The 42,040-nt window shown below is 66.1% G+C and carries 40 protein-coding genes; 21 read left to right on the top strand and 19 right to left on the bottom strand.

What is annotated here, in order from left to right:
- On the bottom strand, positions 1-140 hold a 140-nt coding region (locus D779_RS22350; protein ID WP_157726428.1), incomplete at its 3' end, for an FAD-dependent oxidoreductase.
- A gap of 451 nt (positions 141-591) precedes the next feature.
- Between D779_RS22350 and D779_RS15790 the strand changes: the two genes are divergently transcribed.
- Together D779_RS15790 and D779_RS15785 are read left to right on the top strand one after the other, a co-directional pair.
- On the top strand, positions 592-1,479 hold the full coding sequence (locus D779_RS15790) for an alpha/beta hydrolase (RefSeq protein WP_043755916.1): 888 nt from the start codon (positions 592-594) through the stop codon (positions 1,477-1,479).
- Between the two features lie 301 nt (positions 1,480-1,780).
- Positions 1,781-4,219 carry a response regulator gene (locus tag D779_RS15785; protein WP_043755914.1) on the top strand — a complete coding sequence of 813 codons (2,439 nt, stop codon included), beginning with the start codon at positions 1,781-1,783 and terminating at the stop codon, positions 4,217-4,219.
- Between the two features lie 30 nt (positions 4,220-4,249).
- Here D779_RS15785 and D779_RS15780 read toward each other — a convergent pair whose 3' ends face one another.
- The 4 genes from D779_RS15780 to D779_RS15765 all read right to left on the bottom strand — a co-directional run bounded on the left by D779_RS15780 (position 4,250) and on the right by D779_RS15765 (position 8,935).
- Positions 4,250-4,882 (bottom strand): Uma2 family endonuclease, encoded by a 633-nt coding sequence (locus D779_RS15780; RefSeq protein ID WP_052348188.1) that lies wholly within the window; start codon positions 4,880-4,882, stop codon positions 4,250-4,252.
- A 136-nt stretch (positions 4,883-5,018) separates the two neighbouring features.
- Positions 5,019-7,016, bottom strand: a complete 1,998-nt coding sequence (locus tag D779_RS15775) for a transglutaminase TgpA family protein (RefSeq protein ID WP_043755912.1) — start codon at positions 7,014-7,016, stop codon at positions 5,019-5,021.
- A gap of 9 nt (positions 7,017-7,025) precedes the next feature.
- Positions 7,026-7,994, bottom strand: coding sequence for a DUF58 domain-containing protein (locus D779_RS15770; RefSeq protein WP_052348187.1), 969 nt, complete (start codon positions 7,992-7,994; stop codon positions 7,026-7,028).
- Complete coding sequence (locus D779_RS15765) at positions 7,991-8,935, bottom strand: AAA family ATPase (protein ID WP_043755911.1); 945 nt, start codon at positions 8,933-8,935, stop codon at positions 7,991-7,993. The genes D779_RS15770 and D779_RS15765 overlap by 4 nt, the downstream gene beginning before the upstream one ends.
- A 134-nt stretch (positions 8,936-9,069) precedes the next feature.
- Between D779_RS15765 and mnmG the strand changes: the two genes are divergently transcribed.
- The 3 genes from mnmG to D779_RS15750 all read left to right on the top strand — a co-directional run bounded on the left by mnmG (position 9,070) and on the right by D779_RS15750 (position 12,024).
- Entirely contained in the window at positions 9,070-10,944 is a 1,875-nt protein-coding gene (gene mnmG / locus D779_RS15760) for a tRNA uridine-5-carboxymethylaminomethyl(34) synthesis enzyme MnmG (RefSeq protein WP_043755909.1), read from the top strand.
- 304 nt (positions 10,945-11,248) lie between these two features.
- A complete protein-coding gene (locus tag D779_RS15755; protein WP_043755906.1) occupies positions 11,249-11,524 on the top strand; it encodes a type II toxin-antitoxin system TacA family antitoxin in 276 nt (91 codons plus the stop codon).
- Positions 11,521-12,024 carry a GNAT family N-acetyltransferase gene (locus tag D779_RS15750; protein ID WP_043755904.1) on the top strand — a complete coding sequence of 168 codons (504 nt, stop codon included), beginning with the start codon at positions 11,521-11,523 and terminating at the stop codon, positions 12,022-12,024. The genes D779_RS15755 and D779_RS15750 overlap by 4 nt, the downstream gene beginning before the upstream one ends.
- Positions 12,025-12,162: 138 nt before the next feature.
- Here D779_RS15750 and D779_RS22345 read toward each other — a convergent pair whose 3' ends face one another.
- The 4 genes from D779_RS22345 to D779_RS15735 form a co-directional block, all read right to left on the bottom strand.
- Complete coding sequence (locus D779_RS22345) at positions 12,163-12,579, bottom strand: hypothetical protein (protein WP_157726427.1); 417 nt, start codon at positions 12,577-12,579, stop codon at positions 12,163-12,165.
- Between the two features lie 111 nt (positions 12,580-12,690).
- Complete coding sequence (gene prfH / locus D779_RS15745) at positions 12,691-13,326, bottom strand: peptide chain release factor H (RefSeq protein WP_043755902.1); 636 nt, start codon at positions 13,324-13,326, stop codon at positions 12,691-12,693.
- Complete coding sequence (locus D779_RS15740) at positions 13,323-14,507, bottom strand: RNA ligase RtcB family protein (RefSeq protein ID WP_043755900.1); 1,185 nt, start codon at positions 14,505-14,507, stop codon at positions 13,323-13,325. The genes prfH and D779_RS15740 overlap by 4 nt, the downstream gene beginning before the upstream one ends.
- Positions 14,508-14,562: 55 nt before the next feature.
- The gene (locus tag D779_RS15735; RefSeq protein ID WP_052348186.1) at positions 14,563-15,702 is read right to left on the bottom strand and encodes a hypothetical protein; all 1,140 of its coding nucleotides are present in this window, start codon (positions 15,700-15,702) and stop codon (positions 14,563-14,565) included.
- A 138-nt stretch (positions 15,703-15,840) separates the two neighbouring features.
- Here D779_RS15735 and rsmG point away from each other — a divergent pair, with 138 nt between their 5' ends.
- The 16 genes from rsmG (at position 15,841) to D779_RS15655 (ending at position 32,251) form a co-directional block, all read left to right on the top strand.
- Entirely contained in the window at positions 15,841-16,446 is a 606-nt protein-coding gene (gene rsmG, locus D779_RS15730; RefSeq protein WP_232424213.1) for a 16S rRNA (guanine(527)-N(7))-methyltransferase RsmG, read from the top strand.
- 7 nt (positions 16,447-16,453) lie between these two features.
- A complete protein-coding gene (locus D779_RS15725) occupies positions 16,454-17,242 on the top strand; it encodes a ParA family protein (protein WP_043755895.1) in 789 nt (262 codons plus the stop codon).
- Positions 17,243-17,253: 11 nt separating this feature from the next.
- Positions 17,254-18,198: a ParB/RepB/Spo0J family partition protein gene (locus D779_RS15720; RefSeq protein WP_043755893.1), complete on the top strand. Its 945-nt coding sequence runs from the start codon at positions 17,254-17,256 to the stop codon at positions 18,196-18,198.
- 212 nt (positions 18,199-18,410) lie between these two features.
- Positions 18,411-18,791: an ATP synthase subunit I gene (locus tag D779_RS15715; protein WP_043755891.1), complete on the top strand. Its 381-nt coding sequence runs from the start codon at positions 18,411-18,413 to the stop codon at positions 18,789-18,791.
- A gap of 10 nt (positions 18,792-18,801) precedes the next feature.
- Positions 18,802-19,668 carry a F0F1 ATP synthase subunit A gene (atpB, locus tag D779_RS15710; protein ID WP_043755889.1) on the top strand — a complete coding sequence of 289 codons (867 nt, stop codon included), beginning with the start codon at positions 18,802-18,804 and terminating at the stop codon, positions 19,666-19,668.
- Between the two features lie 86 nt (positions 19,669-19,754).
- Positions 19,755-20,006, top strand: a complete 252-nt coding sequence (gene atpE, locus D779_RS15705; RefSeq protein WP_007042874.1) for a F0F1 ATP synthase subunit C — start codon at positions 19,755-19,757, stop codon at positions 20,004-20,006.
- Between the two features lie 85 nt (positions 20,007-20,091).
- Positions 20,092-20,562 carry a F0F1 ATP synthase subunit B gene (locus D779_RS15700; RefSeq protein WP_043755887.1) on the top strand — a complete coding sequence of 157 codons (471 nt, stop codon included), beginning with the start codon at positions 20,092-20,094 and terminating at the stop codon, positions 20,560-20,562.
- Positions 20,563-20,570: 8 nt separating this feature from the next.
- A complete protein-coding gene (locus D779_RS15695; RefSeq protein ID WP_043755884.1) occupies positions 20,571-21,110 on the top strand; it encodes a F0F1 ATP synthase subunit delta in 540 nt (179 codons plus the stop codon).
- A 13-nt stretch (positions 21,111-21,123) separates the two neighbouring features.
- Positions 21,124-22,665, top strand: a complete 1,542-nt coding sequence (gene atpA / locus D779_RS15690; RefSeq protein ID WP_043755882.1) for a F0F1 ATP synthase subunit alpha — start codon at positions 21,124-21,126, stop codon at positions 22,663-22,665.
- A 152-nt stretch (positions 22,666-22,817) separates the two neighbouring features.
- Positions 22,818-23,684 (top strand): F0F1 ATP synthase subunit gamma, encoded by an 867-nt coding sequence (gene atpG / locus D779_RS15685; protein WP_043755880.1) that lies wholly within the window; start codon positions 22,818-22,820, stop codon positions 23,682-23,684.
- An 89-nt stretch (positions 23,685-23,773) separates the two neighbouring features.
- Positions 23,774-25,156 (top strand): F0F1 ATP synthase subunit beta, encoded by a 1,383-nt coding sequence (atpD, locus tag D779_RS15680; RefSeq protein ID WP_043755877.1) that lies wholly within the window; start codon positions 23,774-23,776, stop codon positions 25,154-25,156.
- A gap of 12 nt (positions 25,157-25,168) precedes the next feature.
- Positions 25,169-25,594 (top strand): F0F1 ATP synthase subunit epsilon, encoded by a 426-nt coding sequence (locus D779_RS15675; protein ID WP_043755875.1) that lies wholly within the window; start codon positions 25,169-25,171, stop codon positions 25,592-25,594.
- Positions 25,595-25,806: 212 nt separating this feature from the next.
- Entirely contained in the window at positions 25,807-26,307 is a 501-nt protein-coding gene (locus D779_RS15670; RefSeq protein WP_198295735.1) for an FKBP-type peptidyl-prolyl cis-trans isomerase, read from the top strand.
- 71 nt (positions 26,308-26,378) lie between these two features.
- Positions 26,379-27,743 (top strand): bifunctional UDP-N-acetylglucosamine diphosphorylase/glucosamine-1-phosphate N-acetyltransferase GlmU, encoded by a 1,365-nt coding sequence (gene glmU / locus D779_RS15665; protein ID WP_043755872.1) that lies wholly within the window; start codon positions 26,379-26,381, stop codon positions 27,741-27,743.
- A gap of 63 nt (positions 27,744-27,806) precedes the next feature.
- Entirely contained in the window at positions 27,807-29,639 is a 1,833-nt protein-coding gene (gene glmS, locus D779_RS15660; RefSeq protein ID WP_043755871.1) for a glutamine--fructose-6-phosphate transaminase (isomerizing), read from the top strand.
- 278 nt (positions 29,640-29,917) lie between these two features.
- Positions 29,918-32,251, top strand: a complete 2,334-nt coding sequence (locus tag D779_RS15655; RefSeq protein ID WP_043755868.1) for a DUF1631 domain-containing protein — start codon at positions 29,918-29,920, stop codon at positions 32,249-32,251.
- Here the strand turns inward: D779_RS15655 and D779_RS15650 are convergent.
- The 10 genes from D779_RS15650 to D779_RS15605 all read right to left on the bottom strand — a co-directional run bounded on the left by D779_RS15650 (position 32,139) and on the right by D779_RS15605 (position 41,887).
- The gene (locus D779_RS15650) at positions 32,139-33,212 is read right to left on the bottom strand and encodes an NAD-dependent epimerase/dehydratase family protein (RefSeq protein WP_043755867.1); all 1,074 of its coding nucleotides are present in this window, start codon (positions 33,210-33,212) and stop codon (positions 32,139-32,141) included. The two genes, D779_RS15655 and D779_RS15650, sit on opposite strands and share 113 nt — an antisense overlap.
- Positions 33,209-34,123: a glycosyltransferase family 2 protein gene (locus D779_RS15645; RefSeq protein WP_043755864.1), complete on the bottom strand. Its 915-nt coding sequence runs from the start codon at positions 34,121-34,123 to the stop codon at positions 33,209-33,211. Before D779_RS15645 ends, D779_RS15650 begins: the two co-directional genes overlap by 4 nt.
- The gene (locus tag D779_RS15640) at positions 34,120-36,228 is read right to left on the bottom strand and encodes a glycosyltransferase (protein ID WP_232424212.1); all 2,109 of its coding nucleotides are present in this window, start codon (positions 36,226-36,228) and stop codon (positions 34,120-34,122) included. The genes D779_RS15645 and D779_RS15640 overlap by 4 nt, the downstream gene beginning before the upstream one ends.
- A gap of 69 nt (positions 36,229-36,297) precedes the next feature.
- Entirely contained in the window at positions 36,298-36,774 is a 477-nt protein-coding gene (locus D779_RS15635; protein ID WP_043755861.1) for a DUF302 domain-containing protein, read from the bottom strand.
- Positions 36,775-36,952: 178 nt separating this feature from the next.
- Positions 36,953-37,447 carry a hypothetical protein gene (locus D779_RS15630; RefSeq protein WP_043755858.1) on the bottom strand — a complete coding sequence of 165 codons (495 nt, stop codon included), beginning with the start codon at positions 37,445-37,447 and terminating at the stop codon, positions 36,953-36,955.
- Positions 37,448-37,578: 131 nt separating this feature from the next.
- Entirely contained in the window at positions 37,579-38,451 is an 873-nt protein-coding gene (gene hypB, locus D779_RS15625) for a hydrogenase nickel incorporation protein HypB (protein WP_043755856.1), read from the bottom strand.
- Between the two features lie 70 nt (positions 38,452-38,521).
- A complete protein-coding gene (gene hypA / locus D779_RS15620; RefSeq protein WP_043755853.1) occupies positions 38,522-38,890 on the bottom strand; it encodes a hydrogenase maturation nickel metallochaperone HypA in 369 nt (122 codons plus the stop codon).
- A 12-nt stretch (positions 38,891-38,902) separates the two neighbouring features.
- Entirely contained in the window at positions 38,903-39,340 is a 438-nt protein-coding gene (gene dtd / locus D779_RS15615) for a D-aminoacyl-tRNA deacylase (protein ID WP_043755851.1), read from the bottom strand.
- Positions 39,337-40,299, bottom strand: a complete 963-nt coding sequence (gene pip / locus D779_RS15610; protein WP_043755850.1) for a prolyl aminopeptidase — start codon at positions 40,297-40,299, stop codon at positions 39,337-39,339. The genes dtd and pip overlap by 4 nt, the downstream gene beginning before the upstream one ends.
- Before the next feature lie 154 nt (positions 40,300-40,453).
- Positions 40,454-41,887: a B12-binding domain-containing radical SAM protein gene (locus D779_RS15605; protein WP_043755848.1), complete on the bottom strand. Its 1,434-nt coding sequence runs from the start codon at positions 41,885-41,887 to the stop codon at positions 40,454-40,456.
- Positions 41,888-42,040 lie beyond the last annotated feature (153 nt).

Below are 42,040 nucleotides of genomic sequence, written 5' to 3'. Positions count from 1 at the left end.
GCCCCGCCGGCGCCGCCGTACCTGGACTTGCGGTCGAGCACCAGCACGCTCATGCGGTCCGCCAGCTGCAGCGCCGCGAAGAGCCCCGCCGGTCCCGCCCCGATGATGCACACCTCCACCCGGGTCGATGTCTGCGCCATGCGTTTGGTCTCCAAATCTGTTGTCAGCGGCCAGATGGAGGTCGTCCCCCTCCTCAGCCTGTCCCGCACGACGATGTCGGCGGTCCCCTCTGTACCGCTGCCGCGGCACACGAGCGTCTCGAGCCGACACCGGCCGGCCCTGCGCCGAGCCGAGAGCCATCCTCCAGTGCCGATACTGGACGAGATCGTCACGCTCGGACAGGACTTTTTGCCGCGGCCCGGCTGGAGACCTGGGCCATGGAAACCCAGAACATGGGGCCAATGTCCGCGAACGATCCGGTCGCCTCGATCGAAGAGGCGATTCGCTTCTATGCGGACGCGCAACCGTCTCAGCTCTATCGCGGAGGCGCCTGATTCGTGGCCATCCGACCTGTCCGCCGAGGATTGATTGGCCTCCTGCGTGCGGGAGGCGTAGTCTGCGCGATCGTCGGCATGAACGGATGAATCGCCTTTGAACGCACTGCTCCTGACTTCCGCCATCCTCGTCGCGATGGTGCCTCTGACCCGGTGGGCGGTGCACCGTGCCTATCGCGCGCCCCGAATCATCGAGCGCGGAACGCCGGCGGATGTCGGTCTTCCCTACCGCCCGGAGCGTATCCCCACGGTCAACGGCAGGCATTTGTTCGCCTGGCTGGTACCTGCTGCGGCCGCCGCTCGGCCGGCGCCGGCGGTGATCGTGCTGCACGGCTGGGGCGGGAACGCGGAGGACATGCTGGTCTTCGCCTCGGTCCTCCATCGCGCCGACTTCGCGGTGTTGCTGCTGGATGCGCGCAATCACGGCCGCAGCGACGGCGACGAGTTCTCCTCCCTGCCGCGTTTCGCCGAAGACCTGGAGCATGGCCTCGACTGGCTGAGGCGCGAACCCGGTGTCGACCCCGAGCGCATCGCGCTGCTCGGGCACTCGGTGGGCGCGGCGGCCGCACTCCTGGTGGCCGCCCGCCGCCGCGAGCCGGCCGCGGTCGTGAGCGTCGCGGCATTCGCGCATCCCGCCGATCTGATGGGCCGTCAGATGCGTGCCCATCGCATCCCCGAGTGGCCGCTCGGCAGGCTGTTGCTGCGCTACATCGAGCACAGGATCGGTGCCGAATTCGATACCATCGCCCCCTGCAACAGCATCCGCGCGCTGGCCTGTCCCGCCCTGCTGATTCATGGCGAGGCCGACGATCGCGTTCCCTGCTCGGATGCCAGACGCATCCATGCCGCCCGGCGCGACGATCGGACCGAGCTGCTGATCATTCCCGGCGTCGGGCACGACTCCAGAGATGCCGTGCCTCGGCATGCCGAGGCGCTGGTTGCATTCCTGCGCCGAGCGATGGGCGAGTGGCCGCGCCGTCGATGATGGGCGGCCCGTTCGCCGCGAGGATCGCGAGCCTCGGGATCAGCCTCGCCAAGCAGTCGGCTTGCGCGGGCGTGGCCTGACCGGGCGGCATCGGCGGATAGCCGGCCCAGCGGTCGGCGGCCCCGTGCGCGATGGATCTCATGGCGGTCGCGGCGATCACAGGTCAGGCAGGTGAAGGGGCCGGTCCGCATCTGGGCAAGGCCCGCGGGCATCGCTATGATGGAGGCCCGTTCGACGCAGGGACCCTGGATCCATCGGATTCGGCCCGCATCCGTTGTTTCCATCCTCAGCCCCTTCTTCCATGCAAACCCGTACCAAACTGGCCGCCGGGCTCATCATCATTCTCGTCGTCAATCTCGCCGTCAGCCTCTTCGGCTTCTATCGCCTCAAGGCGACCGCCGACAGCGAGGCGGCCGTGCGCGAGCGCAGCACCCAGATCGTCACCCGGGCATTGACCGCCCAGGTGCATTTCAAGAAGCAGGTGCAGGAATGGAAGAACGTCCTGCTGCGCGGCCAGGACAAGGCGCTCTACCAGCAGTATCTGCGGAATTTCGAGCAGGAGGAGGCCCTGACCGAGGAGAGCGTTCGCCGGCTGCTCGCCAACCTCACCGAGGAGGCCGAGGCGAGCGCGATCGCGCTCCGTTTCCTCCAGGCCCATCAGCGGCTGGGGCGCGAGTACCGCAAGGCGCTCGACTTCTACCGCGCCGAGGATCCGAGCCCGCAGCTGGAGGTGGATCTCAGGGTGCGCGGGATCGATCGCGAGCCGACCGATCTCATCGACGAGGTGGTGAAGTCGGCACTCGTCCACAAGGACCGGGTCCTGGCCCGGATCGACGCCTCGGCCAGGGGGGTCGAGAGCTGGATCCTCGTCCTCATGATCGGGGTCATGAGCAGCACCGTCTTCCTGCTCATCTGGCTGGTGGACCGCACCATCGGCCAGCCGATCGCCACCGCGACCGCCGTCGCCCGGCGGGTCAGCGCGGGCGACTTCTCGACTCCGATCGACGTCGAGGGTTTCGACGAGCAGGCCGAGATGCTCTCGGCGCTCAAGACCATGCAGGAGAACCTGGCCAGCTCGCAGGCGAGCCTGCGCGAGAGCGAGGCCCGCTCGCGCATGCTGCTGGAGTCGACCGGCGAGGGCATCTATGGCGTCGATACCGACGGCATCTGCATCTTCTGCAATCCGGCGGGGGCGCGCATGCTCGGTCACCGCTCGCCGGCCGCGCTCACCGGCTGCGATATGCATCAGCGGGTGCATCACTCGCATCCGGACGGCACGCCCTATTCGCCGGAGCAGTGCAAGGCCCACGCGACCTATCGGCACGGTGTTCCGGTCTGGGTCGACGACGAGGTCTTCTGGCGTCCCGACGGCAGCTGCTTTCCGGTCGAGTACCACTCCAATCCCATCCACCGCGACGGTACCCTGGTCGGGGCCGTGGTGACCTTCTCGGACATCTCGGCGCGCAAGGAGGCCGAATCGGCGCTGCGCGAGGCCCACGCCGCGCTTGCCGAGGAGCGCTCCCAGCTCGCCGAACGGGTGAAACGCCGCACCCAGGAGCTGGATCGGGCCAATGCCGAGCTGGCCCGTTCAGCCCAGGCCAAGGACGAGTTCCTCGCCGCCATGAGTCACGAGCTGCGCACGCCCCTGACCTCCATCCTGGGGCTGTCGGAGACCATGGGCGACCGTCTGCTCGGACCCCTGAACGCCCAGCAGGACAAGGCCGTGCGCATGGTCCACGAGAACGGTGCCCATCTGCTCGAGCTCATCAACGACATCCTCGACATGTCCCGGGTGGCCTCGGGCCAGATGAACCTGCGCATGGACCAGGTGCCGGTGGACCAGCTGTGCGATGCCAGTCTGAGACTCATCGGTCTCTCGGCCAAGCGCAAGGAGCTCGAGGTCGCCATGAGCATCGATCCCTCGGTGAGACTGGTCCAGGGCGACAGCCGGAGGCTCAAGCAGATGCTGGTCAACCTGCTCGGCAACGCGGTCAAGTTCACCCCGCAAGGGGGATCGATCGGTCTCGACGTGGTGGCGGACGCCGGTCGAAGAGAGGTGCGGTTCGCCATCTGGGACACGGGCGTCGGGATTCCGGCCGAGCAGTACGAGCGTCTCTTCCAGCCCTTCGTCCAGCTCGACAGCCGGCCCGCGCGCCAGTACGACGGCACCGGACTGGGACTGGCCCTGGCCGCCGGGATGGCCGAGCTGCACCAGGGACGCATCGAGATGCAGAGTCAGGTCGGCAAGGGCAGCCGGTTCGAGATCGTCCTGCCCTGGGACCCGGACGCCCAGAGCGCCGATCGGCTCGATCGGGAGCGGTCCTCGGCGGGCGACGCCCAGGCCGGATCCGGATTCCCCGAGTCGCCGCAGGTGCTGCTGGTCGACGACAACGAGGGCAACCTGGAGATGATCTCGACCTATCTGCGCATCAGGGGCTGCGAGGTGCGTGCCGCCAGCAGCGGGCTGCAGGCGCTCGCACTGGCCCGGGAGCGGCGTCCCGACGTCATCCTCATGGACGTGCAGATGCCCGAGATGGACGGTTTGGAGACCACCAGACGGCTGCGGGCAGACCCGGGGCTGCGTCAGACCCCGATCATCGCCGTGACCGCGCTGGCCATGCCCGGCGACCGCGAGCAATGTCTCGAGGCCGGGATGGACGACTATCTGAGCAAGCCGCTCGGTCTCAAGGAACTGCACGGCGCGCTCGTCAACTGGGTCAATCGTACCAGGGCGGCGTGAGTGCGCGCGCCTCGGCCCGTCCGAGATGTATCAGCTCTGACTTGGGCGTGCGGGCGGAATACCTCGGCTGGTGCTGGGCGTATCAGGCAGACCCTTGACGACGCGTTCCCAGTCGACCTCCGCGCCGGAACAGACCTGGCAGGTCGAGCGGCCCAGAAGCTCTGAGACCCCCGGGCGCCCGTAGGCACCCGCTTCCAGCCGGTAGATGATCACCACCCGGTCGACCGGATGGACCAGCCAGTATTCCTTGACGCCGTGGCGCTCGTAGAGCGAGAGCTTGCGGACCTGATCGTGGCCGGCGGTCGCCGGGGACAGCACCTCGACGATCCAGTCGGGTGCCCCGCGGCATCCCCTGTCGTCCAGCTTGGCCGGATCGCACACCACGCTGATATCCGGTTGGACCAGGGTGTCGATGTCCCCGTCCGCTTCGTCCCCCTCCGGGAGACGGACATCGAAGGGTGCGATATTGACCTCGCAGCCGCTTCCCTCCAAGGCGTCGGCAATGACTCGGAAAAGCTCGCCGACGAGCCGCTGGTGCTGTCTGGTCGGCGTGGGCGCCATGGCGTACGCCACACCCTCGATCAGCTCGAAGCGTTGATCCTCGGGCCATCCGAGATAGTCGGCGTAGGTGTGCCGGTCCGGGTTGCGCAAGGGAAGCGGCATGTCATGAAACTCCCTGGGGTGCTCGACACCAGTATCGGCGAGACGGGACGGGGCAACAAGCCGGTGTCCGGCATGTCGCCGTTTCCCTGTTTGGAAGATGCCCGAAGGCTTGGATGTCGGGGCAGCTGTTTTCCGGTCAGTGGCGGGGTTTGGGTCTGAAGCCGCGCAGTAGGCGACGGAGCCGGTCGGCCGCCGTTTTCTGTTCCGTTCGACCGAACCGGGCCTTGATATAGAGGGCGAGGAATCGGCCCACGCTTGCCGCCAGGTCGGGGCGCTGATGGGCCACCCGCCGGCCGTAGTCGCTGGGACCCTCATGGGGGCTGCGCGGCAGTCCGGCGCGGGAAAGTCGCTGGCAGAAGCGCTGGTACTGGGCGTCGAGCGGATCGAGCCGACGCTCGCCGCGCAGCATGGCGAGCATCACCAGTCCCAGCGACAGCGAGGCCGCCAGGATCATGAGTCCGGCGATGCCGTACTCGCCCAGGTCGGCGAGCCCGAAGCGGTCGAGCAAGGCATATTGGTCTTCGAGCGAGAAGTCCAGCACCCAGTTCTGCCAGGCCGCGTCCAGGCTGTCGGCGAAGAGCCGCAGGCCCTTGACCAGGCGTGCCAGCCGGTCGGCCTCGTGGAGGTCGAAGCGGATCGAGGAGGCCGCTCCGAGCAGACGGGTGGCGCCTCGGTTGTCGACGCGGGACGGATCGATGGCGGAGGTCGGGTCCACCCGGACCCAGCCGCGTCCGTCGATCAGTACCTCGACCCAGGCATGGGCGTCGGACTGCCAGACCGCCCAGTAGTCCCCGAACCGGTTCTGCTCTCCACCGAGATAGCCCAGCACGATTCGCGACGGGATGCCGGCGATGCGCATCAGTAGGGCGAAGGCGCTGGCATAGTGCTCGCAGAATCCACGGCGGGTCTCGAACAGGAACTCGTCCGCCGGATTCGCGCCCAGGGCCGGCGGCTGCAAGGTGTAGTGGAATTCCTCACGGTTCAGATAGTCGAGCCCGTGCCGCACCAGGTCCCAGTCGCCGTTGGACCGAGCGCGCCAGTCGGCGACCAGATCGCGCATGCGCTGGGTGATGTTGGGCGGAAGCTGCAGCCCATAGTCGCGCCGTGCCGCTCCTGGCATCGCGGTGCGATAGTCGAGCGCGGATCGCACCCGGTAGCGTTTGATACCGTTGATGCGCTCGCGCGAGACGAGCTGTAGATCGTCGGCGATGAATGCGTTCTCGGGCGCACTCACCGGCACGTCGAGCGCGAACAGCCATTTCTGGTTGGTTTCCTCGAGCAGCACCTCGTAGTCCAGCGTTTCCCCCGACTCCAGCAGCGGGTCTTGCTTGGTGGTATTCGCCGGCGGGTTGCCGGGCGACCAGCGTCGTCCGTCCATCGCCCACAGCACCGGGCCGCGCCAATAGCGCGCGTCCGAGGCCGGCGGCTGGCCGTCGAAGCGCACCCGGAAGGCGAGTTCGCCGTTGATGACCAGTTCGCTGATGCGGCCCGGCTCCATGGTGTCCGACATCCCCATCCGGCCGCGTTCGCTGTCGTCGAGGCCAAGGTTCCAGAGCGGTGCGGTCAGTCGCGGGAACAGCAGGAAGAGCACCAGTGTCAGCGGAACCGCCTGGAGCGAGAGTCGTGCTCCGACCGCGATCGCCGAGCGTAGCCGGCGGTCTTCGAGCCCCCCATTGAGATCGATCAGCAGCGCGACCAGTCCCAGTGCGACCAGGGCGAGATAGACGGCCAGGCCGAATGCCTGGTCGAAGAGGAACTGGGCGACGATCAGGAAGCCGATCAGGATGAGGGTCAGACGCAGGTCGCGCCGGGTCTTCAGCTCCAACAGCTTGAGCGCCAGCATGGTGGTCAGGAGCGCGGTCCCGCCGTCCTGTCCGACCAGGGTGTGGTTGGCGTGTAGACAGTTGGCGACGCCGGCGACGGTGAGCAGTGCGCGCAGTGCCCCTCCGGGGAGGGCGGCCGGCCAGCGCAGGCTGGCGAGCCGCACCGCGATCACCAGGCCGAGGAAGACGCGGATCTGCCAATCCAGATAGGACGTGAGAGGCAGCCCGGCGGCGATCACCAGCAGGCTGGTCCAGAGCACCTGGCCCTGTTCCGGGCGCTCATGCGGTGGAATGGTCTTCGTCTTGGCCATATCGCGTCTCTACTCGTATCCGTACAGCGCCAGCCGGCTCAGGCAGCGCTGGGTGTGGGCCGCCCCACGATCGAGTCCCTCGACGGCACCGGGCAGGCGCAGACCGAAACGGATCCGGGCGCCGGCGGCGTCCAGTACCTGGCGTGCCAGCAGACTCAGGCGCGTCTCGGTGTCCGTCGCGCCGAGGTGCGACCAGTCGAGCCAGATCTCCTGCCCCTGGTCGCCAGCGTAGAGCTTGACCTGCAAGCCGCGCTCGCGGGCGAATGCCTTCCAGTCGACATGACGCGGCGAGTCTCCCGGCCGGTAGCCGCGCGATCCCTGATAGTCCTCGGCGCCCTCGCCACGATGACGATGCGGGCGTCGCTCGTCTCCGGCGTCCGAGGCGGGCGGCGGGGCCTGAGCGGCGGGTTGAGGATAGACGAGCGTCGTCGCGTCCGTGGCGATGTGGCACCAGGCGCGGAAGAGTCCCATGGGATGGCGGGTCTCGATGGTCAGATCCACGAGCCGCAGCGGTCCCCGGCTGCGGGTCGCGAGCGGGAGATGGACCGAGCGCCGATCCCCTGGCGGGATGTATTGCGGTTCGGGTCCCTGGCGATCCTTGAGGACGCGGATGTCGTAGCGTGGACGTTCCGATCGCAGCGAGACCTCGAACTGGGCCGTCTCTCCGGCGAAGACGGGCGCCCCGCTTCGAATCTGCACGGCGAGTCCGAGCAGGTCGAACCAGGCATGATGCATGGCCACCACGCCGACCGAGGCGAGGAAGAAGGTGAAGAGCAGGCCCAGGTTGTTCTGATAGTTGAGCGACCCCAGCAGCATCAGCATGAGCACGCTGGCGTAGAGCATCCCGGTTCTGGTCGGCAGGATGTAGATCTGTCGTGCCCGTACCCGCGCCACCCCGTCCGGGTCGCACGGCACCCGGCGCAGCAGTCCCTCGAAGCCGCGGCGGATGCGGGCTGCCGCCCGCTCTCGAAGGGTCACACCGGAACCTGTTCGAGGATATGGGTCGCGATCTCGTTCTCGCCGACCCCTTGTCCCGAGGTGCCCGAGGTCAGGCGGTGAACGGCGCAGGATGACAGTACCGCCTGCACGTCCTCCGGGATCACGTAGTCGCGATCGGCCATCATGGCCCAGGCCTTGGCGGCGTGCAGCATGCCGAGACCGGCCCGGGGCGAGAGCCCGAAGGCGAAACGCTCGGAGCCGCGGGTGAACTGGAGGATGGCGTGCACATAGTCGATTACGGGGCGCGCCGCATGGACCTCCGACACCGCGTCCTGGAGCGCGATCAACTGGGCGTTGTCGAGCGCCGGTGCCTGACGGGCGACCATGGCGCGGCGGTCCTCGCCCGCGAGCAATGTCTTCTCCTGCTCGGCGTCCGGGTAGCCGAGATGGATGCGCATCAGGAAGCGGTCGAGCTGGGACTCGGGCAGCGGAAAGGTGCCGACCTGGAACAGGGGGTTCTGGGTGGCGATGACGAAGAAGGGCTCGGGTAGCGGACGGGTCTCGCCCTCGACCGTGACCTGGCGCTCCTCCATCGCCTCCAGGAGCGCGCTCTGGGCCTTTGGCGTCGCCCGGTTGATCTCGTCGGCCAGGACCAGCTGCGAGAAGATCGGCCCTTGGTGGAAGCGGAAGCCCTCGCTCGCGCGGTCGTAGACCGAGACCCCGATGACGTCCGCCGGCAGCAGGTCGCTGGTGAACTGGATGCGCGAATAGTCCAGACCCAGCAGGCGCGCCAGCAGGTGGGCTAGGGTGGTCTTGCCGACGCCGGGCAGATCCTCGATCAGCAGATGGCCGCGCGCCAGCAGACAGGCGAGCGCGAGCCGGAGCTCCCGGTCCTTGCCGAGGATGACGGTGCGCGCTCGGTCGAGGATGGTCTCGGCCAGATTGGCGCGCGGCGTGAATTGGCGTTGGGTGAGGCTCATGGATGCTTGGCTCCGCTCGGCTCGCGCCCGCAGGGGGCGATGGGAAATATCCCGTCGTCGAGTGGTCGGGACACTCCGACGCGGTCATCGATTTGGGTTAGACTGAAAGGCTTCACTGAAGCGGGTTCCCTCTCATGTTTGCGAGCGATCGATACGATGTCCTGGTCGTCGGCGGCGGCCACGCCGGGACCGAGGCGGCACTGGCTGCGGCGCGTTGCGGCGCCCGCACATTGCTGCTCACCCAGAACATCGAGACCATCGGTCAGATGAGCTGCAACCCGGCGATCGGCGGCATCGGCAAGGGGCATCTGGTCAAGGAGATCGACGCGCTCGGCGGGCTCATGGGGCGTGCCGCCGATCGGGGCGGAATCCAGTTCCGCATCCTCAATGCCAGCAAGGGCGCGGCCGTGCGTGCCACTCGCGCCCAGGCGGACCGTCTGCTCTACAAGGCGGCCGTGCGTTCGGCGGTGGAGAATCAGCCTGGGCTCTCGATCTTCCAGCAGGCGGTCGACGACCTCATCGTCGAGCAGGATCGCGTCGTCGGCGTCCAGACCCAGATGGGGCTGCGCTTCATGGCTCCCGCCGTGGTGCTGACGGTCGGGACCTTCCTCGGCGGTCGTATCCATGTGGGTCTCTCCAACTATGAGGGCGGTCGCGCGGGCGATCCACCGTCCAATGCGCTGGCCAAGCGGCTGCGCGAGCTGCCATTTCGTGTCGAACGTCTCAAAACGGGCACCCCGCCGCGCATCGACGCCCGCAGCATCGACTTCGGCCGCATGACCGAACAGCCCGGCGACGATCCGGTCCCGGTCTTCTCCTTCATGGGCCGTGCGGAGGACCATCCGCGTCAGGTCAGCTGCCACATCACCCATACCAGCGAGCGCACGCACGAGATCATCCGCTCCGGGCTGTCGCGCTCGCCGCTCTTCACCGGCGTGATCGAGGGTGTGGGGCCGCGCTACTGTCCCTCGATCGAGGACAAGATCGTCCGTTTCGCCGACAAGAGCTCGCATCAGATCTTCGTCGAACCCGAGGGGCTCACCACCCACGAGGTCTATCCCAACGGCATCTCCACCAGCCTGCCCTACGACATCCAGGAGGCGCTGGTGCGCTCCATCGTCGGCTTCGAGCAGGCCCATCTGACCCGGCCCGGCTACGCGATCGAATACGACTTCTTCGATCCGCGCGATCTCAAGCCTTCCTTGGAGACCCGCTTCGTCCAGGGACTCTTCTTCGCCGGACAGATCAACGGCACCACCGGCTACGAGGAGGCTGCCGCCCAGGGACTGCTCGCCGGTGCCAACGCGGCGCTCCAGGTCCAGGGGCGCGAGCCCTGGTCGCCCTATCGCGATCAGGCCTACATCGGCGTCATGGTCGACGATCTCATCACCCGTGGGACCAACGAACCCTACCGCATGTTCACCAGCCGTGCTGAGTACCGGCTCATGCTTCGCGAAGACAATGCCGATCTGCGCCTGACCGAGGTCGGGCGGGATCTGGGGCTGGTCGGCGAGGAGCAATGGCGGTTCTTCGAGGGCAAGCGCGAGTCGATCGAGCGCGAGCGGCAGCGACTGCGTGACACCTGGGTGCGGCCCGAGACGCTCGATCAGTCCCTCGCCGCCCGGGTGCTCGGCGAGCCGCTGCGCCGCGAGTCGCGGGCGCTGGACCTGCTGGCGCGTCCGAACGTCGATCATGCCGGCATCCGGGCGCTGATCGGCGATCCGCCCGAGCCGCTGGCGCCCGAGGTCGCCGAGCAACTGGAGATCCAGTCGCGCTACGACGGCTACATCGCCCGACAGCGCGCCGAGATCGAGCGTCAGCGCGAGCAGGAGGCCAAGGTGCTGCCCGACGACTTCGATTTCGATCAGGTGCGGGGGCTCTCGGTCGAGGTGCGCGAGAAATTCAATCGGGTTCGACCGACAACCGTGGGTCAGGCGGCGCGCATCCCAGGCGTGACTCCGGCGGCGGTGTCGCTCTTACTCATCCATCTCAAGCGACAGGCCGGCTAGTTGGGGGGCGCCTGAGGCGCATCGGTGGTCTCGGCCCTTGCGAGAGCCTGACCGAGCGAAAGAGGCTGCCAATGGCGGTCTGAATGCGTCGGCCTTGTCCCAGGACCGGTCACTGGCTCATCCGACCTGAGCGTCCGCTGAGCGCGCCTCTTCTGAGATTCAAGATCTCGCAGAAACAGTCGTTTTCGCGAACCGCGATCACAGCACGGGCTTGCGAAACTACAGCGAAGGGATCGTTGAGCACTCTCGCTATGTACGGGGCTTTTACCGTACAATTTCATCATGTTCATAGAGCGAGACGACGATGAAGGCAAAGTCCAAACGTATCGAGGCCCGGGTCAAACCGGATACCCTCGTCCTGGTACAGCGGGCCGCAGAGCTGCAAGGCAGCTCGGTGAGCGAGTTCGTCGTCGCTGCGGCAGAGACGGCGGCACGCAGGACCTTGGAGGAGGCGTCGACGGTACGCTTGTCCGTCGAGGACCAACGCCGTTTCGTGGAGCTGTTGCTGAATCCCCCGCAGCCGACGCCTGCTTTGGCGCGCGCGCGTGCCGCTCATGAGGCACTGATCGGTCAACCATGACGGATCGCCCCTTCGAGATCGGGCTTCTCGGCAAAGAGGATCGCTCGGACTTTTGCTGCGGCAGCGAGCCGTTGGATCGTTACCTCAAGGCCCAGGCCAGCCAGGATGTGCGCCGCCGGGTCAGCGTCTGCTACGTAGCGCTGGATAAGGCCACTGGACGGATCGCGGGCTACTACACGCTGTCGGCAGCCGATGTTCCGGTCTCCGATCTTCCCCCCGAGGTCGCAGGCCGACTGCCCCATTACCCCTCGGTACCGGCGGCCCGCATCGGGCGATTTGCCATCGATCAGCGCTTCCAGGGCTGCGGACTCGGGGGTGCGCTCCTACTCAACGCGGCGATGCGCGCCCTACGCTCGGAAATCGCAGTCTTTGCCCTGGTGGTCGATGCCAAGGACGACGAGGCAGCAACCTTCTATCGCCACCACGGATTCACGGCCTTCGACTCCAATCCGCTCCAGCTCATCGCTCCGATCGCGACTTTCCGTAAACTTCTCAGTTGAGCGAGGCCGCGCACTTGTGAGGCCGCCCGGCGGTCAGGGTCAGTTTGTCTCCTGCGCAGCGCATTCTTCACGGTAACCGTCCGTAGGTTCGCTTTTCCTTGTGTTGCTGACGCTTTTGGTCGGATCGCAACGTGAGGATCAGGGTTCATGGCCGGGCAGATCCGGAGCGTGCCCGCCAGTGTCAGCAAAGCGTCCTTTGCGGTCGTTCGGCCAACGAGCGTTCGGTGACGGCTTCCCGCGTGCAGAAGTCGCTCGCACCAATGAGACGGGCGTCAACTCTTGGGGCGCTTGTGTCACCTTTTGAAACACGCCGAACGGCAGGTATCCACGTGCTGCGGGCGATTCCTCGCGGCGATCGTCGGCATAGGTGACGATACCCGTCCACCCCGCGCTTGCCGACCTCATCCTCGGGCGCAAGAGCACCATGAGTGCGCCCGTGTCCACCAGGCAATCGCGCTGGCGCATGGGGACCTGATCGAGGCTTCCCACGTGACGCTCGGCAAGCGCGACATCGACGAAATTGCGGATTTTGGTCGTGACTCTCGCTTCGCCCATCGTCGTGACCCCAAGGTGGCTGTGTCCATGGTGATCTGTCCAGACCGTCTATAAGGCGAAGGCGTGCCAGGGTCGTTCCAAAGCGTATGCGTTTCGAGGAGCCGCACGCGCTCAGCGCATGCGTTTCCAGTCGATGCCGCGATAGACCCGCACCGCATTGCCGCGTTCGAGTTGGGTGTGCTGTCGCCAGCGCTGGTCCTCGGCGGCCTGGGTTTGGTCCTGGTCGCGCTCGGCGAAGAGGGCCGCGAGCCGGGCGAGTGCCAGTCTGCGATTGAGATGCTGCGAGCGTTCCTCCTGGGCCAAGCTGCTCAGGCCGCTCGGGAGATGGGTGATGCGCACGGCGCTCTCGGTGCGGTTGACATGCTGGCCGCCGGGACCGCTCGCGCGCAGGGTTTCGATGCGCAGATCCTGGGGGTTCCAGGTCTCGGTGCTGGGTTCCGCGAAGGCGGCGACGCTGACGAACCAGTTGCGGCGCTGGTGACGCGGGCGATAGGGGCTGGTCCCGGTCCATTGAATGGTCCCCAGCCAGTCGGCAATGCCGGCGTCGACCTTCGGGCCGCCGATCCGCAGCAGCACGGAGCGGGCATCGCCGCGATGCGCCCCTGGTGTGCGGTCGATCTCCTCGACCGCGAGTCCTCTGGATCGCAACTCTTCGGTCAGACGCGGGGCAAGCCGGCCGACCACCCATTCGCATTCGGCCGGACAACGTCCGGCGGAGATCTGCAGCCAGAGGGTCGGGTCGGTCACGCGCGGCGTCGCTGGGGCTTGCGGTGGCCCGGCTGTTTGTGGGCCGGACGACGCACCTTATAGGTCAGCACTGGGCGCAGGGTGGCAATGATGTGGCAGAGCCCCGCCTCGACCAGGTCGGCGACCACGCGGTCGATGCCCTTGTATGCCTCGGGAGCCTCGTCGTAGAGCAGTTCCTTGTCCTCGCAGACGACCCGTCCGCCGAGCGCGGTGGTGAGCAGATCGTCCGGGCGCTGACGGGCGCTGAGGCGGCCGCGCGCCTCGCCGCGTTTCCATTTGCGCCCGGCACCATGGGCGAGCGAGCGCAGACTGGCGTCGCAATCGGGGCTCGGTTGGACCAGATAGGAGAGGGTTCCGCGCGACCCGGGAATGACCACCGGGCCTTGGTCGGCCGGTGCGGCGCCCTTGCGGTGCAGCCACAGCCGCTCTCCGGACCAGTCGAGCGGGTGAACCAGGTTGTGCCAGACATCCAGGCGCGGTTCGGCCTCCGCGCCCAGTGCGTCGAGGAGACGCGCGGCGATCAGCCGGCGGTTGGCTTTGGCCCAGTCCAAGGCACGATCATGGCGGGCGAGATACGCCTGGGCGGCGTCCGAGGCGGGATCCAGTCCCTGGTGTCCCTGCTGCTCGATCAGGGTACGCAGGATGGACTCGCCCAGTCCGCGCGAGCCGCTGTGGACCAGGAGCAGCAGTTGTTCGGCGTCCAGATTCAGCGCGCTGAAGGCGTCGCGATCCAGGATCTCGGCGACCGTCTGAAGTTCTGCGAAGTGGTTGCCCCCGCCGATGGTGCCGAGCGCGCTGTCGAAATCGGTCGATTCGAGGTCCTGCTCGCCACGCCAGGCATCCAGATCCCCGTCCCAGGGGCCTTCGAGCCCCTGCAGGCGCGCGACGGCGCGCTCGGGTTTGAGCTTGCGGGTGGCCAGGTCCGTCTGCCACAGCGCCATGCCGCAGCCGATGTCGTTGCCGACCAGGGCGGGATAGATGTTCTCGGAGAGGAAGGCGGCGCCGATGGGATAGCCCTTGCCGGGGTGTAGGTCGGGTAATCCGACGGCGGCGCGCATTCCGGGCAATGCGGCAGTCTGCTCCAGTTGGCGCAGGGCCTCGCCCTCGATCCAGGTGTCGGCGGATGCGATCAGGCGCACGCCGGATGGCGACGCGGCTGGGTGTTCGCTGCGGTCGTTCATGCCAGCGAACTCTAACCGTCTGGTGCCCTTTTCGCCAAATCCTCGTGCGCCCTGGTCAAGCAGAGACCAGCGGCGCCCGTGATGTCGGCGCCATGCGGTGTCCCGACCGGCCGCCGAGCCGTCGCCACGGAACCCAGACCCCGATGCCCAGCCCGGCCAGGCCATAGAGCGTCCAGGTTGGAATCCGTGTCAGCCAGCGGGCGATGAGCCGGATCAGATCGCCCTTGTAGCCGATCTTGGCGGCGCGGGCCGAATACTTGACGAAGGTGACCGCGCCGATTCTGTCGAGGGTGCGCAGTCCGCCTAGACCGAAGGTCGCGGCCAGTCTGACGGCGTCGCGGCCGAGAGCGCCGGCGCGTTCGGCGGTCGTGACGATCGTCTCGCCGCCAATGCGGTACAGGATCGCGCTGTGCTGGCCGAATGCCTCGGCGAAACGCGCCATGCGTGTGAGCGAGGCGGCGTCGCGGGTGTGGCTGAGCAGTGTCAGTCCGCCGCGTGTCCTGGCCAGGGTATAGACGTCGCCGAACACATCCTTCACCGAATCCAGCGAGCGGGTCTTCTTGACTATCTTGGCCTCCTCGACGAGCCTCTTGCCCAGCCAGGAGGGCAGTTTGCCGAGCTTGTGCGCGCTCTTGAGAACGGCCGATCCGCCCTTGACGGCGGTCGCGGCGGCCAGGCTCGGAGAGGCGGCGCCCGCCGTGCCGAGGGTCGCTGCCCCGGTGGCTAGCTGTGCCGCGCTGGCCGCCACGCCGATGGTCGCCAGGGCGACGATCACCTCGTCCGTCTCCTCCTCATGCCACCACTTGGTCCCCTGCTCGGCGAGGTCGCGCAGGTCGCCGATGACGAAGAGGTCGGTCGCCACCCCGGCGGCCTGACCGATGGTCTCGTCGCTGGTGCCCGACAGCAGCCCTTCGCCGAGCTTGCCGGCCTTGTAGTCCAGGCTCCCGCGGACCGCTTCGATCTCCCGGTGCAAGGTTTGCGCGGCCGGATCGGACTGGACGTAGGGATAGTCCATGAAGAAGCCGAGATAGTCGGCCGCCTCGGCGTAGCGCTCCTGCTCGACCAGCTGGCGGGTCTCGGGAACCGGGTCGATGCGGGTCAGGGCCAGGGTCGTGAGTTGCGCGCGCTGCCAGAGCACGCCGATGGCGCTCAGGGCGACGAGGAAGAGGATGACTTTGGCGATGAGCTTGATCATGTTCCTTCAACGATGTGCTGCGATTGATGTGTCGGCCGGGCTTTATCGTATAGTTCCGCCTTTGATCATAGGGTGTATCGTTTGAATATTTCTCTGGATCCTCTTGGCGCGTCCGTGCGGAGCGGCATCGAGGAAAGGTTGGGCCAGGGCATCGAGGCATTGGAGCTGGTATGCAGTCCTGAGCAGCAGGAGCGGCTCATGGCCTTCATCGGTCTGCTCGTGCGCTGGAACAAGGCCTACAACCTCACGGCCGTGCGCGATCCGCTGGAGATGGTCTCCAAGCATCTGCTCGACAGTCTGGCGGTGCTGCCCTTCCTGTTCGGCGACTCGGTGCTCGATATCGGGACCGGGGCCGGTCTGCCGGGTCTGCCGCTCGCCATCATGGCGCCGGAGCGGCGTTTCTGGCTGCTCGACAGCAATAACAAGAAGGTGCGTTTCGTGCGCCAGGCGGTGCTGGACCTGGGGCTCGCGAACGTCGAGCCGGTCCAGTCGCGCATCGAGACGTACCGGCCCGGGCAAAAATTCAGTACCATTGTCAGCCGCGCGGTCGCGGCCGAGGAGATTCTGAGCGCCCCGAACGCCGCATTGCTTGCGAATCCCGGCCGGTTGCTGCTCATGAAAGGCCGTCAGCCGGACGAACGGATCGAGACTGCGGGTCTGCCGTCGGCGGTCGTGGAGATCCACCGTCTGGGCGTGCCCTTCCTCGATGTCCCGCGTCATTTGATCGAAATCCGGAGCGATTGAGCCGACCATGGCCAACATCATTGCGATCGCCAATCAGAAAGGCGGGGTCGGCAAGACGACCACGGCGGTCAATCTGGCCGCCTCCCTGGCTGCCATGAAGCGCCGCGTCCTGCTCGTGGACCTGGATCCGCAGGGCAACGCCACCATGGGGTGCGGGATCGACAAGCACACCCTGGACTACACCTCCTGCGACCTGCTCCTGACCGAGATTCCCATCGCGGACTGCATCCAGCGCGTCACCGAGCCCTCGCCCGGCTTCGACCTGCTGCCGTCGAACGCCGACCTCACGGCCGCCGAGATCGGTCTGATCGATTCGCCCGACCGCGAGCGCCGTCTGTCCAAGGTGTTGGCGAGCGCGGCCGAGGCCTACGAGCTGGTCGTCATCGATTGTCCGCCCTCGCTCAACATGCTGACGGTCAATGCGCTGGTCGCCGCGCGCGGGGTGCTGATCCCGCTACAGTGCGAGTACTACGCCCTCGAAGGTCTCTCGTCGCTGCTGGACACCATCGAGCAGATCCGCGAGAGCCGCAATCCCGCGCTCTGCATCGAGGGCATCCTGCGGACCATGCACGACCCGCGCAACAACCTGGCCAATCAGGTCTCGACCCAGCTCATCACCCACTTCAAGGATCAGGTGTACCGCACCATCATTCCGCGCAACGTGCGTCTCGCCGAGGCGCCCAGTCACGGTCAGTCGGCCCTGCTCTACGACCCTCAATCCAAGGGGGCGATCGCCTATCTGGCCCTGGCCGGCGAGGTGCTGCGCCGTCTGGACAAACGACAACAGGCCGCCTGACGCCGCAACGAATGGATATCGAGCAGAAGACATCACCGAAGAAGAAGGGTCTGGGGCGCGGTCTCGACGCGCTGCTGGGCGCCGCCCGCGCTCCGGCGGTGGCCGTGCCCGGCGCGGAGGATGCCTCTGGCGCGGATGCCCCGGCCGAGGCCGGTTCGGATCGCGTGACCCATCTGCCGCTGGAGTTCATTCAGCGCGGCCGCTATCAGCCGCGCCGCGATTTCGACCCGGACGCCTTGCGCGAACTGGCCGATTCCATCGTCGCCCAGGGCGTCATCCAGCCAATCGTGGTCCGTCCCGTTCCCGGCTCGCCGGCCGGTCCGCAGCGCTACGAGATCATCGCCGGCGAGCGCCGCTGGCGTGCCTGTCAGCAGGCCGGGCTGGCCGAGATCCCGGTCGTCATCCGCGAGGTCGACGAGCCGACCGCGCTGGCGATCGGTCTGATCGAGAACATCCAGCGCGCGGACCTGAATCCGCTCGAGGAGTCCGGCGCGCTCGAGCGTCTCATCTCCGAATTCGGGCTCACGCACCAGCAGGTCGCCGAGGCGGTCGGCAAGTCGCGCACCATGGTGACCAACCTGCTGCGGCTCCAAGAGCTGAACCCGGACGTCAAGGACTATGTCGAGCAGTCGCGTCTGGAGATGGGGCACGCGCGGGCGCTCCTGGGCCTCAAGGGGGCGGCCCAGAGTCAGGCCGCGCGCTCCGTGGTGGCGGCGGGGCTCTCGGTGCGCGAGACGGAGAAGCTGGTCCGCCGTCTGCAGCAGGCCGGGGAGGCCGAGGAGACGGCCCGGAGTCAGCCGGAGCTCGATCCGGACATCCGGCGTCTGCAGTCGGACCTCACCGACCGTCTGGGTGCCAGCGTCCAGATCCAGCATGGCAGCCGCGGCTCGGGCAAGCTCGTCATCGCCTATAACAATCTGGACGAGCTGGATGGCATTCTCGCCCATATCAAGTGATCTGCCGATCGGCGTGTACTTACTCGGCCGAACTCGGGTTCCGGCTAGGGATGGATGCGGCCTCGTCATCTGCCCGTAATTCCTCGGAAATCCCCAATAGAAAATCGATCGATGACCGTATCAAATTGTATGAGTTGCGTTGACCCTATATCCGTAAGCCCTTATACTTCGCGCCCGGTGAACAGCTTGCTCGCCCCACCCACGACGATCTGATGCAACAGCCAGACGCGTTCCGGGCCGGAAAGATCCTCCGAGTACAAGCGATCTTCGGCCTGGCTATCGTAGTGTTTGCTTTGCCGTTTGGTGGATCAGTTGCGCTTTCGGCCCTGATTGGAGCCGGAATTTGCCTGTTGGCTAATGCCTTGCTCGCGGCTTGGGTCTTTCGCGGTTATCGCGCCCAGCAGCCCGAGAGGCTGGTTTTGCGTTTTTACAGCGCCGAAACCGTGAAGATCGTATTCGTGCTCGGCGCTTTCGGGGTCGCTTACGCGGTGCTCGACGGGCTGAACGTACCAGCGCTGCTTGGTGCCTATTTCATGGTCCAGGTCATACCAACCCTGATAGCCGCCCAACTCGGCAATCGAACCACGAAGTGAGAGATGATCGATGAGTTCTTCTGAACTGATGACTTCCCAAGAATACATCCAGCACCATCTCACCAATCTGACGTTTGGCTATCATCCGGAGCATGGTTTGGGCTTCGCGCACGACAGTGCCGGCGCCGCCGCTATGGGTTTCTGGGCGATCAACGTCGATACCCTCTTCTTCTCCATCCTGCTAGGCGGTCTCTTCCTCTGGTTCTTCAAGGGCGTCGCCGAAAAGGTCTCGGCCGGCGTGCCGGGTGCCGCGCAGAACTTCGTCGAATGGATCGTCGACTTCGTCGAGGACAACGTTCGCGGCTCCTTCAGCGGCAAGAACGCCATGGTCGCGCCCCTGGCGCTGACCATCTTCGCCTGGGTCTTCCTCATGAATCTGATGGACCTGCTCCCAGTCGACCTCATTCCCTATATGTTCGGCCAGTTCATGGCGACCTTGGGTGCCGATCCGCACCACGTCTATCTCAAGGTGGTGCCGACGACCGATCCCAATGCGACCTTCGGTATGGCGTTGACGGTCTTCTTCCTGGTGCTCTACTACAGCATCAAGATGAAGGGTGTCGGTGGTTTCCTGGGTGAGTTGACGCTGCAGCCATTCGGTAAGTGGGGCATGCCGGCCAACCTCATTCTGGAAGGCATCAGTCTACTGTCCAAGCCGGTCTCGCTGGCCCTGCGACTCTTCGGCAACATGTATGCCGGCGAGATGATCTTCATCCTGATCGCCCTGCTCTACGGCGGTGGGATCGTGCTTGCAGGTACGGCTGGACTGCTGCAATTCGTTTGGGCCGTCTTCCACATCCTGATCATTACGCTCCAGGCGTTCATCTTCATGGTGCTGACCATCGTCTATCTCGACATGGCCCATCAGCATCATTGATCGCCTAGGCCGTCGTACGTCGTTCATTCAACCGTTTTTCTTTCAACCGACCTAATCCGTCGAAAACTTTACCCCTGGGGGAACTCATGGAACTCGAAGTCGCACAAGCATTTGCTATGGCCATCAAATTCATCGGCGCTGGTCTGATGCTGGGTCTCGGTGCCGTCGGTGCCGGCGTTGGTATCGGTATCCTGGGCGGCCGTTTCCTCGAAGGCGCCGCGCGTCAGCCCGAGCTGATCCCGATGCTCCGCACCCAGTTCTTCATCGTCATGGGTCTGGTCGACGCGCTGCCGGTCATCGCGATCGCCATGGGTCTGTATCTGATGTTCGCTGCCTGATAGCGGATCCTCCGGCTCCCACCGGGGTCGGGATCACTCGCCTGTCATCCTGACGAGGTTCGAGGTTAAGGCACGAGGCAACGCTATGAATATCAATCTGACTCTGTTCGCCCAGATGATCACCTTCGCGGTGTTCGTCGGGTTCTGTATGAAGTATGTCTGGCCGCCCATCGTCAAGGCGATGGCAGAGCGCAAGGCCAAGATCGCCGAAGGTCTCGCCGCCGCCGAACGTGGCCATCAGGAGCAGGCTCTCGGTGAGCAGCGCGCGCTCGAGCTCATGAAAGAGGCCAAGGTCCAGGCCGCCGATATCGTCGGCCAGGCCCAGAAGCGGGCGACCGACATCGTCGAAGAGGCCAAGACCGATGCGCGCACCGAGGGTGAGCGTCTGGTCGCCGCGGCCCAGGCCGAGATCGAGCGCGAGACCAACCGTGCACGCGAGGAGCTGCGCGAGCGGGTCGCGGCGCTGGCCATGGCTGCCGCCGAGAAGATCCTCCAAAAAGAGATCGACGTCGATACGCATCGCGCGATCGTCGACGACTTCGCCAAGCAGCTCTAGGGAATACCATGGCCGGAGATATCACCACCATCGCGCGGCCCTATGCCGAGGCGGTCTTCGAGCGCGCTAAGGAAACCGGGCAGATCGATGCCTGGTCCGAGGCGCTGGCGCTGCTGACAGCGGTGACGGCGGATCCGCAGTTGGCCGCTCAAATCAGTAACCCGACCGTGCCGCGGGAGCGTATCCGCGAGCTCATCCTCGATGTCTGTGGTGATGGGCTGCCCGCCGAGGTCGGCAATCTCCTGCGGTTGCTTGCCCAGAACGCGCGTCTGGCGGCCGTTTCCGAGATCGCGCGACTGTTCGAGGAACGCCGCGTCGCCGATCAGGGCGTGCGGCAGGTCTCGATCCGCAGCGCGTTCGAGATCGGGAGCGATCAACAGGAAGCGCTCGCTGCCGCACTGGCGCAGCGCTTCGGCGATCAGGTCGAGCTGACGGTCGAGACGGACAGCGCCCTGCTCGGCGGAATCGAGATTCGCGCCGGGGATCTGGTGATCGACGATTCCGTCCGCGGCAAGATCAAGCAACTCGCCAACGCTTTGCAATTCTGAACTGGACACCGCCATGCAACTGAATCCATCCGAGATCAGCGATCTCATCAAACAGAAGATCGAGACATTCGACCTTCAGACCGAGGCCCGCACCGAGGGTAGCATCGTCAGTCTGACCGACGGCATCGTCCGCATCCACGGGCTGTCCGACGCGCAGTACTACGAGATGCTCGAGTTCCCGGGCAATACCTTCGGCCTGGCGCTGAACCTGGAACGCGACTCGGTCGGTGCGGTCGTCCTGGGCGACTACACCCACCTCACCGAGGGCGATTGGGTTCGTTGCACCGGTCGAGTTCTGGAAGTTCCGGTCGGTGAGGGTCTGCTCGGCCGCGTCGTCGACGCCCTGGGCAACCCCATGGACGGCAAGGGTCCGATCGAGGCCGCCGCGACCTCTCCGATCGAGAAGGTCGCCCCCGGCGTCATCGCCCGTCAGTCGGTCGACCAGCCGGTGCAGACCGGCCTCAAGGCCATCGATGCCATGGTGCCGGTCGGTCGCGGCCAGCGCGAGCTGATCATCGGCGACCGTCAGACCGGTAAGACCGCCGTCGCCATCGACGCCATCATCAACCAGAAGGGCACCGGCGTTAAGTGTATCTACGTCGCCGTCGGCCAGAAGAACTCCTCGGTTGCCTCCATCGTGCGCAAGCTCGAAGAGCACGGCGCCATGGATCACACCATCGTCGTCTCCGCTCCGGCGGCCGAGTCTGCGGCCATGCAGTTCCTGGCCCCCTATGCCGGCTGCGCCATGGGCGAGTACTTCCGCGACAAGGGCGAAGACGCGCTGATCGTCTACGACGACCTCACCAAGCAGGCCTGGGCCTATCGTCAGGTTTCCCTGCTGCTGCGTCGTCCGCCGGGTCGCGAGGCCTATCCGGGTGACGTCTTCTACCTGCACTCGCGTCTGCTCGAGCGCGCCGCGCGCGTCAACGCCGACTACGTCGAGAAGATGACCGACGGCAAGGTCAAGGGCAAGACCGGCTCGCTGACCGCGCTACCCATCATCGAGACCCAGGCCGGCGACGTGTCCGCGTTCGTTCCCACGAACGTCATCTCCATCACCGACGGTCAGATCTTCCTGGAAACCGACCTCTTCAACGCGGGTATCCGTCCGGCCATCAACGCCGGTCTCTCGGTGTCCCGTGTCGGCGGCGCGGCCCAGACCAAGATCATCAAGAAGCTCGGCGGCGGTATCCGTCTGGCCCTGGCCCAGTTCCGCGAGCTGGCGGCCTTCTCGCAGTTCGCCTCCGACCTCGACGAGGCGACCCGCAAGCAGCTGCAGCGCGGCGAGCGCGTGACCGAGCTCATGAAACAGCTGCAGTACTCGCCGATGAGCGTCGGCCAGATGGCCATCTCGCTGTTCGCCGCGAACGAAGGCTATCTGGATGACGTGGACGTCAAGAAGGTCGTGGACTTCGAGCATGCGCTGCAGAGCTACATGAAGTCGGCTCAGGCCGAGCTGCTCGCCAAGATCGACTCCACCGGCGCCTTCGACGACGAGATCGCTCAGGCCATGCATGCGGCGATCAAGGCGTTCAAGTCGAGCAACACCTGGTAAAGCAGCCGCCAGCCGCCAGCCGCCAGCTTCCAGCCTAGCGCTCGGGAGCCTGGTGGCCGGTGAGCGGTGCGTCTTGACAAGTCATGCATTGAACCTCCGCAGCTTCCAGTCACTCCACTGGTGGCTGGCCGCTGGAGGCTGGGAGCTATAAAATGGCAGGCGCCAAAGAAATCCGCACCAAGATCGCGAGCATCAAGAGCACGCAGAAGATCACCAAGGCCATGCAGATGGTTGCGGCCTCCAAGATGCGCAAGGCCCAGGATCGCATGTCCGCTTCTCGCCCCTACGCGGAGAAGATGCTCCAGGTCATCAGTCATCTGGCCCAGGCCACGCCCGAGTATCGGCACTCCTTCATGGCGGAGGAGCGTCCGCGCAAGCGCGTCGGCTACATCGTCGTCTCCTCCGACCGTGGGCTCTGCGGCGGTCTGAACAGCAATCTGTTCCGTCGCCTCATCGCCGAGATCAAGGAGCAGCGCGAGGCGGGCGTCGAGCCCGTATTCTGCACCATCGGTTCCAAGGCGCTCGGCTTCTTCAAGCGCTTCGGCGGCGAGATCAAGGCCCAGGCGACCCATCTCGGCGACAAGCCTCATGTCGAGGATCTGATCGGAACGGTCAAGGTCATGCTCGACGCCTTCGAGGCGGGCGAGGTCGACGCCATCTACGTGGTCAGCAACGAATTCGTCAACACCATGACCCAGCAGCCGACCATCCGGCGGCTGGTCCCGCTCGTCGCCGGCGAGCAGAACGACGGCATGCCCTACCACTGGGACTACATCTACGAGCCCGACGCCAAGTCGGTCCTGGATGCCCTGCTGACGCGCTATATCGAGTCGCTCGTCTATCAGGCGGTGGTCGAGAACGGCGCCTGTGAGCAATCCGCCCGAATGGTCGCCATGAAGGCCGCCTCGGACAATGCCGGCAACCTCATCGGTGAGTTGCAGCTCGTCTACAACAAGGCGCGCCAGGCCGCGATCACCCAGGAGATCTCCGAGATCGTCGGCGGTGCCGCCGCGGTCTGATCGCCGCCGGCCGTTGCGGGTGCTCCCCAGATACTTGACCAGATCCAGACAGAATCGCTAGATGCCGCAAGGCACAAGAGGAAAAGACTATGAGTTCCGGTAACGTGGTGGAAATCATCGGCGCCGTGGTGGACGTTCAGTTCCCCCGCGGCGAGATGCCCAAGGTCTATGACGCCCTGAAGATCGAGTCGACCGGGCTGACGCTCGAGGTGCAGCAGCAGCTCGGCGACGGCGTGGTGCGGTGTATTGCCATGGGCTCGACCGACGGTCTGCAGCGCGGCGTTGATGTCACCGCGACGGGCGCTCCCATCCAGGTCCCGGTGGGTCAGAAGACCCTGGGCCGCATCATGGACGTCCTGGGCAACGCCATCGACGAGATGGGCGAGGTCGACAGCGAAGAGCGCTGGTCCATCCACCGTCCGGCCCCCAAGCTGGAGGATCAGGCTGCATCCACCGAGATCCTCGAGACCGGCATCAAGGTCGTCGACCTCATCATGCCGATCGTCAAGGGCGGCAAGGTCGGTCTGTTCGGCGGCGCCGGCGTCGGCAAGACCGTGACCCTGATGGAGCTCATCCGCAACATCGCCGTCGAGCACTCGGGCTATTCGGTGTTCGCGGGCGTCGGCGAGCGTACCCGTGAGGGTAACGACTTCTATCACGAGATGAAGGAGTCGAACGTTCTCGACAAGGTGGCTCTGGTCTACGGCCAGATGAACGAGCCGCCCGGCAACCGTCTGCGCGTCGCCCTGACCGGTCTGACCATGGCCGAGTATTTCCGCGAGGAAGGTCGTGACGTCCTGATGTTCATCGACAACATCTACCGTTACACCCTGGCTGGAACCGAGGTGTCCGCACTGCTCGGCCGTATGCCGTCCGCGGTGGGCTACCAGCCGACCCTGGCCTCCGAGATGGGCGCCCTGCAGGAGCGCATCACCTCGACCCGCACCGGCTCCATCACCTCCTTCCAGGCGGTGTACGTGCCCGCGGACGACTTGACCGACCCCTCGCCGGCCACCACCTTCGCGCACTTGGACGCGACCCTGGTGCTCTCGCGTCAGATCGCCGAGCTGGGCATCTACCCGGCCGTGGATCCGCTGGACTCCACCAGCCGTATCCTCGATCCCAACGTCGTCGGTTCCGATCACTACGACACCGCGCGCGCCGTGCAGGGTACCCTGCAGCGCTACAAGGAGCTCAAGGACATCATCGCGATCCTGGGCATGGACGAGCTCTCCGAAGAGGACAAGCTCACCGTGTCCCGCGCGCGCAAGATCCAGCGCTTCCTGTCCCAGCCCTTCTTCGTGGCCGAGGTCTTCACCGGCGCGCCCGGCAAGTTCGTGTCCGTCAAGGACACCATCAAGGACTTCAAGGCGATCGTCAACGGCGAGTACGATCACCTGCCCGAGCAGGCGTTCTACATGGTCGGCGGTATCGAAGAAGCGGTGGCCAAAGCAGAAAAGATGGCCAGCTAAGGGGGATTTCCCATGGCAATGACAATCCGCGTCGATATCGTCAGCGCCGAGGGCGCCATCCACTCCGGCTCCGCCACCATGGTCTATGCCACGGCGGAGATGGGCGAGGTGGGTATCGCACCGCGTCACACCGCCTTCATCAGCCGGCTCAAGCCGGGTGATGTGCGGGTCGAGCACGAGAATGGCAACCAGGACCATTTCTATATCTCCGGCGGCATGCTCGAGGTTCAGCCCAATGTCGTGACCGTGCTGGCCGACACCGCGATCCGCGCCCACGATCTGGACGAGGCCGCGGCGCTCGAGGCCAAGCGGCGCGCCGAGGAGGCCCTCGCCGGTCAGACGGCCGAGTTCGAGTACGCCAGGGCCCAGGCCGAGCTGGCCGAGGCGGTGGCTCAGCTGCGTGCCATCGAGAAGCTGCGCAAGCTGAAGCGGAGCTGATCCCGCGCGGGACGCCCGAGCGTCTGCCGGTATCGACGAACGCCCCCGTTGAAGACGACGGGGGCGTTCGTGTTTGTGGCAAACTCTCTTCTTGGGTTGCTCCATACCGAGGGGAAACGCCGATCGAGAGCCTTTCCCGTCCGAGCCTTGGATGACCCGGCATTTTCAAGCATCCAACCAGCGATCGCGCTGCGATCCTCAGGAGGTGCCCGATGTCTATGTGCGATCAGGTCGTTCGCGATGGCAAGATGGTTTCCCTGACCTACAGCATTCTCGATGCAAGTGGCGAGGTCCTGGAGCAGAACGATCTGCCCGTGACCTATCTCCAGGGTGGCCAAGTGGATCTGGTCGGTCGAATGGACAAGGCGATCCATGGTCGCTGCGCCGGGGAGGAGGTCGAGATCCTGTTGGATCCGGAATCCGGATTCGGGGCCTACGATCCGGATCTGGTCTTCACCGACGATCTCGACAATGTGCCCTACGAGCTTCGCCACGTCGGTGCCGAGGTCCAGATGCAGAACGATCGCGGCGAGGTGAGGACCTTCTTCGTCTCGCACATCGCCGACGGCAAGCTCACGGTCGACGGCAATCATCCGCTCGCCGGAAAATCGCTGAAGGTGCTGGTTCGTATCCGCGAGGTTCGGGATCCCACCCCGGCCGAGCGCGATGCCGAGCTGGAGGCGGCCACCTGCCCCACCCCAAGCATCCATTGATCAGCGGCGGTCTCTCGCTCCTTGGCCGACGAGGCCGATAGGGATCGCCGACTCACCCAGGACAGGACGGTATGAAACTCGGTGTCGTGATTCTCGCGGCGGGTCTCGGAAAGCGGATGCGCTCCAGTCTGCCCAAGGTTCTCCATCCATTGGCCGGCCGGCCGCTGCTCGGCCATGTGCTGGACGCGGCGCGCGGCTGCGATGCCGAACGGGTGGTGGTGGTGCATGGTCATGGCGGCGATCGCGTCCAGGCCGCCTTCCGGGACGAGGGCTGTCTCTGGGCCGAGCAGTCCGAGCAGCGCGGCACCGGGCATGCCCTGATCCAGGGGATGCCTATGATGTCCGAGGTGGATCGGGTCATGGTGCTCTACGGCGACGTTCCACTCATCTCCTCCGAGACCCTGATGCGACTGGTCGAGGTGTCCGCCGATACCGAGCTGGGCGTGCTCACCGTCGAGATGTCCGATCCGACCGGCTATGGCCGCATCCTGCGCGACGCCGAGGGGCGCGTCACCCGGATCGTCGAGCAGAAGGATGCGACGCCCGAAGAGCGCCGCGTGCGCGAGATCAACACCGGTTTCCTGATCGCCGATCGCGCGCGGCTTCAGACCTGGCTGGGCCGGCTGGGCAACGACAATGCCCAGGGCGAGTACTATCTGACCGATATCATCGAGATGGCGGCAGGCGAGGGCGTGGCCATCGCCACCGCCCAGCCCGGGACCCTCTCCGAGGTGTCGGGGGTGAACGATCGCGTTCAGCTCGCCGAGCTCGAGCGTATCCATCAGCGGCGCGCGGCCGAGGACCTGATGCGCGCCGGCGTGACCCTGGCCGATCCGGCCCGCTTCGATCTGCGCGGTCGGCTGGAGGCCGAGCCGGACGTCAGCATCGATGTCAACGTGGTGATCGAGGGCGAGGTCCGGCTCGCGTCGGGCGTGCGTATCGGCCCCAACTGTCTGCTCAGGGATTGCGTCGTCGGTCCGGGCACCGAGATCCAGGCCAACTGCGTGATCGAGGAGGCCGAGGTGGGCGCCGATGCCCGTATCGGCCCCTTCGCCAGGCTCCGGCCCGAGGCCAGGCTCGCCGATCGCACCCATGTCGGCAACTTCGTCGAGATCAAGAAGACCCGCGTGGGGCTCGGCAGCAAGGTGAATCACCTGACCTATCTCGGCGATGCCGAGGTGGGCGCCGGGGTGAACGTGGGCGCCGGCACCATCACCTGCAATTACGACGGGGCCAACAAATTCAAGACCCGGATCGGCGACGGTGCCTTCATCGGTTCCAATGCCGCGCTGGTCGCGCCCGTCACCGTCGGCGCCGGTGCCACCATCGGAGCGGGCTCGGTCGTCAACAAGGACGCCCCGCCCGATCAGCTGACGGTCGCACGAGCCCGTCAGGTCACGATCCCGGGTTGGAGGCGCCCCACCAAGACGGGCTGACCAGGGCTGGGGGCCCGGTTATCCGTTTCTGCTTCACTTGCGAATGATCCTGGAGAAGGTCCCATGTGTGGAATCGTCGGTGCCATCGCTCAACGTCCGGTGACGGCTATCCTCCTGGAGGGGTTGAGGCGGCTCGAATATCGCGGCTACGACTCCGCCGGAATCGCGATCCTAGAGGCATCTGGCGGGCTGAGACGCATCCGTACCCTCGGCAAGGTCGCCCGGCTGGCCGAGGAGGTGGCCACCGATCCGCTTTCGGGGACCCTGGGGATCGCCCATACCCGCTGGGCGACCCATGGCGAGCCCGCGACCCGCAATGCCCACCCCCACGTCAGTCACGATCGCTGTGCCATCGTCCACAACGGCATCGTCGAGAACCACGAGGCGCTGCGCCGCGAGCAGATCGCCGCCGGCCACGTCTTCACCTCGGAGACGGATACCGAGGTGGTGGTGCATGCCATCCACGACGAGCTGGCCGGGGGCCAGAGCCTGATCGACGCGGTGCGGCGGACCACCGCCCGGCTACGCGGCGCCTATGCCCTGGGCGTGATGGACGCCCAGGATCCGGGGCATCTGGTCGCCGCACGCCAAGGCAGTCCATTGGTGATCGGCGTCGGATTCGGCGAGCATTTCATCGCCTCGGACGTTTTCGCTCTGCTGCCGGTCACCAACCGCTTCATCTTCCTCGAAGAGGGCGATATCGCCGAGCTGACCCTGGACCGGGTGCGCATCTGGGACCGCGATGGCAACGAGGTGGAGCGTCCGGTCAAGACCTCGAGCCTGGCGGTGGACGCCACCGAGCGCGGCGAGTTCCGGCACTACATGCTCAAGGAGATCTTCGAGCAGCCGCGCGCCATCGCCGATACCCTAGAGGGCCGGCTGTCGGGCAACCGGGTGCTGCCCGAGACCTTCGGCAGCCAGGCCGCCGAGCTGTTCGCGGGGCTCCGGGCGGTCACCATCGTGGCCTGCGGGACCAGCTATCATGCCGCGCTGGTCGCGCGCTACTGGATCGAGTCCATCGCCGGCCTGCCCTGTCAGGTCGAGGTGGCGAGCGAATACCGCTATCGGGGCCACGTGGTGCCGGAGCGGGCGCTGTTCGTGACCATCTCGCAGTCGGGCGAGACCGCGGACACGCTCGCCGCCCTGCGTCTGGCCAAGGCGTCCGGCTATGTCGCGACCCTGGCGATCTGCAACGTCCCCGAGAGCTCGCTGGTGCGCGAGTCCGATCTGGTCTTCCTCACCCACGCGGGTCCCGAGATCGGGGTCGCCTCGACCAAGGCCTTCACCACCCAGCTGGTCGCCCTGCTGCTCCTGACCCTGAATCTGGGCCGGTGCAACGGCCTCGAGGCCGAGCGCGAGCAGAACCTGGTGGCCGTTCTGCGCTCGCTGCCGGGCAAGATCGAGGAGGTGCTGAGGCTCGACGCCCGCATCGCCCGTCTGGCGGAGGCGTTCGTCGACAAGCATCACACGCTCTTCCTGGGACGCGGAGAACAGTATCCGATCGCGATGGAGGGGGCGCTCAAGCTCAAGGAGATCTCCTACATCCATGCCGAGGCCTATCCGGCCGGCGAGCTCAAGCACGGTCCTCTGGCCCTGATCGACGAGCAGATGCCGGTGGTCGCGGTGGCGCCCAACAACGGACTTCTGGAGAAGCTCAAGTCCAATCTGGAGGAGGTGCGCGCGCGCGGCGGACAGCTCTTCGTCTTCGCCGATCATCAGGTGCCGATGGACGAGTCGGACGGGGTGGTCGTGGTGCGTCTGCCCGAGACCCAAGATCTCATCGATCCGCTGGTGTTCACGGTTCCTCTGCAATTATTGGCCTATCATGTGGCCGTACTCAAAGGGACGGACGTCGACCAGCCGCGGAACCTCGCCAAGTCGGTGACTGTCGAGTAATGTGCTCGGACATCCTTAGGCAGTTTCGGCCATGGATTGGAATCGAGTTGGCAGATCTGCGGTCAGCTCTTTTTTATACTGGGGTTCAGGAAAAATCCGCGCTGGAGTCCTGGCGTCCCAGGTCGGACCCGGAGGAGCCGCAGGCCCTCAGCCCGTCGCTGCCAGTCTTCCGGGATGTCGAACCGTAACCGTTCAAATCTCGGTCACCCGATCGCAGGTTAGTCATGGCCGAAAATCAAATCTCCAATGTCGTTCCCATCGGGGGACGAGACAGCTCTATGACGGTGGAGATCTCCGAGGACTGCTCGGTGATGCTCAACAGCTGTCGCGAGCGCTTGGTGGATGGTGTCACGGCCGTGTTCATTCAGCATGCGGGTCGTGCCAACCAAGAGTTCATGGCGTTGGCGGACCGGGCCGTCAATTCCGAGCAGCAGCAGATCTATTTCGGCGCCATGCATCTGCTGGCGAATCGCCCGCAGCAACTGCTGCAGAATTTTCGCAACGTCTATTGCGTCCATTTCGATTCGACGATCGCGAACCTCTGTGGCGGTCGTTCGCGGCGTAAGTCCGCCCTGCCCGACGAGCTGAGCCTGGTCGATCAGGACGAGTTCGAGCTGGATCTCGCTCTGAGCAAGCTGTCGGCGCGCGCGTCCTTAAATTGCTCCCAGCAGCTGGTCGCGCTCGACCGCCGATTCGCCGCCATGCTGAAGATCCAGAGGATCCGTCAGGACGACAATCCGCTGCACCCAGGACATCTCTATCGCTCGCTACTTGAGGCGCTGGCGGGCATGGATATCGAGCGGCCCCTGGCCTTCGCCATCCTGGAGTCGTTCGAGCGTCAGACCGCGGTCGAGCTTCCGGGCATCTATGCGGGGATCAATCGCTTCCTGTCCAAGTCCGGCGTGCTGCCGACCATGTCGACCGATTCGTCCCAGGACCATGCCAAGGATTCCGGGGGCGGCGGGGCTTCCGGTCCTGGCGGGGGCGGATACGCGGCTTCTTCCCTGGGGGGCGCGGCTGGTCCCGGCCCGATGTCCGCCTACGGGGCCTCGTCCATGCCTGCGGGAGCCCAGACCACGGGAGAGGATCTTTTCAGTCAGCTGCTGAGGGCGATTCAGTCCGCGGCCATGGCGGCCGCGGGTCAGGGCCAGGGTTTCGTGCCGGGCATGCCGATGCCGCCCATGCCGCCCATGTCCGGGACCCAGATGGCGGGTGCTCCATATCAGCAGACGTTCAGCGCCAATCAGCTGGTCGAGGCGCTCGGCAACGTTCAGCGGGGACCGGTCGAGCCGGGATCGATGCCCGGGATGGGTTCCGCCCGGCTCGATCCTCAGGGCTTCAACGTCCTGCAGCAGATTCGCGCGACCCCCATGGCCAATGGGGCGAACGCCACGGATGCCATGACCATCGACATCGTGTCGATGCTGTTCGATGCCATCTTCAACGACCCCGACCTCTCCTCGACCATGCGCGCCGAGATCGCCAAGCTGCAGATCCCGGTGCTGAAGGTCGCGCTGCTCGACAAGAGCTTCTTCTCCGACCGCAGGCATCCGGCCCGGCGGCTGCTCGACGCCATCGCCAACTCCGGCATCGGCCGCAGCGATCAGGACGAACCGCGTCTGGTCGCCAAGATCACCTCCATCGTCGAGGCTGTGGTCAAGGGGTTCGACTCGGACATCCAGATCTTCGCCACCCAGCTGCAGAAGCTCGAGGAATTTCTGACCGACGAAGAGGCCCGGGCCCAGGACAAGTCGACCGAGATGGTCGATCAGCTGGCGACCCGCGAGCGCAAGGACGTGGCGCCGAACCGGGCGACATCGGAGGTCGAGACGCGCATCAATCGGCGCAACGTACCGCCTCTGGTCGCCGACTTCCTCTCCCGTCAGTGGCGTCTGGTTCTGGTCGATGCCTTCGTGCGTGGCGGCGAGGCCGGGAAGGACTGGATCGAGGCGCTGAGGCTGATGGACGAGCTGATCTGGAGCGTCAATCCGAAGCAGGGCGCCCAGGATCGCGAGCGTCTGCTGGCGCTCCTGCCCGATATGCTCAAGCGTTTGCGCACGGCCCTGGAGCGTGTGGATCTGGCCGGGGACTGGGATGCCTTCTTCAGCGAGCTCATTCGGCTGCACATGGCGGCGCTGCACAAGGACGCCCAGACCGATCCGGCTCTGCAGGGCGCGCAGTCTTCGGGCAAGGCCGCGGACTGGTCGGAGGCCCGATTGCCCGCGACCCCGTCGCCCTCGACGCCCGAACGGTCCGAGGATGCGACGACTAGACCCCGCTCCCCCGGATCCGACTCGCAGCTCGAACTGGTCCAGTCGCTGGAGGTCGGGGCCTGGGTCGAGTTCCAGAGCTTCCGGGGCACGCGCAACACCCTTCGTTTGAGCTGGGTGAGCGAGTTCAAGCGCGTCTATCTCTTCACCAACCGTCAGGGCGAGAACGCCATGACGCTGGCCGCCACCAGCTTCGCCGAGCACCTGCGCAAGGGAACGGCCCGGCTGCTCAGCCCGAATCCTCTGACCGACCGCGCCGTGGCGCAGGTCCTGGAGAAGGTGGCCCCACCATCCTCCGGACCAGCCGGGGGATCTCGTCCTCCAGGCTATGCCTGGGAGTGAAGCCCCGTCTTCTCTGCAGCTTGACGGATGAATACCAGGCGTCTCCCGTGAGCTTGGAGAGACCCTCGAGGGTGAGCGGCATGCGTCGTTTCAGCAGCCGCTCGATCAGGCTGCCCGCGGCGGCAGCCGTCTTCAGCATCCATTCGGGCACCGTCCAGGCCGGAATCGGACGTCCGAGCGCGAGGCGGATGCGTTCGTAGATCCAGCGGGTCGAATAGGCCCGCCCGTCCGTCACGCAGTAGGTCTCTCCGGGGTCTTGCGGCCGTTCGGCGATGAGCAGCGCGGCCTTCACCGCGTCCTGGATATGGACCGCCGAGCGGCGGTTGTGGATCCGCGGCCAGGGCGGGAAGCGCCCCTTGGCGACCGCCTCGATCATGCGGACGATGTTCCCCTCGTGCTCCAGGCCGTAGACCATCGGCAGCCGTAGCACGTCCGCCTGGATTCCCCGCGCGCGCCCCCAGGCGAGAACCGCCTGCTCGGCGTTGAGCTTGGCGCGGCCGTAGAGGCTCTCGGGTTCGGCCGGCGTATCCTCATCGGCGGGGTGGCCCCGGGCGCCGGCCCGGTCGCCCATCGCCTTGATGGTGCTGACGTAGAGGATACGTTCGAGCGGCGAGTCGTCGAGGCGCGACAGCAGATTCCGGGTACCCTCGGCCGTGACCGGCCAATGGTCCGGGGCGTTGTAGATATCCGGCTCGTCGGGGCGCGGGGCGTAGCTGGCCAGATGGAAGAGCGTCTGGATGTCCTCGCCGACGCCGGTCAATGACTCCGGATCCCGGAGATCGCCGAGCCGTACCTCGACCGCCCCGTCGGGCCAGAGCCGCCTTGCGGCCTCGGGCGATCGGGTCAGGACCGCGACCGGGCAGCGGCGCTCCAGGAGCGCGGCGACCAATGCCCGTCCGACCCGTCCGGTCGCGCCCGTGACCAGAACCTTGCCCAATGGCGAGGCCGCGTCGGGCGTCATGAGGTGATCCTCGAATGCCGTCCGGCGAGCCAGGCGCGGGGTCCCAGCGTCATGGCCTTGAGCGCCAGGTGCGCCCGGATGCCGAGGACGACCAACAGGCTGAACGGGCGCGGATAGCGGGCATACTGGAACTTGCGGAAGAAGCGCTCCATGCCCCGGTGTTTGTGCCGCTCGACCGCAAGGGGCGCGGCGGTGCTGCAGGCGCCCTTGTGGTGGACGACGCGTGCGTCCGGAACCAGGGCGATTCCCCAGCCGGCCCGATGGAAGCGCACGAACCAGTCCAGATCCTCGCAGTGCAGGAAATAGCCCTCGTCGAGCGGTCCGACTCGGTCCAATGCGGCCCGCCGCACGAACATGAAGGATCCCGAGATCGCCTCGACCTCGGCCGGCTCGGAGGGCAAGGGTGTGTCCTGGTGATTCAGGCGACGTCCGTCTCCAGGCAGGAGTCGATCCAGGCGCAGGATCCGTTTGAGCGCGATCCAGGGATCCGGGATGGAACGCCGACAGGCGACCTGCTCGGTTCCGTCCGGGTTCAGGACCAGACAGCCGGCCATGCCCACATCCGGACGTCCATCCATGAAGTCGGCCATCCGCTCCAGGGTATCGGGACCGACCAGACAATCCGGGTTGAGGAACAGCAGATAGTCGGCGCCCGCGTGCGGCAGCGCGCGGTTGTTCGCCTTGGCGAAGCCGAGGTTCTCGCCGTTCTCGATCAGGGTCAGGCGCCCCTCGTCCCCGTATCTCCGGCGGAGATGCGCCAGGCTGCCGTCCACTGAGCCGTTGTCGCTGACGACGATTTCGACCGGAAGGCTGGAGCCGAGCACCGCCGAGACGCACTCGGTCAGCAATTGGCCCGCGTTGTAGTTGACGACGATGACCGAGACGCGAGCTGTCGGTCCGGATCCGTTCATGACGCGGTCTCCTCCAGTTCTAGCGCCGAGCGCACCGCCCGCTCGGCGGCGGCGAAGCCGAAATGACGCTCCATCACCTCCAGTCCGCCGGCCGAGAGCCGGCGCCAGAGATCGTCGTCGCCGTAGAGACGCAGAATGGCGGCGGCGAATTCGGACGGGGTGTCGGCGATGAGCACGGATTCGCCGTCGCTCAGATGCATGCCCTCGGCGGCGATGCTGGTCGCCACCACGGGGAGACCGTGGGCGAGGCTCTGATTGACCTTGCCCTTGACTCCGGCGCCATAGCGCAACGGCGCCACCGAGATGCGGCAGTCGGCGAAATAGGGTTCGACCTCCGGGACATAGCCGAGGATGTCGACGCCATTGCCCGAGCACTCCAGGACCTCCGGCGGAGGATCGGCGCCGATGACCTTGAGGCGCAGCTCCGGCAGCTGCTCGCGCACGCGCGGCAGGATCTCCTGACAGAAATGGACCACCGCGTCGCGGTTGGGCGGATGGGCGAAGGCGCCGATGAAGAGCAGGTCCCGGCGCCCCTCGGGCGGTTTGGCCGAACCGAAGATACGGTGGATGTTCGAGACCACCCGGACCTCGACGTCCGGCGCCTCCTCGGCCAGCAGCGCGCGTTCGGTCTCGCTCACCACCAGCGTCAGATCGGCCCGGCGCATCAGATCCAGCTCCTGGCGTCGGCGCATCTCGGCTACCATGCGTGTCGAGCGATCGCCCCGGAGCTCGGCCAGGCGCCGCTCGCGCAGGAAATGCAGGTCGACCGTATCGAACAGGATCCTGGCCCGGATGCAATGACGGCGCACGGCCTTCATGGTCTGGGCCGCGGCATCTGCACGGCTCAGGATGGCCAGGTCGTAGTCCAGTCCATGGTGTGCCAGATGGCCGGCGATGCTGCGCACATAGGGCGAATAGAGTACCTCGATCCCGATGCGCTGAAGATCGGCGACATAGGGCTGGGGCGCCTCCAGGTTGGCGGCGGCGAAGGTGATCTTGTAGCCCAGTCCTTGGAGGATGCGGAACAGATTGAGCATCCGCAGCGATCCGGATTCGCGGTCCGGCGTGACCATGTAGTTGTCGACGACCAGTGCGCGGCGCGCGACCTGGTGCTCGCGCGCCCGGTCGACGTCCTGGTCGCGGGGGCCGAAGGCGGCGATCCGGTGCGCCCAGCGCTGGCGGAAGGTCTCGGCATGGATGCGCTGGAAGCGCTTGAGTCCGACCTCGGCCGATGCGTCGCGGCCGGCGCTGATGCCCTCGAAATGCACTACCTGAGACAGCGGCTGGTAATAAACCTGATACCCGGCGTCGCGCACGCGGAAGGCGAGATCGGTGTCCTCGTAATAGGCCGGGGCGAAGGTCTCGTCGAATCCGCCCAGCTGGCGAAAGAGATGGGCGCGGATCGCCAGCGCGGCGCCCGAGCAATAGTCGACGGCTCTCAGATAGCTGTATTCGGGCTTGTTCGGGTCGTCCAGATGGCCGTAGTTCCAGGCCGAGCCGTCCTCGAAGAGGATGCCTCCCGCCTCTTGCAGGCGTCCGTCCGGATAGAGCAGACGGCTGCCGACGATGCCGGCCTCGGGCCTCTCGTCGAAGGTCCGTACCAGCGACTCCAGCCAGCCCGGCTGGACCTGGGTGTCGTTGTTGAGAAAGACCAGGATCTCGCCGCGCGCGGCTTCGGCGCCCCGATTGCAGGTGCCGACGAAGCCGAGGTTTTGCGGATTGCGGATCAGCACCAGGTTTCGGTACTCGGCGAGCCGGTCGGCGGTTCCGTCGGTCGAGGCGTCGTCGACCAGGATCACCTCGAAATCGGCCTCGTCCTGCGTTCGCTCCAAGGCGGCGAGGCAATGGTGGCTGTAGTCGAACTGGTCATGGACCGGCACGACGATCGAGACGCGCGGTCTTTCCTGGTATCTCAGTGCGACCGGAGCGAAGGGTTTGGCGAGGTTCAGCAGGCTCGGCGGTCCCTCGAACGCGAGCGGCGTGGTGCGCAGACGCCGTCGGAGCTTGCGCAGCAGCACGCCGCCGCCCTCGGTACGGAGTACGTGGACGGCGCGCGGGAGATATCTCAGGGCGACGCTGAACAGCCCCTGTCCAGATGTCGGCATGATTGCCATTCGGTCTCTATATCCTCGGAGTCCGCCGGCGTGACGGCGATTCGGTCTCGGCCAGGGCCGCTACCAGGCGATCGCCGCTTCGGCCAGTTCGGCGTAGGTGGTTGCGATGCGGGCCATGGCCGGGCTGGCCGTCCGCTCGTCCAGCGGGATTTCGCGATGCACCAGATAGGTGGTGCCGGGTTCTTCATGGCGCTCGTAGACGCTGATGATGAACGGGCAGTTGACGATACGGGTCGGGTCCTCCTGCAGCATGGCGCGCGAGAGTGTCGCGCTGCAGAACTCGATCGACTTGGCATGGGTATAGATGGGCTCGGCGGTTCCCAGGTCCTTGCCGGTACGGTCGAGCATCTCGCCCATGTTCATCACGTTGTTGATGTACATGCCGCGCTCCCGGATCGCCGCCTCGAGTCCATCGAGCACGTCGTCGAAAGACGAATCGGTCTCGTAGACCTGATAGCCGCCGGCAGTCGCGTTCGCGCTCGCGAACAGCAGGGACGTCAGCAGACAGGCGTGAAAGCTGGGTACGAGCCTCGGCATGGGCGGGATCTCCCTCGATGAGTTGTCGAATGCAGTGTGCAGTCGCCGACGAGCTGTCGAGCCGGGTGGGCTGAGATATTAGCAGGCGTTGAATGAAGTCACGATGGAATGATTCGCAAAATCCATAACGAAAGACCCCGCGCAGAGGCGGGGCCCATATTGGCGGCGAGGCGGTCGGTCAGTACTGGTTCATCGGGCGGAAGGCCGGAGCGGATGGCCATTCGCCGCCCTGCGGGCGCTGGCTCTGCTGCTGTTTGGCCTCCAGTTCCTCGATGCGGCGCTTGAGCGCCTCGACCTCGCTGTTGCTGGATCTGGGGGCGGGAGCGCTCTGGGCCGCGGGGGCCTGCGCGGGTGCCGCGCCATAGCCGGGTGCGCCATAGGCGGCGGGTGGTGCTCCGAATCCGGGCATTCCATAGGGCATGCCATAGGGTCCGCCATATCCGCCCGGGTAGCCGTAGCCGCCGTAAGGTCCCCCGTAAGGCCCACCGTATGGACCGCCGCCGTAGTAATCGTCGTCGTAGTAACGATCATAGCGGTCGTTGTTGCCGTTGAACCAACGGCTCGGGTTCATCATGTTGCCGAAGTTGAAGGCATGGCTCACCGGCACGAAGGCCACGAGGCCCAGCAGGGCGGTGAGGGAAAGGGTTGCGAGTCTCTTGCTGGTCGTGGTCACTGACGCGAATCCTCCAGGTCTGTTTATATCGGGGGCGCTAACGATGGCCGCAGCGGTCCAGCGCGTCAACGCCTGGTCTCGGGCCGACGGGCGGACGGCTTCGCTTCGGACGCCATCCAGGGTGCCCGCGATCAGTCGTGATCATGCGAGTGATGGTGGTGGTGATGGCCGTGACGGTGGGTCGGGCCACCCCTGGCTTCCGACCGGAAGCTGTCCTGCTGGATGTTCGGGCGGGTGGTGCGGCCCTGCTCGAGTCGCGCCCGCTGAGAGTGCAGCTCGTCGCGCAGCCATTGGATCCAGGGTTCCAGGCCGTCCGTCCCCCGTGTGGAGACCGTCTCGAAAGGGGCCGCGCTGGCGAGGTCGCGGAGATAGTGCTCGGCGCGATTCGGCTGGAATTCCGGAAGCACGGGAAGCAGATCGGATTTGGTGCAGAGCACCATGTCGGCCGAACGGAACATGACCGGATATTTGGCCGGCTTGTCGTCGCCTTCCGGCACCGAAAGCAGGGCGACGTTGCGATGCTGGCCGAGGTCGAAGCTCGCCGGGCAGACCAGATTGCCGACGTTCTCGATGAAGAGGATGTCGATGCCGTGCAGGTCGATCCGATGCAGTGCCTCGTGAACCATGTGGGCGTCGAGGTGGCAGGCGCTACCGGTCGCGATCTGGACCGCCTGAATCCCCTTGGCGCGGATGCGCTCGGCATCGTTCTCGGTTTCCAGGTCGCCCTCGATCACGGCGATGCGCAAATCCCGGCCGAGCCTGTCGATGGTCGCCTCCAGCAGGCTGGTCTTGCCCGCGCCCGGCGAGGACATGAGGTTCAGCGCCAGAACCTGATGGACATCCAGGAGCTCGCGATTGTGCGCCGCCTGATGATCGTTCTCCGACAGCAGACCCTCGAGAACCGTCACGGCCGTTCGTCCGTCCGCCGTCGTGGCGAGCTTGCCGTCGCCACGAACCAGGTGCTCGTTGCCGGGTGTGACATTGCATCCGCAGGTATTGCACATGATGGGAATCTCCCAGCCAAAATCGCAGTTTACGCCATCGTTACAGGGAAGGGTTAGTCCTGTTCCCGGGTCAGCGATCCGCGTCTTCCTGGTCCGGGACGATGAGCTCCAGATTGGCCAGAAGCATCTCGTCGCCGCTGGTGAGACGGGTGTGGAAGCTACCGCAGGCGCCGCACAGCAGCCGGTTGGCGGTGGCCTGGGTATCGGCCCCGCAGGTATGGCAGTGGACCCGGATCTCGGCCGGCTCGATGACCAGCTCGGCCGATTCGGCGATGGTGCCGGTCGCCGCGAGCGGATAGGCATGCTGCAGCAGCGACGGCTCGACGCCGGACAGGGGGCCGACCTTGAGCAGGATACGGTCGACCCGGCTGGCGCCGTGATCCGTGGCGATCCGGGTGACCTGATCGATGAGCGCCTGGCATAGCGAGAGCTCGTGCATCGGTGGACCTCCTCAGGTCTCGAGCCAGAAGGTGACGGGGCCGTCGTTGACCAGACCGACCCGCATGTCGGCGCCGAAGCGGCCGGTTTCCACCTGGATGCCGCTGGCGCGGGCCTGCTCGACCAGATGATCGAAGAGCCGCTCGCCCTCGTCCGGCGGGGCGGCCGAGGTGAAGCTGGCGCGGGTTCCCTTGCGGGTGTCGGCGGCCAGGGTGAACTGGGGGACCAGCAGCAGTCCGCCCCCGATGTCGCGCAGGCTCAGATTCATGCGGCCCTCGATGTCCGGAAAGACACGATAACCCAGCAAACGTTCCAGCAGCCGATCGGCGCGGGCCTGGGTATCGCTCTTCTGGACGCCGACCAGGACCAGGAGTCCGCGGCCGATGAGGCCGATCGTCTCGCCATCGACCTCGACCCCTGCCTCGCTCACCCGCTGCAGCAGACCGATCATGCCAGCTCCCGGGCGAATCGGTCGGTGGCCGCGATCAGTGCGCTGCGGATGCCGGGCTCGAATGCCGAGTGACCCGCGTTCGGAACGACCTGAAAATCGGCATCCGGCCAGGCGCGGTGCAGATCCCAGGCGGAGCGCATGGGACAGATGAGGTCGTAGCGTCCCTGTACGATGACGCCAGGGATACCTGACAGATGATGCGCGTCGCGGATCAGCTGGTCGGGCGCCAGGAAGGCATGGTTGACGAAATAGTGGCATTCGATCCGCGCCAGGCTCAGGGCCACGTGCGGATCGGAGAAATGGGCCTGCACATTGGGGTTGGCGATCAGGGTCGCGGTTCGGCCCTCCCACAGCGACCAGGCCTTGGCCGCCTCCATGCGCACCTGTTCGTCCCTGTCGATGAGCCGGTTGTAGTAGGCCATCAGCATGTCGTCGCGCTCGGACTCGGGAATGGGGGCCAGGTAGCTCTCCCAGAAATCCGGGAAGACCCAGCTCGCGCCTTCCTGATAGAACCAGCGGATCTCCTCGTCGCGGCAGAGAAAGATGCCGCGCACGACGAGTGCCGCGACGTGCTCGGGATAGGTCTCGGCATAGGCCAGGGCCAGGGTCGAGCCCCAGGAGCCGCCGAAGACCAGCCAGCGCTCGATCCCGAGCTCCTGGCGGATGCGTTCGATGTCGGCGATCAGGTCCCAGGTGGTGTTGGCCAGCAAGGAGGCGTGCGGTTGCGAGCGGCCGCAGCCGCGCTGGTCGAAGAGCACCAGGCGATAGCGCGATGGATCGAAGAAGCCGCGGTGGGCCGGCTCGCAACCTGCTCCCGGGCCGCCGTGCAGAAAGATGGCCGGGATGCCGTCCGGTCGACCGCATTCCTCGACATGGAGACTGTGTCCGTTGTCGACGTGGATTTGATGGACGGCGAAGGGCTCGACGGGCGGGTAGAGGCTGTTTCCTGAGGTATCCATGCAGAAGGGGCCAATGGTCGGTCAATGGATGCGGGGCGGCGAATCTGAACAGCATCCGCGCCTGGCGCGAAGTCGAGCCGATACTATAACCAACCCGCGTCCGTATCGGGGCGTTGCCGATCGGCTGCGTTGGGTCGGTGGCGACGCGAGCCGATCATCCGTTCCAGAGCGTACGCGGATAGTCGCGATAGAGGCGCCGGAAGCCGCGATAGTAGCCGTGCTCGGCGCGAATCAGGCGCCAGATGTCGGCGGGCAGGATCGGCTGGCGCGCCACCCGCAGCGGGGTGCGGGCGATACCGTCGCGCGCCTGGTCCGCGAACAGACGGCTGAATTCCCTCAGCGGGATGCTGGTCGGTGTGAGCGGGTGCATGCAGTCGTGGTAGTCGTGCGGGTTCTCGACCCAGAAGTCCTTCCTCAGCCGCGCGTAGTCGGGCGTGCCCGGGGAGGGCGTGCAGACCGTGAAGCTGGATTGCGAGGGGGGCAATGCCCGCACGTAGCCTTTCAGCCGGTCGAATTCGGCATGGCCGTAGTGCGGCTGGACCATGAAGGCGGCGTGGACCGCGATGCCGAGCGCGCGCAGCCGGTTCAGTGCACGCTCGTTGGCGGCCACGTTGCCGCCCTTGGCGGCCTGCTTGAGCTCCGCGTCGGTGGGGAATTCGAAGCCCAGGAAGGCCGCGTCCAGCCCGATCTCGCGCCAGCGCTTCAGCAGCTCGGGCGAGCGGTTGACCGTGGTCGAGCGGGTCCAGGCGAAATAGCGCTTGCGCACGCCGGCGCGCTCCAGGGCTTCGGCCAGCTCCCAGCCGAAATCGGCATCGATGAAGTTCTCGTCGTCGCAGAAATAGATGTGATCGGCCGGGGCCTGGGCGATTTCCCGAACCACGAGCTCGACGGGTCGGGTGCGATGCCGACCGCCCGACAGATAGGGTACGATGCAGAAGGAGCAGACCATCTTGCAGCCGAACGAGGTGCGCACGCTCGCCACCGGTGGGAAGAGCGCGGTCCAGGACGGCATGGATTCGGCGGCCCAGACCGAGCGATAGCTCTCCGGGTGCCAGAGGTCGCGGCGGGGGATCGGCAGGGTGGCGGGATCGGGAAAGCCGGGCCAGCCGGTGGCGGCCTCCGGATCGAAGTGCTCGCCGGTGCGCAGCACGCCCTCGATCCCGGACGGGGGCTCGCCCCGCGACAGGGCATCGACGATGGCGGCGAAGGGGCGGCAGCCCTCGCCGCGCACGATGAGATCGATCGAGGGCAGATCGAAGTCGGCCGGCTCGACCGTGGCGTGATGGCCGCCGACCACGACGATGGCGCCCGGCAGCCGTCCGCGGACCAGCCGGCTCAGTCGAATGACGTTCGACGCCTCGTGGGTGTATCCGGTGAAACCGATCAGGTCGGGCCTGAAGCGCCTCAGCGCCGCGGTGAGCGCCGCATCGGCGTCGAGGTGGAGCCTCAGATCCAGAATCCGTATCTCGTGTCCGGATCCGGCCGCGGCCGCCAGATAGCCCAATTCCAGCGGCTCGAGCAACTGGAAGCGCTGCAGACCCAGCACGGTCGGCAGCCGCGCCTTGGGTTTCACGAGCAGGATCTTCATCCGCGCGATATCTCTCGAACATTCTCGGCAGTGTCCGATGTTACCCTGAAACTCAAGGGCTTGGGGCGGATCGGCATATGCGAGGGGAGCCGCACGCGCTGGCGTCCCGGTGGCGCCAGCGCGTCTCCTGGAACGGCTCCGGCGGGGAAACCC

Source organism: Imhoffiella purpurea (genome assembly GCF_000585215.1).
Taxonomy (GTDB): domain Bacteria; phylum Pseudomonadota; class Gammaproteobacteria; order Chromatiales; family Chromatiaceae; genus Imhoffiella; species Imhoffiella purpurea.
Note: the sequence above shows the minus strand (reverse complement) of the source record. Positions and strands in the feature narration are given on the sequence as shown.

Excerpts from the sequence above, each read along its gene's own strand:
- D779_RS15785 (WP_043755914.1), top strand. The coding sequence starts at position 1,781 with ATGCAAACCCGTACCAAACTGGCCGCCGGGCTCATCATCATTCTCGTC.
- D779_RS15780 (WP_052348188.1), bottom strand. The coding sequence starts at position 4,882 with ATGCCGCTTCCCTTGCGCAACCCGGACCGGCACACCTACGCCGACTAT.
- D779_RS15775 (WP_043755912.1), bottom strand. The coding sequence starts at position 7,016 with ATGGCCAAGACGAAGACCATTCCACCGCATGAGCGCCCGGAACAGGGC.
- D779_RS15765 (WP_043755911.1), bottom strand. The coding sequence starts at position 8,935 with ATGAGCCTCACCCAACGCCAATTCACGCCGCGCGCCAATCTGGCCGAG.
- mnmG (WP_043755909.1), top strand. The coding sequence starts at position 9,070 with ATGTTTGCGAGCGATCGATACGATGTCCTGGTCGTCGGCGGCGGCCAC.
- D779_RS15755 (WP_043755906.1), top strand. The coding sequence starts at position 11,249 with ATGAAGGCAAAGTCCAAACGTATCGAGGCCCGGGTCAAACCGGATACC.
- D779_RS15750 (WP_043755904.1), top strand. The coding sequence starts at position 11,521 with ATGACGGATCGCCCCTTCGAGATCGGGCTTCTCGGCAAAGAGGATCGC.
- D779_RS22345 (WP_157726427.1), bottom strand. The coding sequence starts at position 12,579 with ATGGGCGAAGCGAGAGTCACGACCAAAATCCGCAATTTCGTCGATGTC.
- D779_RS15740 (WP_043755900.1), bottom strand. The coding sequence starts at position 14,507 with ATGAACGACCGCAGCGAACACCCAGCCGCGTCGCCATCCGGCGTGCGC.
- D779_RS15735 (WP_052348186.1), bottom strand. The coding sequence starts at position 15,702 with ATGATCAAGCTCATCGCCAAAGTCATCCTCTTCCTCGTCGCCCTGAGC.
- D779_RS15725 (WP_043755895.1), top strand. The coding sequence starts at position 16,454 with ATGGCCAACATCATTGCGATCGCCAATCAGAAAGGCGGGGTCGGCAAG.
- D779_RS15720 (WP_043755893.1), top strand. The coding sequence starts at position 17,254 with ATGGATATCGAGCAGAAGACATCACCGAAGAAGAAGGGTCTGGGGCGC.
- D779_RS15715 (WP_043755891.1), top strand. The coding sequence starts at position 18,411 with ATGCAACAGCCAGACGCGTTCCGGGCCGGAAAGATCCTCCGAGTACAA.
- atpB (WP_043755889.1), top strand. The coding sequence starts at position 18,802 with ATGAGTTCTTCTGAACTGATGACTTCCCAAGAATACATCCAGCACCAT.
- atpE (WP_007042874.1), top strand. The coding sequence starts at position 19,755 with ATGGAACTCGAAGTCGCACAAGCATTTGCTATGGCCATCAAATTCATC.
- D779_RS15700 (WP_043755887.1), top strand. The coding sequence starts at position 20,092 with ATGAATATCAATCTGACTCTGTTCGCCCAGATGATCACCTTCGCGGTG.
- D779_RS15695 (WP_043755884.1), top strand. The coding sequence starts at position 20,571 with ATGGCCGGAGATATCACCACCATCGCGCGGCCCTATGCCGAGGCGGTC.
- atpA (WP_043755882.1), top strand. The coding sequence starts at position 21,124 with ATGCAACTGAATCCATCCGAGATCAGCGATCTCATCAAACAGAAGATC.
- atpG (WP_043755880.1), top strand. The coding sequence starts at position 22,818 with ATGGCAGGCGCCAAAGAAATCCGCACCAAGATCGCGAGCATCAAGAGC.
- atpD (WP_043755877.1), top strand. The coding sequence starts at position 23,774 with ATGAGTTCCGGTAACGTGGTGGAAATCATCGGCGCCGTGGTGGACGTT.
- D779_RS15675 (WP_043755875.1), top strand. The coding sequence starts at position 25,169 with ATGGCAATGACAATCCGCGTCGATATCGTCAGCGCCGAGGGCGCCATC.
- D779_RS15670 (WP_198295735.1), top strand. The coding sequence starts at position 25,807 with ATGTCTATGTGCGATCAGGTCGTTCGCGATGGCAAGATGGTTTCCCTG.
- glmU (WP_043755872.1), top strand. The coding sequence starts at position 26,379 with ATGAAACTCGGTGTCGTGATTCTCGCGGCGGGTCTCGGAAAGCGGATG.
- glmS (WP_043755871.1), top strand. The coding sequence starts at position 27,807 with ATGTGTGGAATCGTCGGTGCCATCGCTCAACGTCCGGTGACGGCTATC.
- D779_RS15655 (WP_043755868.1), top strand. The coding sequence starts at position 29,918 with ATGACGGTGGAGATCTCCGAGGACTGCTCGGTGATGCTCAACAGCTGT.
- D779_RS15650 (WP_043755867.1), bottom strand. The coding sequence starts at position 33,212 with ATGACGCCCGACGCGGCCTCGCCATTGGGCAAGGTTCTGGTCACGGGC.
- D779_RS15645 (WP_043755864.1), bottom strand. The coding sequence starts at position 34,123 with ATGAACGGATCCGGACCGACAGCTCGCGTCTCGGTCATCGTCGTCAAC.
- D779_RS15640 (WP_232424212.1), bottom strand. The coding sequence starts at position 36,228 with ATGCCGACATCTGGACAGGGGCTGTTCAGCGTCGCCCTGAGATATCTC.
- D779_RS15635 (WP_043755861.1), bottom strand. The coding sequence starts at position 36,774 with ATGCCGAGGCTCGTACCCAGCTTTCACGCCTGTCTGCTGACGTCCCTG.
- hypB (WP_043755856.1), bottom strand. The coding sequence starts at position 38,451 with ATGTGCAATACCTGCGGATGCAATGTCACACCCGGCAACGAGCACCTG.
- hypA (WP_043755853.1), bottom strand. The coding sequence starts at position 38,890 with ATGCACGAGCTCTCGCTATGCCAGGCGCTCATCGATCAGGTCACCCGG.
- dtd (WP_043755851.1), bottom strand. The coding sequence starts at position 39,340 with ATGATCGGTCTGCTGCAGCGGGTGAGCGAGGCAGGGGTCGAGGTCGAT.
- pip (WP_043755850.1), bottom strand. The coding sequence starts at position 40,299 with ATGGATACCTCAGGAAACAGCCTCTACCCGCCCGTCGAGCCCTTCGCC.
- D779_RS15605 (WP_043755848.1), bottom strand. The coding sequence starts at position 41,887 with ATGAAGATCCTGCTCGTGAAACCCAAGGCGCGGCTGCCGACCGTGCTG.